Genomic DNA, 57,671 nt, shown 5'->3' with positions numbered 1-57,671 from the left:
GGTCAGGTATTAGAATTTTATCAAGAATAAAATAGTTAAAGACAAAAGCCAATACCATTCCTGCCATGGTTGAAAGACAAACTATTGCTATTTGTTTTGGTGTCATTGAAATTTCAATTGTGTTAATTTAAGAATCTCTCTTTGGTTTCGTTCTTGGGTTTGTAAGGCTTTATAGATGTGCACAACATATGATTATTTGAATCTCTCATAGAATTTCCTTTCAAGTGATTCTCTGTGATCAGGGTGGGCGATACTGGTTAATAATTTTGCCCTTTCTTTCATTGATTTTCCAAAAAGATCAACTACACCGTATTCTGTTGCAATATAGTGTACGTTAGCTCTTGTGGATACAACGCCAGCTCCGGTTTTAAGGTAGGGGACTATTTTACTTTCTCCGTTAGAGGTTACTGATGGCAAGGCAATGATAGGTTTTCCTCCTTCCGAATAGGACGCACCTCTTATGAAATCAATTTGACCTCCTACGCCTGAATAATGCTTTGTGCCTATGGAATCCGCACAAACTTGCCCTGTTAAGTCAATTTCTATAGCGCTATTGATTGCAGATACTTTTTTGTTTTTTCTTATATTGGCCACATCATTAGTGTAACTCACTTCCTTCATTTTGATCACAGGATTGTTATCCATAAAATCGTAGGTCCTTCTGCAGCCTATAGCAAAAGTAGCCACCACTTTTCCCCTGTCAATAATTTTATCTTCTCCGGTAACTACTCCTTTTTCTATTAAAGGTATCAAGCCATCAGAGAACATCTCTGAATGTACTCCAAGTCTTTTATGATTGGTAAGGGACGCCAGAACTGCATTAGGGATGTTACCAATACCCATTTGAAGAGTAGCTCCGTCTTCAATAAGTGATGCTACATGATATCCTATTTTTTTATCAATTACAGTAGAAGGACAGATTTTGGCTTCATAAATCGGAGATTCATGTTCTATCAATGAATTAAAGTTACTGAAATGTATTAGGCCATCACCAAATGTTCGTGGCATATTTGGGTTAATCTGAGCTATCACAGTTTCAGCTGTTTCTATAACTGCTTTTGTGGTGTCTACAGAAAGTCCAAGGGAGCAATATCCAAATCTGTCCGGTGGAGATACCTGTATAAGTGCTACGTTTACTGGTAAGAGTCTTCTCCTGAATAGGATAGGGATTTCGCTAAGAAAAATAGGAATGTAATCTGCTCTTCCACTTTGCGTTGCTTCCCTTACGTTGGCTCCGACAAAAAGGGACTTTAGATGGAAGCTATCCTGATATTCTGGTTTAACATAATCCGCTTGTCCTTCAGTATGCATGTGAATTATTTCAACATTCTTCAGCTCTTCAGCTCTTTTCACCATTGCATCTATTAATATCTTAGGTGCAGCTGCAACGCTGTGAATAAAAACACGGTCATTGCTTTTAAGTATTTTTATTGCTTCATCAGCTGTCGTATAATTCATCTTTCAGAAAGTTAGGCTTCTTATTACAATTATTAAATTTTATGTAAAGATGTTTATTTCTCTTTTAAACGCCAATCAGGATCATATTAGGCTGAGCATCATTTTAACACTTTCATCGTAGAGTATATTTAGGATTGTATTTAAATCTTATGGAGATTTGTTGGGGAGGGATGAAATTGCTTTGCTCGATTTTTCTGTTGTTTATAAAATAGATTAAGTCAAGCAATTAGAACATTATAAATCTATAGTAGTATTCTTGGCTCTATCTAATTTGTTTTTGAGTGGCCAGATGAAGGTAATAAGAATTTAACTTTCTTTGAGCTTAAGATAGATATGTCTTATGTTGTTAACTCCGGTATCTCTTTCGTCAATATGAAATTTATTTATATTTTTTATTAAAGGTAATAGCTTCGGAAAGCCATAGTTCCTTGGGTCGAAATCCGGTTTCTTTTTAATTATAAAATTACCTAAGTTGGCCAGAAAAGTCCAGCCGCTTTCATCTGCCAGATCATTAACACTTTCTATAATCATTTTTATAGTTTCTGCATCAACTTTACTTAGAGGTTCACCTTTTGATTTAGGTTTTGAAGCCTTTTGGGTAATATTGTATGTGTCTTGTTTGGAACTTTTTAGGATTTCTAAATATATAAACTTATCGCATGCGGATATAAAAGGTTGGGGTGTTTTCTTCTCTCCAAATCCAATAACGGTCATTCCTGCCTCCCTGAGCCTTGTTGCTAATCTTGTAAAATCACTATCACTTGAGACAATGCAAAATCCGTTGACTTTTCCTGAATATAAAATATCCATTGCATCTATTATTAGAGCGCTGTCACTTGAATTTTTTCCTGTTGTATAGCTGTATTGTTGAACAGGCGTTATAGCATTTTCTAAAAGGACATTTTTCCAGCCGGATATTGTTGGTTTGGTCCAGTCTGCATAAATTCTTTTAATAGTTGGTGTTCCATACTTGGAAATCTCTTCCAACATTTCCTTTACATTTGCATACGGAACGTTGTCTGCATCGATTAATACTGCAAGTTTATCTTCTGTCATGTTAAAATTATTTTAATAGCAGTGATGCTGAATGAATTTCCTTCTAAGGTTCTATTGGAAATTAGGGTATGCATCTTTTGCTTATGCTAAAGTATTCATTCGTAAAGTATTATCCAAAGAAGCAGGTAGGAGCATTATAGTTAAAAGCCTCTAGCAACCCGATTTGTTTTTTCTAAGTGATATAAGAGCGAATTATTGGAAAAATAGATTTTAATTAAATGTATTGAAGTTAAGGTAGGGATATGATATCCTGGATATAAATAGGTATATTGAGATATTTAATTTATTCAATTTGTCCGCTACTCAGAAGTTCTATTGCAGATTACTTTAAGATGGTTAAGGTTTAGTAATACCTTAAATTTAAACCAGCCATTAAATAATATTGATTAAACCTACCATAATAGTTCTGATAAGTAAAACCCAAAGATGGGCATATCCTGAAGCTTCCTCTATTTCTTACCTGTTTGCTTCCGATCTCATAATCACAAGTGATTTTGAATTCTTTTCGGAAAGAAGTTCTGTCCCCATCAGCTGACCTATAGACGACTTCTGTATATAGCCGTTCCCTTAAAAACCTTGATTGGGCTCCCAAAGTGTATTCAAAAAACGTCTGTTTCACAATATCTAAATGGGAAAAGCCCATCCCTCCGTTTAACATTAGGGGATAGATTGGAATATTAAGTTTTATTATCTGCCAGTCAAGGGTGCTTAAATATCCGGTATTATCATTAATACTTTGTTGTCTGAATTCTGAAGAGAAGGCTCCCCAATTAGCTCTGATCTGAGGGGTTAGAAGTATAGCATTATACTTTCCATAATAACCGCCTTGAAGGAAACCTTCCATGGAAACGACTTCAGGATGTTCATCTCTGGTAGATAAGACATATGTTTGTAGGTTATAGATACCTATTCCAACTAGTCTGAATCCCTCCAGTAAAAGCCATTCTGAAGTTCCGTCGATAGATCCGGAGCTTGAATAACGTTCTTTCCTCTGGACTTCCCCTAATTCTTTAATGATTTTCCCTACTTGTCCAAAAGTGTTGGACGAGATCATAAAGGCTAAAATAAAAGCTATAAATATTTTATTCATCCTTATAAAAATTTCATAACGGACTGTTTACCTGTTATTAATTTTAGATAAAAATAAATAAAAAGTGCGGCAGTTAAAACGCCGCACTCAAAATTCTTTATCAACCATAATGAACTTAATTAGGAATTTCTTCAATCAATACTTCTTTTCCATTTTTGTCGAAATATGTACATTTCATTTTATCCATACAAACTACCCATTTTTCAATGCCCAGTTTTGAACACATGGAAATAAATGTAGGATAATCTGTTTTTCCATTTTGATGAGCTTTAAGAGCTGCTTTAAACTCTTCAGCTTCATACTTGTCTTTAATTACTAATGGCTCATATCGCGCAAGTGAGGAGGCTTTATAGCTACTAGCACCATAATAATCGGTATGTCCGTCTGTTACATACGTTTCATAAAAAGTAACACCCAGATTTTTGATTTCTCTAATATAGGAAGGGAAGTCTACACCTGATTTTACTTTGCTGTGTGCTGCTTTGATTTCTTCAATTGTAAACATCTTTTTAATTTTTTTTATTTAAATGATTTTGAGAATGATACAAATTCATAATGCTTTATAATCAGCAGAATGAATACAATGCAAAGGTGTCTTTAAAAAGATAGCTGTAATTGTAAAAAAACGTTTTTTTCTTTAGATGAAACGTTTAAAGTTTTCAGGTGTATCGCCAGTGAATTGTTTGAAATCTTTTATGAAATGCGCCTGATCAAAGAAGTTATTTTCGTAACAAATTTCGGTTAAAGACTTACTGCTGTTGAGGTTGATAAGTACAGAGTTAAAGCGAATAATTGAAGCAAATTTTTTTGGTGTAGTGCCTACTATTTTTCTAAAGCGTTTCTCGAATGGACTTTGACTAATGTTAAGCTTTTCGTTAAGTTCTTTGATGCGGATTGAGCCTTTACTTTGATAGATAAGCTTTATAGCTTCAATTATGAGTTTGTCTGTCTGTATGTCTTTTAACTGAGATAGAAAAAATAATTCAACAATATTTATTCGTTGATGGTCTGTTGTGGCAAAGGAAAGTTTTTCTTCAACCTCTTTGACTCTATGTTTATCAAAAATGTCTTCAAGAGCAATGCTTAGATTAAATAACTCATTTGCATGATTAGAAGAGAAATGAGTGAATCCTACTTCAGTAAAGTAAACTAATATGGTTCCTATGTTTGCTGAATTTCTGAAGATTTTATAACTGTCGGAAATACCTGTTATTCCTGAAGATGTCAGTTTGCTTTCAGTATTGTTATGAATGGTTGAAAGTTGTCCTTTGTATTGAAATCCGATGACAAGTCCTGAAGAAGGAAAAACTTTATATTCGTTTTCGACAATGCTTTCTGACACTACAAAATGTTTGATGTAGGGTTTTAGTTTATCAGAAGGAAGATGCTTGTCGAACTTCATTTATACTAAAATAGTCAAATGTTGAGGAATAACAAAAAGTCGGGAAGTTCTACACTAGCCTTTAAATTATATGTTGATATTAAATCCTATATTAATATCAGATGCAATTTGTCCACCTCTAAGTCCCCAATTCTCTAGTGGTTGCTCATTAAGAACTATAAATACAGAGTCTTTGTCAATTGATAGTTTTTTGTTTAGTTCTTGAACTATGTTTTGAAAAAGTACTTTTTTCGTTTCTATTGTTCGTCCTTTGAAAAGTGTTATCTGAATAAAGATTTCATATGGCTTTTTGGAATAAAATAAATCCGGATCAAATTCAATTACTCTTAAATTTTTGTCTTCGTCTGGTATTTCCAATGTCTGTACCAGCACTGAATGAGTAGATTCAATTAATTGGCGCAAAAAATATAGATACAGATACTTATTTAAAGCCTGCAGGAGACAAGTCTTCGATGCGTATTGATTCGAATAGTTTATTGAAGTTTTATATTAAATTTACTATACATTCAGATCCTGCAAAATCTTTGAAAATAGTCAGAGGAGAGGCTTCAAAAGGAAGCAGGCTGTTCCTTTATTCAAGAACAAGCAGAAGGGGAGAAATAAGAATTATTCCTAATAATATTAAATTAAAATTTAAGAAGCTTTCCGAAGGTTTTTTTGAAGTAACAGTTGATGGAAAGCTTGCACCGGGAGAATACTTTTTTATGCCTGTTACTGAGTTAGGACTGCCTTGTCCTGCATCTCAGATTCAAATGATTTCTTGTTTTGGGATTGATTAAGGATAGTTTGTAGATGTGATTCTGATAGCATTAATCGTCCGGAGTCAAGATGCCCCGTGCTCCAAACATCCTCTCTTTGATTTTAATAAACCACAACTTTCTTTATTTCCGACAAGCCAGACACTGACATAATCTTTACTAGGTAAGTTCCTGCTTCAGTGAATTCGATATTTTTTTCACTATATGCACCAACTGTTTCTTCTATTAGCACACGTCCGGTTATATCCATAATCATATAAGTTGCATCAGAACTATTTTGGTTTCTGAAAGTGCTGATTTTGTTATGAGCTGGATTAGGGTATATAGCAAGTTGTGTTTCTACTGATTTAGATGTCCTCCCTTTAAATTTTAGTTGGACATGATAGCTTATAATACCTTACTGAACATTAAATATTCTTATAACAAAATTCTTCATGACATTCTATAACGTTAGCTTTAATATTTGAGAAGCAATAAGCTCAAGTGAAAGTACTTTATCCGCGGCATCTAATTTTATAGCTTCTTTAGGCATTCCAAACACCACACTGCTTTTCTCATCCTGAGCAATGGTTTTTGCCCCTGCTTGTTTCATTTCCAATAACCCTTTTGCACCGTCATCACCCATTCCTGTAAGTAATACTCCGATACTGTTAGCGCCAGCGTAACGGGCAGTAGATCTGAACAGCACATCTACCGCAGGTTTGTGTCTATTTACCAATGGGCCATCTTTCACTTCTACATAATATCTTGCCCCACTTCTTTTAAGCAACATATGTTTGTTCCCTGGGGCAATTAATGCTCTTCCCCTTAAAACACTATCCCCATTCTCCGCTTCTTTCACTGTGATCCTGCAAAGCTCGTTGAGTCTTAAGGCAAATGATTTGGTAAACAATTCGGGCATATGTTGCACAATGACAATACCCGGAGCATCCAGGGGCATCGCTTCGAGCAGCACACGGATCGCTTCAGTTCCGCCAGTAGAAGCACCGACAGCAACTACCTTCTCCGTTGTCTTGATCATACTGGTAGGACTGAAAGAACTAATCATGGCATCCGCAGATAATTTTGGCGCCACCTTCTCGAACTGGGTTTTACGTCCTGGTTTTGATAGTGAAGCCGCTTTAATAATATCGATGATCCTCATTTTTGAATCTTCCCACGACTCGTCAGATTCCAATTTGGGTTTTGTAATTACTTCTACAGCTCCATATTCTAATGCCTTTATCGCTGTCTCTGTACCTTTATCTGTAAGACTGGAAATAATCACTACAGGAATCGGATGCTGAGACATAATTTTTCTCAAGAATGTCAGCCCATCCATTTTGGGCATTTCAACATCGAGCGTAATCACATCAGGGACTTCATGCTGTATTTTCGTTGCCGCAAAATAAGGATCAGAAGCCGTGGCCATCACCTCGATGGTAGAATCAGAATTCAGAATTTCTGTTAACATTTTCCTCACCACCGCAGAATCATCAACAATCAAAACTTTTATTTTATTTTTCACGGGTTACAATTTAAAAGGTCAGACAATATCATCAGACTTAACAAATTTCATATGAACTTCACCCGTATGAGTATAGAATTTCAACTTACGGGCTAAACCTCCTCCTAAATGACTTGCTACAATTGGTATCTGCATCTGTTTCAACATTACTTTAGCAAGTTTACAGTTCCGCTGCCCGATATTGAGAACATTGGCAGTGGTAGACTTTCCTAAACCACCAAAAATTTTAGCTTGCAGATCTTTCTTTTGGCTGCCAAGACAAATCATTTTTTCCTGCAGCTTTTCAATCGCAATATTTCCATATTTAGGGGAAGGTAATCCTTCGCCGTTCCATAATGGAAGCATATAATGATTGATACCTCCTATTTTAAGTACCGGATCATAAAGACAAACTGCCACGCACGTTCCTAAGACAGTAATTACTTCATGAGGACGATTATCTGCAAATAACGCAGATGGATAAAGGTAATATGTTAAAATTTTATTCATTCACATCCCTGTTGAAACTTTCCCCCATTAGTGAATGGATTAATGATCTCGTTGCGAATATTAGAAAGAAGATTGCTCTTCATAGTTTCCGGCTGCTCCAGCTTCTTATCCAATTGCTGAATTTGCCCCGTAAGATCATTCATCTCCTTTAAGGAGGGCTGTTTTTCTGACAATCTCAATTGCAATTCCTGAATTAATTCTTCATCGCATAATTTCATATTCACTACTTGATCAGTTAAAAACAATACTCTTAAATTCTTCTGAATATGGTAGGTTTAATCTGTTGCAGAGGTACATTCATATCCGTAATAGATTCAGAATGTCCCAAAAAGAAAATACCTCCTTTATTAAGCTTATCGCATAAACGGTTGATGACTTTTTCCTGAGTCTCTTTATCAAAATAAATCAAAACATTCCTGCAAAAGATAATATCAAAATTAAACGGAACATTATATGAATGATCCATGAAATTCAATCTTTGGAGGTAAAGCTTCTGCCTCAATTGCGGAATTATTCTATATGTTTTGTTCTTATCGTCTTTTCCTCTTAGAAAATATTTCCTTTTTAATACCATAGGAATCACACTGGTTCTTTCTTCCGAATAGATAGCCATAGCTGCCTTCTTAAGTATCTCTGTGGAAAGGTCAGTTCCAAAGATGGAAAAATTAAAAGGTTGATTTTCTGCAAATTCACTCGCAACCATAGCGATGGTGTAGGGTTCCTCTCCGCTAGAACAACCTGCACTCCAAATCCGTAATGGACGTCCGGCATCTCGACCCTTAGTCATCTCAGGAAAGCAATGATTGCTAAGAAAATCGAAATGAATTGACTCTCTGAAGAAATCGGTTTTATTGGTAGTCACTACATCGATCATTTGAATCAGTTCCGTCCTTTGTCCTTCGGGACTGAAAACAAAATCACAGTATTCCTTAAATGAATATAAATTAAGGGCGTTCAATCGTTTTTGAAGCCGGCATTCAAGCAATGTTTTTTTTGACGGTGGCATTTTAATTCCATAATCCGAATAAATCATAGAGCTCATTTTTCTGAACTCTTCATTAGACATTTTTATTACTGAAACCATAATCTTATTAATTTTTAGAATAACACAGCAGATAAGAAATTTTGGTATTTATAAAACCAAACAACCATAGTGGATAAAATCACTTAATTGATTAGAGGAATTATCTCCCATGTAAAAAATAACTCCGGACATCCCAGTCAAATAAAGGAATTCGAAAATCAATTTTTCATAGTTGTATAATTTCAAAGGTTTAAAAATTAAATAATGGTTTCAGATGTGTTTTCTTTCATCTGATGAAGTTCATTGATAGAAAAAACTTCATCAATATTAAGGACCATGATGAAATGTTCATCGTTCTTTATCATACCTTGAATAAACTCAGCTTTATATTTACTTCCTAATGCAGGAGATGGCAGTATTTTTTCTGATGAAAGCTCAAGTACTTCCTGAACCGAATCCACCAATGCTCCAATGGTGATCTGTTCATTCTCCATCATGATAGAAAGAACTATGATGCAGGAATCGATTGTAAAATCAGTTTTAGCCAGTCCAAATTTTATGCGTGTATCAATTACAGGCAATACATTACCTCTAAGGTTAATTACTCCTGTCATAAAGTCTGGAGATTTAGGAACTTTTGTTACCGTGGGTATTTCCAATATTTCATGTACCCTTTCGACAGTTACAGCAAAAGTTTCGTTTTCCAACTTAAATGATAAGTAAGAATTACTTACATTCAGATTTTCTATGCTCATTGTAAAACTTCGTTATTTATTTGATTAAATATATATTCCTTAATGATTCTGTTGGGATCGACAACAAGAGCAACCTCTCCATTTCCTAAGATCGTCGCTCCTGAAATAACGTCCACATTTTTGTACAACCTTCCAAGTGGTTTTAATACTGCCTGATATTCTCCAATAATAGTATCGACCGATAAAGCTACCCGTCTATCGTCCTGCTTCACTACCACCACCTGATGTAGTTGAGGACAATTTTCCTTTATATCAAATTCATCTCTCAGATATATAAAAGGCACCTGCTCTCCGTCCAGAATTATAAGGTCATTGATCTTATTTACAAATTCTTCATGCTTTGCTTCAAAACATTTATCCACATTACCTAATGGTATTACAAAATGTGTAGCATTGATTTTAACAAGCATTCCGTCAATGATTGAAAGCGTAAGAGGAAGCTTAATATTAATGGTAGTTCCTTCGTTGATTACGGACTCTACTTCCACTTCACCCCTTATTTCAGTAATCTGTCTTTTCACTACATCCATTCCTACTCCACGACCAGAAACCTCGGTCACTTTCTCCGCTGTAGAAAATCCCGGAAGAAAAATAAGATCGAAGATCTGACGCCGATCCAGATTCTGATCTGCGGTGATCAATCCTTTGCTGATGGCCTTTTGTCTGATCACTTCCGGATCAATTCCTTTTCCATCATCACGGATCTGAATAATCACACTATTCCCGGAATAAAATGCTTTTAATAAGATTTTTCCTTGGGCAGGTTTTCCCTTCTTTACTCGTTCTTCTCCCGATTCAATTCCATGATCCAGTGAATTCCGGAAGATGTGCATCAGAGGATCTGCCAGGTTTTCAATAATATTCTTGTCCAGTTCTGTATCTGTACCTTCAGAAACAAACACAACGTCCTTATTCAATTGAGTTGATAGATCTCTCACCAATCGTTGAAATCGCACCAATAAGTTTTCTATAGGAATAAGACAAATACTAAAAGTATTATCTCTTAGTTGACGGGTGATTTTTTCAATATTTTCTGAAATACTTATTAGTTCAGAGGAAGCAATCTGATCTGAAACAAGATTTAACCTGGCCTGAGTAGTGACAAGCTCACTTACAAGACTCATCAATTCATCCAGCTTTTCAGAAGCCACTCTGATACTTGAAATCGAATTGTCTTTAGAGGTAACTATAGATTTCTCGTTGGCTTTTTCTATCTTACTTCTTACTTCCTCCATTCTATTTTTAGAAGAAGAATTATTTACCAATCCACTAAACTTTGAAATCTTTTCATCAATGCTTAAAGAAATATCTCGGGCAATAGCAGTAAAACTATCCTGATCCAGCAAGTTTGTTTCTGAAATCTTTCTTATCTCAAGCTCGCAGTCTTCTTCCACGAACATGAAAACGTCCCGGATGCTGTTTTCAGTTATATTTCCTGAAACATAAATTTCCCAGTGTATATATATATCTGCAGGATCGAGTTTTTTAAAATCAGGTAAGCGCTCGATATTGGAAACTGTATAAGTTGCGCCAAGCTGAGACAGATCATCGAGAAGGAATAATACATTAGCCCCTTTTCTCACCAAACCCTTTTCAGGAACAAATTTCAGCCAGTAAGTGGGAGTATCCGAAACTTTATCCTCAATTGTATGATCGGAAGAATGGCTTTTTATGCTTCCCTCAACAGAAGCTCCGTTCAGAACCTCAATGAGACCATGGATCAGGTTTTCATGATTAATTTTATGGACTGGGTTTTCCAACTCTACATCTGCAAGCAGCACCCGCAGATGATCGACAGAAGCAAATGTTATGTTAAGGACATTATCTGTTACAGACATTTTACCTTCCCTAATATAATCATAGAGCGTTTCAAAGTGATGTGTAAAATCTCCGATCCGATAAAAGCCGAACATTGTGCTGTTACCTTTCAACGTATGCATGATACGGAAGATCTGCTCTATGATCGAACTATCAGAGGGATTATTGTGCAATAAAAGGGAAACTCTTTCCAGATCATTTATGAGTGTGGTGGCTTCCTCAAAGAAAACTGCTTTAAATCTGTCCATTATCTAATAACTTTTTCAATGGTGGAAATTAATTTTTCAGGAACGAATGGTTTTACAATCCATCCTGTTGCTCCCGCTGCTTTAGCTTCATCCTTTTTTGCTGCCTGAGACTCTATAGTAGGGAATAAGATCGGCACATACTGGTAATCGCTTTTTCCGCGGATCTTTTTGATTAAAGCAATATCGTCCTTTTTAGGCATGTGAAGATCTTTGATGACAAGATGAATCTCCTTCCCATCCAGAAACTTCATTGCGTCTTCTCTTACCAGCACATTATATCCCGCATTTATCAAAGTAAAAGAAACTACTTCTCTTACGCTTTCCGAATCATCAGCTATTAGAATCGTCTTTTTCATATATTATTTACCTGCTTTATATTAGTTAGTTAGCAAATCAGCATTACGAAGTAATTGATTCATTTCTTCGCTCAACTCTTTTTTGAGGTTGACTTCTTTATCATTATTCCGGAGATAAATCATGAATGAGATAAGTACTTGTAAGCACATAATATCTATTCGTGCTATATCCATAAGAAGAATATTGTAAGTCTTATGTACCTTTTTTATTTCTTTCAATTCTTTGAAAAAAATTTCCGAATGTTTAATGCTAAGGTCCCCGCTAACTAAAATATCAATGGTCTCTTTATTGTCAGATATCTTTTTTTGAATATTAAATTTTTCCATATTAGTTAGGTTAAAAAAAATCTAAATATTTTTCGGCATTAATTGCGCCACTGATCTTCGTATTACTAGATGTTTCGAAGATCTTAACAAATACAGCTCTTTCTTCATTATATTATTAAGAGCAACTTGTATACTTTAATAAACAAGGGATACCCTTAAAATACCTACAAGAGAATTTTTAAATGCAGGATTTGCACCAGGATTAATTATATATTGTAAGTCTGGCTGAACTATAAAGTTATTCCCAAACTTTGCCTTATAATTCAACTCAATTAAACTTCTGCTTTGAGTATAGCTGATAGGATAAGCTTGATGAAGATAATTATTTATAGATGAATATACGAATCCCAGACTAAGTATATCATTAGAACGGGCAGGAAGTATACCGGTATATATCAACCCCGTGCTTAAGTAAAAATCTACTAAATTGATTTTCCCTGGACTAGAGCCTGATTGTAAAAATGCAGTAACTCCCTGGTTATCGGCAGAATTTTCAGCAATGATTAGTCTGTCCATAGTGACATAAATCCCATAACTTCCATTCACAGAATTTGAGGAATCGGAAACATCTCTGAAATCTCCATTATGATAATATCCTCCAATTTTATAATTTCCTTTTACTACCGAATCCTTAATTTCTTTCATCTGAATTTCAAATGTTGAGAATAATCTCTTTTTAGCATCAATTTGCCACTTAAGGTTATTAAGATTATCCTGAAACTTTAAGGGAGATCCATCGAACACCGCTGCCTGGAATGCAAGCTTTTCAGAATGCTTCCATTTAGCATATAAAGATGGTGTGGCATATGGATAGATAGATAAAGGTACATTCAATGCTATACTAGGATACATTCCGAAGGAGGTATTTAGAAAATTGCCGGCCGTAGCATTTACTGCGAAGGTTGAATTCATGTCGAATTGACCAAAAAGCACCGAAAATTTGCCTATATCCTGTCTGTACCAAAATTCAAACAGACTTATCCGGTTTGTTGCTTCTATTCTTGATACAGGCTGTATATCTCCCACATAACGAGCCGATGGATTTCCACCGTGAGCATTGATGGCATGCAGGAACAATTTTCCTCCTTTAAACCATCCGGCTTTTTCAGTTGACAATCCCAAAGATAGATCTATTTTACCCACATAGCTGTGGCCGCTTTTTCTTCCACCTTGCATATTGCTTATCAAATCACCTGTGATTTCAGTCCTGAAAGTAAAAGGAGAAGAATTTTGCGCATTACCTTTTAAGCTTGCCATGGCAAGGCTTAAAATAATTAAACATTTTTTCATCGGGTAAAATTTAAAGGGCAGGAAAGCAGATATTGAATGATTATTCAGGCTATTCAATATCTGCTATATTATTTAAAACTTTGTAAAATCTGCGTCGGAAACCGAACCATTATCAAGTTTTATAGCTACGCCATTTATAGATTTTCCAGTTTGACCTGTAGATGCTTGTTTGGAAAAGCTCTTCTTTTTTGCATATCCATTATCCCCTGAATTGTATTTTTTACCTTTGTCATGTCCGAGATTAAAGAATGAAATGGTTTCTTCTAAAGAAGCTGCTTGGGCTTCCAGTTCTTCAGCGCTAGCCGCCATCTCTTCAGCGGTAGCAGCATTATTCTGTATAACCCTGTTGAGTTGCTGAATAGAACTATTTACTTGCTCAGCTCCGGAATTCTGCTCATTGCTGGATGCAGTAATCTCTTGAATTAACCTTGAAGTTTTCTGGATATCGGGAACGATCAGCTCAAGTATTTTTCCGGACTTTTCAGCAATTGTTACACTGGTTTTTGAAAGAGCATCTATTTCGATGGCAGCCTGCTGACTTCTTTCAGCTAGTTTTCGTACTTCTGCAGCTACAACTGCAAATCCTTTACCATGCTCACCAGCTCTTGCCGCTTCCACAGCTGCATTAAGAGCCAGCAAATTCGTTTGTCTTGCAATTTCACCTATAATTGAAATTTTCTGAGCAATTTCTTTCATTGACATCACTGTCATGCTAACTGATTTGCCTCCTTCACTTACATCCTCTGTTGCCTTAAGGGAAATTTTTTCTGTCTCCTGTGCATTCTGAGTGCTTTGCTGAATGTTACTGGTCATCTGTTCCATAGAAGTTGAAACTTCTTCTGCAGAAGCGGCTTGTTCAGTAGCTCCTTCAGAAAGCTGCTGAGAAGAAGAACTCATTTGTTTGCTGGCAGAACTAATGCTTTCGGCAGCCGTGCTGATAAATGTTAGTGTTTCATTTAATTTATTAACCATTTCCTGCAGGTGCTTAAGCATTTCCCCAACTTCGTCTTTTTTGTTTGTATCTATCTTCAAAGAAAGATCACCTTCTGCAACTGATTTGATCGCTTCATTCGCAATTTTTAAAGAGCTAGATATTGAAAGTACAATCCAGATTGCTACTCCCAGGCATATAATAAATCCTAGTGTTGCACCTATCAATGAAGTAGATATTGAAGTGGCTGCAGTTTCATCTGATTCCTGTGTTCTTTTATCCATCAACCCTTTTTCGATTTTAACAATTTCCTCAAGTTTAACCCGTAGCTGATCCATAGTTTGTTTGCCTGATTTTTTATTTATCAATACCATCAGATCGTCCATACTCGCAGTTCCTTCATTAATTTTTCTTCTGGCACTGATTTCAACATTACCGGTCTTTTCATGCCATTGAGCCTCGAGATTATCAACCGCTTCAAACCTTGCCACTTGTTCAGGATTATCATTGACAAGCTGCTTTACTTCGTTAAGCACTGTTTTAAATCTTTTCTTTCCTTCATTGTATGGTTCCAAATATTCTTCCTCACCTGTGAGCAAAAAGCCTCGCTCTCCTGTTTCCATATCGATTAATAATTTTCCTAACGAATTTGCTCTTTCGATAACTTCGTGAGTATGATCTACCCATTTTGAAGTTGCTATAAGGGAATTGATGCTATTATAAGAAACTGTAGCCAGGGCGATGATCATGATCAACACTAGACCGTTTCCAATAAAAAGTTGATGACGTATTTTCATAGATAATCAGGGTTAATAGTTATATATAAGTGGTTTATTTAAGAATTTAGAATTATAAGTATCAAGAATTCAAAGCATGGTATTTTCCTGTAAAATAGAGAGCTATTCGGATGAAAATGGCTTGTTGATATCCATCTTTAGATAAAGCTTTCATTTGGATTATACATCCCTGAAATGAATTCTGGCTTCTATTTACTTCCTATGTGAGTACTAATTGTTTATTTACTTAGAATAATTAGCAAATCGAATCGGTCAAGGCTATCATAATTTTTTTTGACCATTTAGCTCAAGATTCAAGATCATTTTATACAGCTAATTATTGTGTCAGCCACAGCACCAAGGCCCAATTTTATTCTTGTATTAGCTATGGGAAGAGCATCACCTCTTAAGTTAATAATGCCTAACAGATAATCAGGTGATTTTGGTTTGCTAGCTTAAATGAGAGGTAAGAATGAGTCGTTAAATTTTCATCGTTCATAAAATTGATTTGTACTAAGTAAATTTAAATCGATTGTAAGTATTACGAACGATCAATGGACTTTCAGGGTATGCATATTTTTTTAAGAGATCCTCTATAATGATTTATCTTTCTTACTATTATACAGAAGTAAAGCTACAAGTTCCAGTTCGGTGATTAAACCTGTTGCCTCATCAAAAATATAGCTTGAATTTTTCAATTATCTTATTACCCTCTGTATCGTTTCTATAAGTTTCTCGGGCACAAAAGGCTTAACAATCCAACCTGTAGCACCAGCAGCTTTTGCCTCTTCTTTCTTAGAAGATAGTGATTCTGTGGTTAGGAAGAGGATAGGGATAAATTTATATTCAGGTTTCGATCTTATTTCTTTTATAAGTGCTATACCATCCATCTTTGGCATGTGTAGATCCGTCAATACCAGATGAATTTCCGTGCCATTCAGATACTTCAATGCGTCTTCACCATCAACTCCTATAAGCACTTCATATCCTGCATTAATCAATGTGTAACTTACAACTTCCCTTACGCTCTCGGAATCATCCGCTATAAGAATCGTCTTTTTCATGATTTGATAATATTATAATTTCTTTTGTTTGTCTTTGTCTGTATGAAATCTATAGCTTATTTATTTTTTAGATATAGAATATCTAAAAGACCAGCCCAGTTTAAAATCTTTATCAACTCATCATTGAATTGATCTGCTATGTATATCTCTTTTCTCCTTTTTTGTAAGAGCTTAATGTAAGAATATAGGATCTGAAATCCGGCAGGATCAATATTATTTACTTCTGAATATGATATAGTATATTTTTTGTATGAATCTTTAATTTTGTGTAGTTCACTATATAGCTTTTGGATGTGCTTTAGTGAAACATCTCTTTTAATTTGTATGTCAATATTAGAGTTATCTTTTGTAAAGGTCTTTATTTCTATCTTCTCCATTTTTATACTTCTTCTTAAAAAAACTCAATATTGTTTTCTTGATTATTTTCAAATTGATTGTCCTGGCAATTATTTATTTCTCTTTCAAATGTCTGGTTGAAAACGTCTCTCTCGCTTTGCATTGTGTAGACATTTATTAATTTTAGCACAACTCCTTTTACGTCTTTTTTTCTTTTGAAATTATATTTCAGAGATAGTTGAGAAATTAAATCATGCCTCTCGATAATGTCCATGATCAAAGTATTGGTCAGTTGATTGTGTTCTAAATTTTTTGATACGTTAACTGAAGTGGCCTCTATCTGATGTGCTTCTAATTTTTGTAAATTCTTTTGTATGTTGTCTATTATCAATTTATATTCATCTAAAATCAACTTCAATTGGGCTATATTAAGTGAAGTTATTTCTGGAATGACGCTGCTAAAGACTATGCCACCATTACCAGTGGTTCTTTGTTTAAGCTCCTTAAGCAACATATCATCAATTGTTTCGATGTGCTCAAGTTTCTGTCTCATAATATCTTGATATTGCAAGTCTTTTATGATGCAGCTTATAACGGTTTGATCAACAACTACTGTTTTGTCTGAAATATTAGGTAATGGAATATTTTTAATCAGACTTCCTATTAAGAGAAAATATTCAGAGGAACATTTTTGAAGTTTTAGTATTTGTATTTTGTTACCATCAAGTAACTCTATAATAATCTTAATTATATTGCCCTCTTCAAGTTCTAGCATATTCAGTATTTGTAAGGAGATTGTACTAGTATATGATTAATCAGAAAAGCTCCACGGCTATACTCTGGATGAAGACTGTAAAGTAGAATTTGCCTTCAATAACAGTCTTTGATAAAGTGATTAAAACAGGAATTTCACCAGATGTTTTGCTTTTGACCGAGATTTCAGTTCTTATGCTTATAGGTTTTTTGAAGTTGTTTTTTTCAATATAAAATGCAGAATAGTCTCCGCTATTCTCATCTAAATAGAGATTGATTAATTGATTGATGTTTATTCCTAATACTTCATTTCGTCCATATCCGAATATTTCTTCAGAAGCCTTATTGAAGAATTCGATTGTTCCTTTTTTGTCAAATGTTATCACAGCATCAACACAACCTTCTAGGATTCCTTCATTTTTAAGTTTTTCAATTTCTATTTCCTTAATCTGTTGCTTCATCTCTTCTTTTGCTTCTTCCAGTTTGTCGCTTAAGGAAGATTTTACAGCTTCCAATTCTTTCATGCTTCTCAAAAGAGTTTCCTCTTTTGACATTAGTTCTTCTGCTTGCTTTATAAGTTCTCCTTCCTGAAGTTTCATTTCCTTAGTCATTTCTCTTGATTCTCCAAGTAGTTTAAGAGTCTGTTCATTTGTTTTTACAGAGGATATTGTTGTAGCAATGCTGGTTGCTATTTTCTCTAGAAAGTCTATTTCATACTTTTCAAGATTTCTGAAAAAGGCAAATTCCATAATACCTAATATATCTGTGTTAGTACATAATGGCATAATCAATACACTGGAGGGGAGAGCCTCACCGAGCCCTGAAGTTATCCGGATAAAATTTTCCGGAATATCAGTTAGATAAACATATTCTCGTTCCATTGCTGCCTGACCTATAAGGCCTTCACCCATCTCTATTTCTTTGTCTTCATATTTCATTCTATCCCATGCATAAGACGAAATTAGTTTTAGGAAATATTTTTCACCTTCTTCATATTTAAGGTAAATGGTGCCTTGATTAGCATTGATATATTTTATTAGAGCTACAAGCAGCTTATCGGATAGTGATTTTTCATTACTTTCATTTCTTAATATTTCTGAAAATTTTGCCAATCCTTCATTAGCCCAGTTTCTCCTCTTTTCTTCTGCATTTACTTTTTGAAGTTTGTCACACATACCAAGTAAAGCAATTCCTATTTTATCATTATCACCAAGTCTATTATAATGTACTTGATAGTTACCATCTCCGATGCTTTCTGCAAAGGATGCTAGATTTGCCTGATTATCAATGATAGTATTTATCGTTACATGGATGTTTTTAAACTCATTAGGTACAATCGTTTCAATTTTACTTATATCCCCCTTCGCGAGTTTATCTAATGTATTAGTGATTTTATTAATTTCTTTTTTTATTCCTCTTGTATATGTTATCTGTGAAATACTAATAATTAAAAGGATTGTGATTACATAAAGTACAAAAAGTATGTTTTCTAATAATTGGATTTGTGAGTAAGCTTCTAGCAGCTGGCTTGATAGGATGTTAAACTTTGATTTTAATTCTTCAATGTTTTCTATGTCGGATAGAAGAATGTTATTGTCTTTTGAAGATGATATTGTATTCTTTATGTCTTGATTAAGACTTTTTATTTCAGATATAGTGTTTAATAAATTTTCATTTATAAAAAATCTAGTGAGCCTAATTGCATCTGTTGTTTCTGTAAATTCTTTATCAATGTCGGAGAAATGATTTCTAATGGTATTTGTTGGATAATCTAAAATGATTTGTTCCTTTTCTGATACAGATAGGAGTCTATTTATTTTTTCTCCGGTCTCCTTGGAGAACTTTTGAGTACAGTATAAAATTAAACACGCAGATATAAGCAGGGTTAATGTAAATCCTTGTTTTTTGCCGAAGCTCATCTCTTACTTTCTTATTGGTTATTTCTTTCTTTTATTAATTTACTTTTACGCCGAAAGAAATCTGAGGTTATATGAAAAAGTCCTAGTTTAAGATGAACTTTATCATTTATAGGGATGAGTTCATTCCTTTAAAGTAGTTTTTATAAAAAATAAATTTTATTGTGTTAAAGTGATGAATAAAGTAAATATAAATCTTTAGATAAATGCAATATTTGTATTTTTTGAAAGTTTAATTTTAAGAAGAATTATGTGATTAGGTTTGGTCACCAGCAGATCAATTACAAGTTTCAAAATAGTGTTTACCTGTTGTTCGCTCTTATAAAGGATTGGTATGATTCTTTGAATAACTTATTATCTATTGTTTATGGCCTTCTTGGGAGATGTCATTTTATTGTAGACCAGTCAATCACTCCTATTTTGGAGCACCATTTATCATGAGCAGCTATTAGTTGTTGTACTTTGTCTGGATAATTATTTACTAAATTCCTGGTCTCAGATCTGTCAGATTGCAAATCGTAGAGTTGCCATTCATTTTGTTCAAGCTCGTAAACTAGTTTCCAGTTTTTTACTCTTATAGCCTTGTTTCCTTCATGTTCCCAGTATAATGTATCATTTCCTGACTTAGCTCCCTTGAAGATATTTATCATACTCTTGCCTTCCGGTTGTTTCAGGTGGTTGCCATTGAATGTCTGTGGGTATTTTGCTTTGGCCAATTCTAAACATGTAGGTAAGATATTAATGATATGACCTGTTGAATGATTAATTTGTCCTGGTTTAATTACTCCTGGGAAATAAGCTATAAATGGAGTTGATATACCTCCTTCATGCATGTTCTTTTTAAACATGGAAAATGGTGTATTGCTTGCATTACCCCAATTTTTTTGATAACTGTCAATGTAGTCACCTGTTCCAGGAGTTCCGTTTCTCTGAATTACAAGATTGTCTTTTTGTACTTCGTCTCCGCTGCCTCCATTATCTGATAAGAAAATAATCAACGTATTTTTATCTTCACCCGTCTTCTTAAGTTTTTGAAGGATTTCTCCAATTCCCTTGTCCATCCTATAGATCATTGCAGCATATATGGACATTCGTAAGTCCCATAAATTTTTATCATTTTCATGGATATTATTCCATTGGGGAACTTTGTAATACCGTGAAGAAAGTTTTGTCTCCTTGTCGAAAATCTTTTCTTTGATTTGTTTTTTAAATCTATGTTCTCTAATAGAATCCCAACCAATTAAGTATTTGCCTCTAAATAATCGGATATCTTCTTCAAGAGCCTGTATTGGCCAGTGAGGAGCCGTGTACGTGAGATATAAGAAGAAAGGATTTTTGTTATTCTTTTGTTCTTCAATTGCACTTAAAACAAAGTCTGTAATATTTTGTGTGAGGTAATAGTTGGTATCTCTGTTTATCACCCGACCATTTTGCATAAAGGTGACAGTTCTTCCATCATTATACAATGGTCCGTTTTTGAAATAACTGCTTCCGTTATTCAACATACAGAATGACTTGTCAAAGCCTCTGTTGGGTGCAAGGGCAGATGGTGATGTTCCTACATGCCATTTCCCTGAGGTGATAGTATGATAACCTGCCTGTTTCAATAATTGAGCTATTGTAACACAACTATCACTTAGAAAGCCCTGATAAGCGTAAGACCCTTTGTTTTGAAGCATATCACCGATTCCTGCTTGATGAGGGTAAAGTCCGGTAAGTATAGATGCACGAGATGGACAACAACGACCAGCGTTGTAAAAGTTAGTCAGACGTAATCCTTCATAGGCTAGCTTATCCAGATTGGGAGTTGGAATTTCAGAACCATAGCATCCAAGATCCGAAAACCCCATATCATCTGCCAGAATGATAATTATGTTAGGTCTGCTATCTTTCCTTGCTTCAGGATCTATTTTTTCAGGGAATTTAACAGCTGTACAAAACAATAGCAATAATAATGACACCAATCGAGAACTCGTACTCATAATTAATTATACTTTCAAAAGTCTTAATCTTCAAATCTAAAATAATGTGAGTACTCCACGGATTGATTCAAAAAAATAATTTTTATTATGCCATGGAATCTTGTGAACGAGAGAAGATGCTGTTGGCTCGAGAATATTCAATGATGAAATTTCTTATGTAATTCGATCTGAATTTAGATGCCTTTTTATTTTCAGGAAATAGATTATATAAAGAGCCTATTGTACTCTTTAAGGAAAATAATTAGTATTTATTTTTTATTATTACTACTCTTTTTATACTTTGCTGCACTGTAAACCAGAGAGTTAATTTAATGCCTGTTACTTTAAAATGAAAAAACTATTATTGCTGATTTTGGTGATCAGCTTCATTCACTTCCAAATAGGTGCTCAAAATGTTTATAAGCCAGATTCTGGTGATAATGACAAGGCCTTAGAAAATGCTGTTAGTTTATATAAGGCCACGATAAAAGAGAATCTTGGACTTTATAGTGGTTCTCTTTATGTAGGGTTGAGCGTTAAAACAAAGGGTTTTCCTTTTTTTAAAAATGAAAAAGTCACTGTCGGAAATATTTTATATGATGATTTGTATTATCAGAATGTGCTGCTGTTATATGATATAATTAGGGATGAAGTAATTGTAGAGGATTATAGTAAATTAAATTTGTTGAAATTATCTGGTGAAAAAATATCTCAATTTTCATTTCCTGGTCACCTTTTTATAAAATTAACAAAAGACACTTCTGAGTATTCTATTCCCGAAACCGGTTTTTATGAGCTTCTCAATAACGGAATAACTAAGGTTTATGTGAAAAGGAAAAAGACAATTCAGGAGGTCAATTCAAATGGAATCATTATAAATGAAATTGAAGAAAAGAACTTTTATTATATCAATATTGGAAACGGATATTTTCCGGTTAAAAGTAAAGCTTCCCTCTTGAATGTCCTGAAAGAGCATAAAAAAGAACTATCCAGATATATGAAAAGTTTCGACTTTAAATATTCTGCCAATCGGGAAAGATCTATTCTGTTATTGGTTGAGCAATTTGATAAACTAAACGCAAAATGAGAAGCAAAATATTTTTCATAGTCTGGTTGCTCAATGTTTTTATGTCTTTTGAACTCTCCGCCCAGGATGCAGAGAAAGACACAATATCAGGTGATTTTATAAATGTAACCTTTAATGAATTTGTTAGAAGAATTGAATCAAATACTTCATTCAAATTTTATTATTCATCTGAAGTAGGCGATAGTATAAATGTTAATATAAGTGTTTCGGAAAAGCATCTTAATGATGTGCTTGCTGCAATTTTTAACAATACAAAATACTTTTTTGCAATCGACCACAGACGTAATGTTTTTATTAGTAAGGAAGCTCCTGTTGAAACATTTATATCAGCAGGTATTATAGGAAATAATGATGAAGGACGTAGACCAAATGAAATAATAGAAAGTTCTCGTAAGGTTAACGGTTTGATTGAAAATAAAATTTTGGAGATAGGGAGGAAAGGAGATAGCCAATCAGAAAAAGTTACAGTTAATGGGAAGATTTATGATAGTCAAACAGGTAATGCTATAGGTGGAGTAACATTGTCGGTAGATGGAAGGAATGAAGGTGCAGTGAGTGATCAATCTGGATTCTACTCTATTACTCTTCCTCAAGGTACATATACGATCAGGATCAAAAGCCTTGGGATGAAGGAAACGAGGAGGAATGTAATGTTATATTCAGGTGGGTCTCTGGATATTGGAATGGAACAAGAGCTTAATTATGTGGATGAAATTGTGGTGACAGGTAAAGAGAATACTGTGAAGAGCTTAGAAATGGGTCAGGAGAAGGTTAGTATTAAAACCATTAAACAAACTCCTACGGTTTTTGGTGAAGCCGATGTCTTGAGGGTTATAATGACACTGCCAGGTGTAAAGACTTCAGGAGAGGCGAGTACTGGATTTAATGTTAGGGGAGGATCCGCTGATCAGAATCTTATTCTATACAACGATGCAATCATTTATAATCCTTCTCACTTATTTGGATTTTTCTCAGCATTTAATCCTGATGTAGTAAAAAATGTGGAGTTATACAAAAGTAGTATTCCTGCTAGGTTTGGAGGAAGGCTTTCTTCAGTTCTTGATGTTGCAACAAGAACAGGGAATATGAACAAATACGCAGGAACCGGTGGACTTGGTATACTGACCGGCAGGCTTACGATTGAAGGTCCCATCATTAAAAACAAGACTTCGTTTATTCTGGGAGGAAGATCTACCTATTCCAACTGGTTGCTGAGTCAGCTAAGAAACTCAACGTATTCTGGCAGTAAGGCCTCTTTTTATGATCTTAATCTTGTTGTAAGTCACATATTAAGCAGTAAAAGTGAATTATATCTTACAGGCTATATTAGTCAGGATAAGTTTAATTTAAAAAAAACTACTTTATTTAATTACAACAATAACAGTATTGTTTTGAAATGGAGGTATAATCATAATGATAAATTATCTACAGAGCTTACAGGAAGCACCAGTGGATATCAATATGGAATCACAAATACGGAGACCTTACAAAATGCTTATAAGCTTTCATTCGGTATAAATCAAATGCAGGTAAAAGGAGATATAAAATACGCAATAAGTGCCAAACATAATTTGACCTTCGGATTTTCTTCTCTTCATTATGATATTCAACCCGGGAAGATTTCCCCCGAAGGTCAGGAGTCTCTGATTGTTCAGGACAAAATTCAGAATGAGCAGGCTCTTGAAAGTGCAGTATATCTGGGCGACCAGTACCAAATGAGTGCACGCCTTGGTTTTGATTTTGGTGTAAGATTTTCTATGCTGAATTATTTAGGCCCAAAGGATATTCATGTATATCAAGATGGACTTCCAAAATCCGTGTATAGCGTGTCAGATACAATTTCTTATCAGGGAGGAAAAAATATAAAGACATATCTGGGGCCAGAATTCAGACTTTCTGGCAGATATATGATTACAGATAATGTTTCTGTAAAGCTTGGTTACAATACATTACGCCAGTACATACACATGCTTTCAAATACAGCAACTATATCACCTACTGATATATGGAAGCTTTCTGATCCGAATATTAAACCCACTACCGGGGATCAGATTTCACTTGGTCTGTATAAGAATATTAGAAAAAATACTATAGAAGCATCTGTAGAATTATATCGTAAACGGATGAAGAATTACCTGGATTATAGAGCTGGGGCTAAATTGATCCAAAATCATCATGTTGAAACAGAGGTTATAAATACTGAAGGTAATTCATATGGGGCAGAGTTTCTTGTTAAAAAGAATAGCGGAAAATTAAACGGATGGATAAGTTATACATATAGCAGAATATTTCTTCGCATGAATGACCCATTGCAAGGGGAATTGGTGAATAATGGAAAATGGTATCCAGCCAATTTTGATAAACCTCATGATTTTACATTCGTTGGAAATTACAAGTTCTCCAGAAGATTTTCTACTTCATTGAATTGTACCTATAGTACAGGTAGACCAGTTACGCTCCCTATTGCAACATACAATATGGCTGGAGGGCAAAGAATCGCTTATGGGGACAGAAATCAGTATAGAATTCCTGATTACTTCAGAATAGATCTTTCCTTGAATATTGAAGGAAATCATAAAATAAAGAAACTTTCACATAGCTCATGGACAATAGCTGTCTATAATTTGACAGGAAGGAAAAACGTATACTCAGTTTATTTTACTAATGATAATGGTAAAATACAGGGTTATAAGCTTTCTATCTTTGGTCAGCCAATTCCTACAATTACTTACAATTTCAGATTTTAACAATCATGCGAAGTTTGAAAATAATTAATTCCATAATTGCTGCTTTTATTTTGCCTTTTGCCTTTTCAGGATGCGAGGAACCTTATAATCCTCCAGTGATCAGTGCATCTAATCATTATTTAGTAGTGGAAGGAACTATTTGTTCGGGTACTACAACCTTCAGGCTTACAAGGTCGAATAACCTCTCAAAGCCGAACAACATTAATTTTGTGTCAGATGCAAGAGTGCGCATTGAATCTACTTCGAATGAAACATATAATTTGTCTAATAAGGACAGTGGATACTATGAGTTAAGAGGATTGGTCTTAAACCAAAGTCACCAATATAGAATTAAGATTGAAGCTGACGGAAAAGAATATGTTTCAGAGTATGTGGAGGTTAAAACTGCTCCTGCAATAGGCGATATAACATGGGAAAGCCAGCCTGATGGAGTGCAGTTGTTTGTCAATACTTCAGACCCATCCGGCAAGACCCGTTTCTATAGATGGGAATATGAAGAAACGTGGCAGTTTCATTCTTCCCTTATGTCTACATTGATATTCAAAGATTCTATTAAATATTTCAGAACACCAGAAGAAGATATATATGAATGTTTTGCCTCTGCAAGATCAAATGGTATCTATTTAGGTACTCCTCTGAGTCCACAGTCGACAGAGATAATTCATCAGCCATTGACTAAAGTTACATTAAAAAGTACCAGACTACAGATGTTTTATAGCATTCTTGTGAAGCAAAATGCGATTGATGAAAAGGAGTTTGAGTACTGGCAAAACCTTAAAAAGATGACTGAATCAGTTGGGACTATATTTGATCCTCAACCTGCTCAGTACAGGGGAAATATTAAGTGTATCACCAATGAAAATGAACTTGTATTGGGATACGTAAGCGCAAGTAATATCGCAGAGAAAAGGATCTTTATAGATAGGGCAGATTTGCCTTCAAATTATATCTTTGAGACTGAGTACGATGGATGCAATGTATTTGAAGAGGATTCAAGAACGATAATCGGATATAAGTCTGGAACTTATGTGCCAATCAATTCAGTGACGAATATGGAGACAGGTAAAGTGACATATTATTACGGATTCGTTACTTGTATAGATTGCAGGAGAAATGGTACTAAAACAAAACCCGATTACTGGCCTCAATAATCTGATATAATATTTTAGACTTCATGAAACAGTTACTGAAATACAGAATCTTTCTAGGTGCATTGACATTTTTGCTTTTGCAGATTATCCATGAGGGAGTAGCTCAATCAGATACTTTAAAAAGCATTGTTAATAGTTTAAAGTCATACAGCGAAAATCATTTTCAGGAAAAGATTTTTGTTCATATAGATCGTGGAGTTTATATGACAGGTGAGACATTGTGGTTTAAGCTATATCTGGTAAATGCAATGAATCTCAAACCTGCAGATTTAAGCAAGGTGGCTTACATTGAAATTCTGGATGAAAATCATAGACCTGTTAGTCAAAAAAAGGTAAGTCTTAAGAATGGAGAAGGGGCAGGGGCAATTGATCTCACAAATGGATTACATTCCGGTAATTATATCGTTCGTGCTTACACCAATTGGATGAGAAACTACAGTCCGGAGTTTTTCTTTCATCAATCTATTAAAGTTATTAATGTATCTGAAAAATCTATATCAAATATACCAGCAAGCGTGCCCGAGTATGTCATGGGACTCTTTCCCGAAGGAGGATATCTAGTTGCTGGAATCACATCAAAATTAGCTTTTAAAGTCGCAGATAAGCAAGGCAAGGGCGTTGATTTTAAAGGATATATTTTAGATGGAAATAATGATACTCTTGAAAGATTTAGTCCTTTAAAATTCGGAATGGGTAGTATTACTTTTACCCCCAAAGATTCCGTTAAATACAAAGCCTTAATTACCTCACAGGATCAAAAGAAATATTGGGTGGAGTTTCCAGAGGTCCTGTCAAATGGTTATGGCATGAGGTTAACTGAAGAGGTTGATCAGAAAATAAAGGTAGATGTTTCGGTTAGATCAGAGAACAAGCAAAGTAGCTACGAACCTGTTTATCTGATCGTTCATAAACAAAGCACTTTACAGTTTGCTGAATTGAGCTTTTTTCAAAATGGAAGAGCCTCCTTTATTATTGATAAATCAAGATTAGCTGATGGGATTAATAGTTTCACAGTCTTTGATAGATCCAAAAAAGCTGTTTGTGAGCGCTTGTTTTTTAATTATCCAGTGAATGATAGATTGCAATTAGAAGCTAAGACGGAAAAGGAATTTTATTCGTCAAGGGAAAAAGTTGAGCTAAGCTTTTCAGGTGCAAACCTTAAGAAGGAGGAAACAGCAAGTCTTTCTATCTCTGTTTTTCTGAATGACACGCTTGAAGACGAAGATCAATATGATATTTTTACCCATTTATGGCTTTCTTCGGATTTGAAGGGGTTTATAGAATCTCCGGAATACTATTTTCAACAATTAAACAAAGAAACTTCAGACGCTTTGGAAAACCTATTACTTACACAAGGGTGGAGAAGGTTTGATTGGACGGATGTATTCAATGCTGGAGATGCTCAGCTAAGTTTTCTACCCGAGTATGAAGGGCATATCATCAGAGGTCGGATGACGGATCTGAATAACAAAGAATTGCTTAAGAATACAAGCTTGTATCTATCTAGTCCGGGAAAGCCAGATATGTTTTCATTGACAAGAAGTAATTTGAAAGGAGATTTTATTTTGCCTTTGAAAGATTTATATGGATTAAATAATCTGGTTTTTCAGACAGATCCTCAAAATCCGGCTCCATCAATAGAAATTTATAATTGCTTTTCACAAGAGGTCTCAAAATATTCATCAGCGCCCTTGATATTGTCTGCAGCACATAGAACAAGTCTTCTTGATAGAAGAGTTAATTCCAGTGTAGTGAAGGTTTTTAATAATAAACATGATGAGTCCAAAGACCTGTTTACTTCTGACAAGCCGTTCTATGGAGTAGCTGATAAAGTATATTTTCTTGATGATTACACCAGGTTTCCCAAAATGGAAGATGTAATCAGAGAATATGTTCCTGAAGTTTTTCTGAGGAAAAAGAAAGACGGATTTCATTTTTTGGTAAGTAATAACATTTCTAAAAAAGTCTTCGAAGATGCTCCATTGACGCTAATTGATGGTGTTCCGGTATTTAATATTGAGAAGGTTCTGGCATTTGATCCTAAGAAAATGGAAAGGCTTGAGGTAGTAGCAAGGAGATATTTTCATGGAACGTTAAATACACCTGGCATCATAAGTTATTCTACCTATAAAGGAGACCTCAGTGGTTTTGAACTTGATCCTAAGGCTTTGGTAATAGAATATGAAGGACTTCAAATGAAAAGAGAATTCTATTCACCTGTTTATAATAATGCAGACGCTGCAAATAATAGAATTCCTGATTTTAGAAATCAATTGTTCTGGTCTTCAAATTTAAAGCTTGATGGTAATAAAAAGGTTTCCGTTAGTTTTTGTACTTCAGATCAAAAAGGAGCTTATACAATACAGATAAATGGATTGTCCATAAATGGTAAGGCTGGATCCCAAAGGCTTACTATTGGGGTTAAATCAAAATAAGCGGAGTGATTTGTTATGTAATATTAATCTGGTGATTGTTTTAATCCTGAGATTTATACATTTTATTCTTAATAAAAAGAAACTCTACTCTTCTGTTTTTCTTTTGACTTTCTTCATCATTGCCAAATGCTAAAGGCTTTGTTTTGCCATGGCCATAGCATTGAATCCGCTGCGGAGTTATTCCCTTTGATGTGAGATAATTTTTCACAGCAAGAGCTCTCTTGCTAGATAACTCAAGATTGTACTGCATAGAACCATTGCTATCTGTATACCCATTAATAATTAACTGCCAGTCAGGATGCTTTTCCAAGGTATAAAAAACCAGATCTAGTTCTTCATAAGAAGAAGGTAGAAGTATATCACTATCATAATCAAACTGTATACCCTCTAAGGTATAGTTTCCCGGACTTATGATTATTTTCTTGTCTAAGCTTAGCTTTTCAGTCCCTTTCTCTTGAGTGGTTAAATTCTTGAGGCTTATGTTAACCTCATCCAAATAGTAATAGGCGGAGGTTTTCAACAAAGGCTCTAGTTTATTTATATTAGCTAAGCTAAATGACTTAGTACTTTTGTTGTCGCTGAAGTTTCCTATTGTAAGGTACCTTTCACCACCTTTAGCGATATATTCTGTTTGAAGCAATTCCCAAGATCCAGAGTTTGGATCAAAAGCTTTGTCCTTTATTTTCTCATAAGTCACATCCGGAATGTTGTGAGTGTATTTAAATAGTGTATTAGTATCGTGAAGGGAAAATCCTATTCTGTCAATGCTGAATTGTGAATATGTAGACATTTTATACCAGAAGGAAACTATATATGTTTCTCCTTTTTGAAGCGGTTGTATTAACCGAACCTGAAGGTATTCCCGAAAGCCGACATCTTCTTCCCATAATATGAATCCCGCGAAACCATTACCTTTGTATGGCTCGGTTACACCGGTGATATTGTGCGTGCCCATTTCACCTCTGCTACATCTGTTATAAAGGTCTGGCGTTCCGTTGCTTGGAGAATTCCAGTGCGGTGCAATTTTCTTGATTGATGATTTACTGTTAAATGTTTGCGGACATGTGAAATATTCTTCAAAGCCTGAATTAGGCACTAAATTCTGGCCTGTTCCATATCTGGCTAATGATAAAAGTACCAGAGAAAAATATATATACTTCATTGAAAGATTGAGTGAATATTGTATTACAATATAAATAAAAATGATGAGAGAAGTTTTCTGCAAAGAGAAATAGTGTTTAGCTGTAAGTGAAGTGTTTTTTTAGATATTTTATTACCTACTAAAAAATTTTTAGGAAAAGGACCAAAGATAGCTTAAGCAAAGCTGACTAAGTTGCAGATAATATTTTAAATGAATAGGAGAGTAGATTGCCCTTATAAGGAATACAAAATACCTCAGAATACTTTATCTAGAGGTATTTTGCATTTAACTAGTTATAGCTATTAATATGCTATCTTCCTCCGAAAGTATATCCAATATTTATATTAGCAAGCCAGCCTAATTTATATGGTTCTATTCTTTCTCTTTCTCCTGTAAGTTTATTTTCATAGTGATAATTATCAGTCAGTGAAGAACCAACTGTTGGCCAGAAGCGAATAACAGGTTCAATACAGATACCATCAAGCCAGTTATTTTTTTTTCTGAAGGGGTACCAGGAATAAAATGCACCTAGGCCGACAGTATAAGTTGTATATGAGACAATAGAGGTGTTAGTGTTTTCATACATTAACTTATTACGGTGGGCTTTAAATTCAGCTCTGACATTAAAGAATGGGGTTATCCTGTATCCAATACTCGGTCCGGTAGTCCAGGGCATTTTTACATCCAGTCTTTGCGTATTATATCCTTCATTATTTTTAAAATGATGTCCTGAGTTAAAATCCAAAGAGTTGCCATGACTCCAGTCAACTACCAACCTTTGAGTCGTATATGTCAGTACTATATTTTGTCCATTCAATAAAATGTCCTGCAATAAACCAGTCTGAATGCTAAATCTGTTCGAATAAGGAAATTGTTTTCTTTCTGTTTTTTCCTGAGCCTTTAATAGCGGGAAGTAGAATAGCATAAAGCTGAAAATTATCAATAACTTTTTCATCTTTTTTATAGGTTAAATTGAATGTTACAAAACTGAGTAGACGGTTCTCGTAAAACATTCACCTATGTTAAGAAATCAGTAATTGCCAAGTTTTTTTCTGATTCTGCTGAGAGATTGAGGCTGTATGCCGATATAGGAGGCAATATAATGTTGTGGTATGCGCTCAATTACCTTTGGTCTTTCACGAATTAAATTTATATATCTTTCTTCTGCACTTTGATTGGTCAGCATTTCAGTTCTTTGTTTAATTCCAATAAAAGCACGTTCGGCCATTAGCCTTCCAAATCTTTCAAACTTGGGATTGAGCATATATAATTTTTCAAGCGAATCTTTTGATATAGTTATTATTTGAGTTGGTTCTAATGCTTCTATGTTTTGCCTTGATGGTTTTCCTGTTAGAAAGCTTTCTAAATCGGTATACCAGTTGTTTTCAAAGAAAAACTGACCGGTGTGTTCATTTCCCTCTATTGAGTAAAAGTATCTAAGACAGCCTTTGGAAACAAAATAAGAGTGTTTACAGGTATCACCCTCGCTCAAAAGAAATTCTTTTCGCTTTAGTTTAATTGTCTGGGTGTAAGAATAAAACTGTTCAAATTCTTCTTTAGATAGGCTTACTGTTTTATTGATGTTTTGAAAGAGCTGTGTATTCATGTTAGTAAATAACAAAAAATATCTGTTAAATAATTTAATTTAAATGATTGTCCTTAACAGGAGAGAAACTTTACGAAAATAACTAAGGGAGACTATAAGTAAAGTCTGTATAAGTTAGTTTATTGGTAAATTTAATTCATTAGTCTATTCTTTTTGTGTGGTCATGAGTTTTGTTTATCGACTTAATCGTATTTACTTATTTTATTCTAGGAATTTGGCAATAACTAGGAGATAGGCTATATCGATTTATTATATGTTTTGTAATTGTCAGTAAATTAACGATTTATATTGGGCGTGTTTTTTTGTTTGATTTTTTTTAATTTTTTTTAAAAAATAGAGTTACCTCAGGGGATGGTTATGTGTATTAGAGTTATTCATCGGAATACTTATACAAATTCTTTACATCGAAATAAAAGTAGCAAATAAGAATAAGTAGATGAAGCCACCCCAGTTAGAATTTAAAAAGTAATAAAAAGAATATGCAAGATCTCATTCTTAAATTAATCTATATCTGCGCAATGGCAATTCTTCTATCAATGGTGAAAATGTAAGCAGAATTATTTCTCAGAATCCTCAATATCATTGTCACTTATAGTTTCAACAGTTCAAAGAGGAATTGATTTCTTGAAATTTAATTTTTGTGTAGTAAATACATTTATTCGGAAGCAATCGATTTTGTATGTTGGGATAGAGATAATTATTTTAAACTTCTATTGCCCACTATTATGTACTAAACCCCAGATGCCTTTTTAGTATCTGGGGGTATTATAATATTTATATCAAATTAAGGTTCAAAATAGTAAAGCCTTCTTTACTATCAGTACTCATTGCTACATCCCGGCTCCAGGTGGCAATATATGTCCACTCGGAATCTTCAACCCATGCTAGTGTATCAAAACTAGTTGCTTTTTGACGAATTTTCCTGACATACAAGTCTATATTGTCCTTAATCCACATGTCATCACCACGAATCCGTAACTGAAGGGTTAGGTGTCCATTTAATCCGTTGGAGAATTCGAATCCATAGCCGGGGTAAGGCATTGGACTCTGACCAACGCCTGAAGGAAGCGGTGGAGTTTTATCATTTCTTCTTGGTAATTTTGTCGGTCCCATATAATCGTAGTTGCGTATAGCACCACGTTCCAGATCATCCTCAGTTGGATAATCGAGGTTCAGTACACGAAGTTCGATACCGTTCCTCAAAACAGAAACTTGTACGAGACTGTCTGTTCCCGCATCTTGGGAATTCGCTGTTTCTACTACTAGTCTAATTGAACCTATCCACATATTATCTATTTTTTAAGTTAATTAAGAACCAAGTTTGGTTAACTATGTCCTCCTTAAAATAGTTTGCAGTTTAAGTTAATTATCCTATTAAAAATTCACAAGATATGGAATAGAGGAAAAATGACTATTTAGAATTATATGATATTGAATTGCGCTTGAAATATGGGATCATATGTGAAAAACAAGATCCTTCTATTGTGCGGAATCAGGGAAGTATAGCGATATTCTTATGACAATTGTTGTATCACCTGCATCATGTTATTTTGTCCCCAATGTTCGATGTATTTTCCATCGCAAAGACGCACAAAGTCCATAACGCTAAAAGCAACTTGCTTACCTGTCGCTTTGTGTCCCATTATTTCTCCAGTATGAGTTGCATAAATTGTTTTACGTGTAGCAACAATATCATTTTCGGCAACTTGCTCATGAATATCAATTTTGAAATCTGAAAATCCTTTATGTAGCATGGAGACTAGTTGTATCATTCCTTCAATAGTATTTGGAACTGTGCCTGCAGCTGAGTGATTTATAAAATTGTCAGCTACTATTTCTTTTAGAACTTCAGTATTTCCCTTTTCCAGGAATTCTTTGTTGAATTTTAAAACTGTTGCTTTGTTGATTGATGTTGTCATTGTATGGTTTTAGTTGGTTAGTTCTTGTTAGTTTATTTCATATTCATTATTGCTGGTTTGTGAAGTAGCGAGGCTACTAATTGAGGGTACTTATGGTAGGTATGACAAAGATATTCTTAATAAAAGAAATTGATTGTAACTTTTGTTACACTAACTTATTAAAAAACTTATTTATGCAATAATCGACGTTGAATCGAGGATAGAAAGTTACCTACCGATATAGATAAATGTTAATCAGATTCTGAAATATCTCCTGAAGAAGGATTTGGTGTGAGGTTTACTTTATAATACTTATAATGTAAGTGACTATCATCTCCATGCCTTCCTTCTTCGTAAGTTTTTAAAGCTATTGCTTTGTCGCTTATCCATATAATTTCGGCAATAGACCAGTCATATGCATAGTATTTAAAAGCAGGAGTTATTCCGTTTAGTCCATTCCCTAGGGTTACATTGAATACAAAAAGTTCTGCTCTATGGCCATAATAATCTACATAGTCAGGACCGTCATATGATGAACAAACTACCAGTTGGTCACATGCTGAAGAAACAAGCACATCTAATATTCCTGCGTCATAGTCGGAAGGTAATAGAATTCTTCTGTTAGTTTCTTTCCCAATTAAATATGTTTCACAAATTTCGTCGCAGTCATGATTAAAGTAAAGGCCAGATCCACTGATAAAACCTCCTGGATCTAATACGCAGGCTATTTTGTAATTGTATTTAAAGTGCTCGAAGTTATCTTCAGAGATTTCAATCAGGTCTGGGTTCAAATCAACAAACAGGGAGTCATTAAATATTATCACCGAATTACCTTGAGTTACTTCACTTTCTGGTATGAGCTTTTCACTAAATATTTTCGAGGTATCACGGATGATTGTATTGACAGAGTCTATTTGAGGTTCATTATTTATTTTGTTGCTTTGGGTACATGCTGTCAGGATAAATACAAAAATGAATATGTAAAAAAGAATTTTCAATGATTTTCTCATTGATACACATAGAGTTTTATATACCATTTTTCAGCTTTTATTTATCCTTATCTCCTTTAATATATGGAAGATACTTAAAAAATATAAAATATTTGCAAGCAGGATTGAGATAATAAAGATCTGAGGTCCGTCAAAGAATATGGCTGCTAATCAAATTATGTGATTCAGAACTTCTTAGGACAAGAATTAGTAGAGGTATTACTATTAATGCGAGCCAAAGCTTATTACGTCTTCCATACCTCAAATTGATCAAAAGCCCCAGTAATTGAATAATAAGTCCTATTGTCAGCACAATCCACGAGGAGGGAGAGTTGGCGATGAATATTAAATAAAATATTAAACAGCAATTAATTATCCAGGAAATTAATTGAGTCAGTCCAAGCATTTTTAAAACTCTTTCTTTGTATTTCATTTTGGATAAACAAAAGTTGAAGATGGTAAAATTATAAAGTATGAAGCTGTTACTCCTCAATTGAAAAATTAATAGGTAATACCATTTTCACCTTTATAGGTCTTTCGTCAACAGTCCCAGGATAAAAGATCATCATTTTTACAATTCTTATTGCTTCTTCATCCGCTTCTTTGGTAAGACCACGTTTAATATTAACCTCTTTAACATTACCAAGTGTATCCACTGTAAAACCAACATAAACTTTTCCTTCAATGCATTGCCCTCTTGGATAATTTAGATTGTCTCTTATAAACTTTTTTACGCCTTGCTTCCCGCAATTCTTGCAAACTGGAGGATTTCCCAGAGTAATGAGAGCTTCTTCTGATTTGTACTTTAGATTCTGTAAGTGTTTTTCTATTTCTTTAATTTCTGTCATGTCATGAAGTCTTGTTCTACTGCAATTTGTAGTATAAAAGATATTTTTAGGGGCAAAATTTTCTTGTTTCTTATTGAGCTCCTTAACTTTATGGTTATTTGCGTATATAATATACTTAAAGCCTTTCTCAAATTCATAGCCACATGCAACGGAATTAGCTCCGGTAAAAATTAATACAGTATCATTTGTAAGTTGACCTTTGTAGAATGCATCAACTACTAATTTAAATTTCAAGGCAGGTATTGAATCGTAGAGCTCTACCGGGTCTCTTTCAATAATTCTCCCAACGAGAATAGCATCTGAATTTTTTATTTCATCTTTAACGGTATTTGTTTCTACACAATTACAAGCAAGGATTTCTGAGGAAACTATTGATAAGATCAGAATACATAAAGCTTTTACTGCTGTTCTCATACTAGTATTGATCTGAATACATATGTATGCTTAATATAAATATTTTTCTACTTCCGGAGAAAGAATAATTAGAAAATTACCCAAAGTTCTTGTTTTTTATAATGAATTATATAGAAAAATAATGATTGTATCATGAAAAAAAAGCAAGTTGATATAACTTGCTTTAAGACTTAATAGTATGTTAGAAATATTATTTAATAAACGCTTCCTCTGCAATTGCCTTTGCTGCTGTTTCAATGATGGAAGTCACAGTATCAGGCTTTGATACATAAATCGCATGACTCCCTTCAGCTTCTATTATTGTTGCTCCTGAACGTTTTGCCATGAAACGCTGTGCCTCTGGGGGGACCATTCTGTCCTTTGTCCCAATCAGATACCAGCTTGGTTTGTTTTTCCATGCAGCCTCACTTATCGTTCCATTGATGGCATCTATTCCCCAAGGAACCTGTGTGTCTGCCATAAATCTGGCTTTTTCAGGATCAACATCAGCGGCAAACGCTTCAGGGAATTTTTCTTTGTCAAGAAGTACAAAACCATCCTTGGGCGCCAATAATGGAGGTGCTGGTGCTCCTGGCACTGGATCTTTGATAAGAGCAGAAACAGATTCTCCCTTGTCAAGAGCAAATGCATCGATATAAACTAGACCTGCTACTTTCGGATCGTTTCCCGCTTCTGTGATTACTGCTCCACCATACGAATGGCCTACAAGAATTATAGGTTCTTGTTCCTCTGCAATTGCACGTTTGGTAGCAGCAACATCACCTTCAAGCGAAATGGTAGGATTTTGGACAATTGCGACCTTATATCCGTTCTTTTTCAGTTTCTTATAAACAGCTTCCCAACCTGAAGCATCTACAAAAGCGCCATGGACGAGGACGATTGTAGGATGAATCTCTTCTCCCGAAGTTTCTGCTTGTTTATTAAGTTTTTTTGGGTTTCCCATATCATATAATAATTAAGTTCCCTGAGAAATTAACTATTACAGATGGATTGAAGTTCAATTATCAGCCAAGGGACTTATTAAGGAAAAGTTTTATAGACGGAGGAAGGAAGACGGATAAATAGAGAATCTGGAACATTATGAATGTGTTAATCAATAAAATACATAGGTTCCTAACACTTGTGGTTTCTACGAATGGAACGCATTATAAATAGATGATATCTTAGATAGGAAGCTGCAATTTAAGATATTGATTAACCCCTGTTAGTGGGTTCCTGTTATAACCTTTATTAAAATATTTTATTCTTTTTAAACATTAATAAAGATAGAGGTTATGTAATTATCTAAACTTAATTTATGAAAAAGGACAATCTTAATTTACAAAATTATTTTATTACAAAAGTATGTTCACCTAAGAGATTGAGTATGCTTTTGATCTTAGCATTGGCTTCATCATTAGGTTGTAAGAAAGATGATGATGATAATACTCCTCCTCCTCAACAAGTTCAGACTTTATCAGTTACAGATACTGTTTTTATAAATAATGCCTCTTTATCTAATCTTGCAGAAATTGATTTAGGACAATTGGCTGCTACAAAGGCTTCTGATGATAGCATTAAAGCTTTTGGAGCATTTATGGTCAACGAGCATACTCTTGCACAGAATGACCTTAAAACACTTGCCGCACAAAAAAATGTAACAATCCCTCAAGAACTGGATTCTCTTCATAAAGCAATAAAGCAACAATTGCAGGTTTTGAACGGGTATCAATTTGATAGCTTGTATATATCTACACAAGTTGTAGATCATCAAAAGGCCCAGCAGATCTTTAATACAGAAATTAATTCCGGCCAAGATCAGGATGTGATAAATTATGCTAATAAATATTTGCCACATATCAATGAGCATTTGCAGAAAGCTACTCAGTTGAAGGCTGATCTTGTAAAATAAGTTGATTTCAAGAAAATCTATTACCGCTGTTGTCATTTATTTGGTGCTGAAGTTTATGTAGATTTTAAATTTATTAGTTCAATCAAGAACCTATGAAGATTTCGGTATTCAATTAATTGTCGGCATCGCTGATTCTTTTTAAGCAATGATTTCTAACCATAACCATATATGTATGTTTCACCACATTAAAGATTTACAATTTAACGCCAGAGTTTCTAAACCTGATCCACAATTTGCCACTCTTCTTCTCGAACAATTCGGAGGAGCTAATGGAGAACTTAAAGCAGCTATGCAATATTTTGTTCAGGCATTTTCAGTCAGACAAGCTTATCCTGAGAAATATGATATGCTGATGGATATTGCTACTGAAGAATTAAGTCACTTAGAAATTGTTGGGGCAACGATCCAAATGTTGCTTAATGGAGTAAACGGGCAATTAAAAGAAGCGGCGGACAAATCTGAAATTATGGATATGCTGCTAGGGAAATCAGCAAAAGAGAATCTTATTCATCAGGCTACAACAGCACCTCAATTCGGAGTCTTAACAGGTGGAGGGCCTGCTGTTACAAATTGTCAAGGTGTACCATGGTCAGGTGCTTTTGTAGAAGCAAACGGAGACCTTACTGTTGACTTACGTTCAGATATAGCAGCTGAATCAAGAGCAAAAATTGTATATGAATATCTTATGCAGTTTACTGATGATCCTTATGTGAAAGAAACTCTTAAGTTTTTAATGACCAGAGAAGTTGCACATATGCAAATGTTTGAAGCTGCACTTGAAACAATCAAGCCAAACTTTCCTCCTGGAGTAATACAAGGTGATCCTAGGTTCAGCAATCTTTATTTTAATATGTCGAACGGGGCTACAATCAGAGATGCATGGAATGAAGGTAAATCAACCGGCCTTGCAGAAACCTGGCAATATATTGAAGACCCTGCAAAGCATGTAAACGAAACAGATGGATTGCTTAAGCAACCTATTAAAGGTACAGACGCAACTCAGGAATCTGTCGAAATAAAAAGTAAAGAACTGGGAAAGAAAAGAAGTCAGGAAATCAGACAAGCGGTACCAAAAGGAGAAAATCAATGGAGTACTTATAAAAAAGATAAAACTCCAAGGCCAAAATAATTGTATATCCTATTCAATAATTAAAAATAAAAAAGCCATCTGAATTTGAGATGGCTTTTTATTGATTTCTGAAAATTAATATTGATGGTCTTTGAAAATCCAGAATAACGAAAGCTTCAATAGAGTCGCTTTAGTCTTTGTTTGTGCTGACTTCCTGTAATTTGTTCATCTTCTTTCGTATGGAAGGAATTTCTGCTATTAATAGACATTTTGAATAACTCATAACAGCATTTGGGATATCACCTATTTTTTCATAGATATTACCTAGGTTTTCCCAAGCTCGAACGCTATTGGGATAGTTATTGGTATTGGTTTTGAAACATACTAAAGCTTGTTTATAATTTTTATTTCTTATAAAGCGACGTCCGTAGTTATTCAGCACTTCTTCAAATGACACATCGCAGCCAAATTCTTTGGATATAATTTTGTAATGAGTGGTTATTGCTGATTCAATATTGAAATCAGCATTTTCCATTTTATCATCAAATTTTATTTTATGATAATTAAAGAAATATCTCATACCGTCATAGTCTGCAATAAAGGGTACGGAATTGTGAGTGTCATTCTCGTAATACTTATAATCCCATTGTAAACCTGATTTTGGCTGCATTTTTAGTATGTCGGTAAATTCAAAGATAGACCTCATGTGTGTAGCATTAATGGCCGTATCTTTCCGGATATTAGTTATGTCATATTCATCTGGCAATGTATTCGCAATTGCAATAAACAAACGCTTGTTTTGTACATCAACATTGTGTAGAATATTTTTAGCTTGTTTATTTAATAGTTGGTTGTCCCACCATAAACTTGGATCAATTGCTAGGTAATAGTTAAAAATATGCGGATGATGAATCAATGTGTTTAATACAGTTAATCCACCCAGTGAATGTCCCACGAATGTTCTGTTAGGAGCTGTTGGGTATATTGAATCAATATGGGATATCAGCTCTTTTTCGATAAATTTGATAAAATTCTCTCCACCTCCTGTATTTGTTAATAAAGTAGAATCAATATTAAATGGTGTTTTAGTAATATGAGTTGGTGAAAGATCTCTCCATCTGTCAGTATTTAAAATTCCTACAATAATCATTTCTGGGAATACTGAATTTCCATAGTAAATTCCCAATTGATCAGTCATACTTGAAAAAGTCTTTATATGTGAATCCCCGTCTAATACATATATGACAGGGTACTTCTTATTACTCTTTTTCATTTCTTCAACTGAAGTGGGTAGTGAAATCCATAACTCTCGGTCTTCATTAAGAATTGATGAATGAATCGTTTCTCTAATGGAGTTTACATCATTTTTGAAGTTATTTTTTGAAGATAAAGTTAATTGCGGAGTATATAAAAAACGGACATTATCAATTGAAAAACTTCCTGAATCACCACTGAGTCCTATAACCTGCCACGCAAGAGAGTTTAAGTCTGCTTCGCTTAGTGGTTTCCTTGCCCCCCAGGATGGTTGTGTAAGCTCAGAAATGGGGATTGTAACGGTGCTCCATTCTTTACTTTCCGGAATGTTTCTTTCATAAAATGCATAATCTTTAATATTGTCGCACCTATATACAAAATTATGAGATGAACCTTTGAATTCATAAGCAACTGCCTGTACTCCGGTTGGGATTTCTTTGGAGGTAAGGTTACATGTTATAGCAGCATAGGGTGCCCATTGCCAGTTACCTTGTTCAAGTTTATATTGAACATTTAGATTTATTTCTTTTGATTTATTTTCTTTTTGATAGGAGAATTTAATAATAGAACCTCCTCCATTATCGATGTCAGTGAATGTTTTCCATGCACTTTTATTAATAGTCATAGAATTGATTTTTTGAAAATCGTCAATGACCATCGGAGGTTTTGTATTTTGAGCATGAGAAGAAAATATATAACCTAAACTCATTACCGGAATTAGAGCTAATGTTTGAAAGTTAAATGATTTCTTAAAAGTAGATTTCATAAGACATACATGGTTTTAAAAGTTTTTATAAAAGTATATAAACAATTTTTCCAAAAACGTTCATCTTAAAGTTAGATAAATTTTTTTCAATAGCTTATGATATTTCCCTGAATAGTTCTTGGAGGCTTTATCCAAAGGGAGATATCCTCATTTTAATACCAGATATAACATTTTTTTTTCTCATATCATAAAAAGTATAGAATATTAAGAAAAGGAATAAGAGTGAATAAAAACTTCAAATCATCATTCAAAAAATAATTTTCATTTAATGAAGCGATAAATTTTAAGTAGGTAAAGTATCCAATCATGTATCATGTTTTTTAATTTAAACCTTAGTTTTTATGAAATGAATCATTGAAATCTGTTTTATTGATCTTGTTACTGTAACTTCTATCAAGGGGTATAGCCGGAATAAAATCATTACTTTACAGCCTGGCGCTGCAGTAGGTAAGGATGCTACTATTAGTAATCTCAGTAGTATTAGTAAATCTATATAATAATTGAATCAAGCAAAAGAATAAGTCAGTAAACCATGACCTGCACTCTTCAATGGCTTGTGGAAAGACAGGCCATTTTTTTTTCTATTCCTGCGAATCTCCAAAGTAATATAACAAGCAATCCAAGAAAGAATTTTATTAGAAATAAAATTGGTTGTCAGAGAGAACAATAGTAAAAAAAAACTATAACAAGGATCCGTAATTTAAGTTTGTTCTGATAAATGATTTATATGAAAGTAACTTTTATTGGTCTTGGAATTATGGGAAGCCGAATGGCAGCCAATTTGATTAAAGGGGGAAACGAAGTGTTGGTTTGGAATAGAAGCCCGGAAAAAACTGAAGGCTTGAAGCAGGTTGGTGCTAAAGTGGCTGCTTCTATTGTAGCTGCAGTGAAAGATGCTGATGTGTTGATTACAATGCTTTCATCACCTGAAGTAATTGAAAAAATTGCTTTGGGGAAGGAGGGGATTATCTTGAATGCAAAGAAAAATTCCTTATGGATTAATACAAGTACGGTAAATCCTTCTTTTGTTGACAAGATGGCAGGCAAAGCCAAAGAAGTTGGTCTGAGATATCTTGATGCTCCTGTGTCTGGATCTAAAGGAGTTGCAGAAAAAGGAGAATTGATCTTTTTAGTAGGAGGAGAAAATAAGGATCTGGAAGAAGCACGTCCATTGCTTTCAGTTATGGGGAAGTCTATTAATCATTTTGGTAAAGTCGGTGGCGGTTCAAAAATGAAAATGGTTATTAACTTAGTGTTAGCACAATCTATGTTAGCATTCTCGGAAGCCGTAAATCTAGGAGTGGCTTCTGGCTTGGATGAATCTTCAATAATAAATATTCTTTCAGAAAGTCCTGTTGTTTCCCCATTTTTGAAACTTAAAATAGCCAAGCTAGAATCTAAAAACTATGATCCTGAATTTTCTCTTCAGTGGGCACATAAAGACCTTCATTTAATTCTTCAGACAGCTTACGAGAATAATCTCTCTTTGCCGGTTACTGCAATAACCAAAGAGATTTATGGAATGGCCAGACAAGAAGGGAAGGGTGAGGAAGATATTTCAGCTGTTTATGCATATTTATTAAATAAGAAATTTAAATAAAGTTTAAATTATGTAAATTGGCAATTATTTGATATTCATTAATTACTAATTTGTTTAAGGGGTATTGTTAATCTTATTATTGTCAAATTTTTCTTCCTTCAATTGAACGAAATAAAAAATAAATCGTGTTCATAAAACTGTCGCTGAGAAATCATCTTTTTTGATTATTTTTATTATAGAAAGTTTGTGTGTTTTTAGGAAATTGGAATTTGAGGTATTTAAAGATAAAGAAATCTTGTTCAATCATATTTTACAAATGTTAATAATCTAACTCTGAATCAAAAATGAAAGTCTCTGTTTTTTTTAATTTTTTTCTTCTCGGAAGTTTAATATCTTATTCTACATGGGCGCAAAAAGATCCGTTTAATAGTAAAAAACATAAAGATACCCTTCTGAATAAATCGGAATTGAAAGCTGCTATAATTGATGGTCGTATAGCACCAACTAGTCCATTAAGAACTCCAGCATATGAAAATGGACGTAATTCAATCTCTTTGAGAACAGGAGTTAATAATCTAAGGAAAGATAACAATAGTGAAGTGGTCATTTCTAAGGAAAGTGGTCTGCCGATATTTATTTCAAAACCCGCGAATTCCAATACAGCTGCAATAAGATCCAGTTCTGATATAAGAAGTAGTTGCTTTGATTATCTGAATTCAATAAGTAGTCTTACTAAAATATCTAATCCTGAGCAGGACTTTGTAATTAAAAGTATTCAGGCGGATGGTCTTGGTAAAAAACATGTTAAACTTATTCAAAAATATAAGGGTATTAAGGTTAATGCTTCAGAAGTTGTTGTCCATTTTAACCAGTCCAATGTAGCGGAAATTTTCAATGGAAACTATCATTTAATTAAGAATGAGATAGATGTTAAACCGGTTGTTGATTCAAAGACCGCAGTAAATACAGTAATCAATGATCTTTCCTCTAAAACCCTTTATAAAAGAGAATTCAATGATGCGGAAAAGAGGATAGTTAGCCATAGTACTCCTGAAGTTGATACAGTTATATACGAAGATAATGGACTTGTAAAAAGATACGTACTGGCATATAAAATTTCTATCTGCCCGAACAAACTTGAAAGCTGGGAATATTTTGTAGATGCAAAGTCAGGAAACATACTTAAAAGTTTGAAGATTACCTGTCATGCAGATGGTCCTAGAACAGCTACTGCTATTGATTTGAACGGTGTAAACAGAACTTTTAATACCTACCAGGAAGGTTCCAATTATTATCTCGTAGATATTGCAAGGCCAATGTACAATGTTGCTAATAACACCGGAGCGATTATTACAATGGATGCCAATAATAGTTTTGGAGATGGCTTTAAAGTTCAGAATATAGTATCCTCTAATAACACATGGTCCAGTCGTGCTGCTGTCTCTGCTCACTATAATGCAGGTATTGCATACGATTATTTTAGAACTGCTCATAATAGAAACTCCATTGATGGTAATGAAGGAACTATTTATTCTGTAATCAATGTAGCGGATGAAGACGGTACTGCACTAGATAATGCTTATTGGAATGGTAAAGCAATGTTTTATGGCAATGGAAATACAGCGTTTAAACCCTTAGCGGGAGGATTAGATGTTGCTGGTCATGAGATGACACACGGAGTAGTTCAGAATACGGCAAATTTAAAGTATGAAGGAGAGTCTGGTGCAATAAATGAATCTATGGCAGATATCTTCGGAAGTATGATGGATTCTTCTGACTGGCAGTTAGGTGAAGATGTTGTGAAGCTGTCAGTTTTTCCTTCAGGAGCTTTGAGGTCCTTATCAGATCCTCATAATGGTGGAAGTTCATTAAATGATAATGGTTTTCAGCCGAGACATATGAGCGAAAAATATACCGGTACTCAGGATAATGGGGGAGTGCATGTTAATAGCGGTATACCTAATTGGGCTTTTTACAAATATGCTACATCATTGAATAGCAGGAGAAAGGCGGCTGCAGTTTTTTACAGGGCTTTATCAAATTACCTGACAGCAAACTCTAAATTTATTGATTTGAGAATAGCTGTTATTCAATCGGCAAAAGATCTTTATGGAAATTCATCTGGTGAAGCTGCTCAGGCTGCTATAGCTTTTGATGCAGTCGGTATCACCGATGGTACGGGAGGTGATTATACCAGTACGTTCCCTGTTAACCCAGGAACAGAATATCTTCTATCCTATGATACTGATAATTTCACCACGGACGGACTTTTCAGATCTACCGCAGCTGGAACAAATTTTAAGGCATTGTTGAATAAGTCAGTGAAAAGTAAACCCAGCGTTACAGACAATGGGGAAGCGGCTGTGTTTGTAGGAACCGATCAAAAAATATATACCATCAACGTAAATCCATCCAGTCCATTAAATCGGACTCTTCTTCAAGATCAGCCAATCTGGTCAAATGTATCTATATCTAAAAATGGAGAGAGAGTTGCAGCCATTACTTATGATAAGGATACTTCTATTTACGTATATGATTTTGGCAAGGAAGAATGGGCTACCTTTAAACTTTATAATCCTACCTATACAGGAGTAAAATCTAAGGGCCCTGTTTATGCCGATGCGATTGAATGGTCTTATGATGGTGAATCATTGGTGTATGATTGTTTTAACAGTATTCCGAATGCAGATGGAACGAATATCGAATATTGGGATATTAACATTATCAAAGTATGGGATAATAACACAAATGATTTTGCAGATGGTGAAATCCTTAAATTATTTAATAATCTTTCAGAGGGTGAAAGTATAGGTAATCCGAGTTTTTCCAAAAACTCACCCTATATCCTGGCATTTGATTATGAATATACAGATGATGTTTCTTCTCAGTATGCTGTTGTTGGATTAGATATGGAACATAATACGTTAGATCTTATAGCAGAAAATACAACTTTAGGTTTTCCTGCATATAATAAAAACGATAATGTTGTATCGTTTACAGCGGAAGATGTAAACGGGAATTCTAATATTAATTACGTGAACCTTAATGCTGATAAAATTTCATCAAATGGAGTGCAGAGTAAATTAATAGATAATGCAATGTGGCCTGTTTATTTTGCAGTAGGAGAAAGAAGTACAAGTACGGGAGTTATGTCTGCTGATATTGAGACATCACAACCACTTATATATCCCAATCCTACGAAAGGAGAATTAACAGTTATAGTGCCTAAAGCGAAGCAAAATAAATTTGAGATGCAAATCTTTAATCAATTAGGTCAGCTTGTGAAAAGCAAATCATTTTATAATGCATCTGATAAAGTAGTTATAGATGCTGAAGACTTACCTGAAGGGTTATATTACCTGACTATAAAAGATGATTCATTGCCGGTTTCTTACAAGTTTATAAAGCAAGATTAATTGATTTTTTTATATAGAATTGTAATAGTGGCCTGTCTTTTCGATAGGCCATTTTTTTATACTTGATGAAGGCTAGAACTGATGCTTTAATACAAAGTTACCCAACTGATCCAAGGGTAGTATTTTCTCTACAGCGTTCAACTTGATTGCTTCCTTTGGCATGCCGAAAACAACACAGCTTTTCTCATCTTGTGCTAATGTCAAAGCCCCTGCTTCTTTCATTTCCAGTAATCCCTTGGCTCCATCTGAGCCCATTCCGGTCATAATGATGCCAATGCTGTTTTTACCTGCGTTCGTTGCAGTAGACCTGAATAGCACATCGACAGATGGCTTGTGTCTGTTCACAAGAGGTCCGTCTTTTAGTTCTACAAAATACCTGGCTCCGCTTCTTTTTAATAGCATATGTTTATTTCCAGGAGCAATCAATGCTCTTCCGCGAATAACACTATCCCCATTTTCAGCTTCCTTTACATCTATTTTGCATAGACTATTAAGCCTGGTGGCAAATGATTTTGTGAAGAGCTCTGGCATATGCTGAACGATAACAATTCCAGGAGCATCAGCAGGGAAGTATTCCAGAAAGCTCCTTATGGCTTCCGTTCCGCCTGTTGAAGCGCCGACAGCAATTACTTTTTCTGTCGTTTTAAGGAGGCTGTTTGAGCTTTTAATTTTTTCAATATTATTAGTAATAGGGATCTCAGTTGGATATATTTTTTTTCTGCTTACTTTTGATTTAGCTGCAGCTTTTATCACCTCACAGATCCTCGTTTTATATTCTTCAATAAACCTTCTTGAGTTTAGTTGAGGTTTATGTAAAACTTCAACAGCACCTAATTCAAGCGCCTTTATAGCACTTTCCGTTCCTTCCTGTGTAAGACTTGATATAATCACAACAGGGATAGGATGCTGAGACATTATTTTTTTTAGGAACGTAAGCCCATCCATTCTTGGCATTTCAATGTCGAGTGTGATTACATCAGGAATTTCATCCGCAATTTTTGAAACAGCAAAATAAGGATCACCGGCCGTCGCCAGCACCTCCAGTTCTGGATCAGAATCGATAATTTCTTTCAGTGTCTGCCTTATCACAGCTGAATCGTCAACAATCAGTACTCTTGTTTTTTTCATTACTTCAAATTTCTGATTATTAAATAGGCGTTACAAGTACATTACCTGTGGCAGTATAAAAAACGACCTTTTGGGCAAAAGGAGTTCCGACGCAAGATTTAATTATAGGGATATCGTATTCATGAAGTATACGTTTGGCCAAAGATATATTCCTTAATCCTACATTGAATTGAGGAAGAACATTACTAATCATATGGCCTCCAAAAATCTTAGCCTGTAAGCTGGACGGCTTAGATCCCAAAAGAATCATTCTCTGTATGAGTTCAGGAATAGAGTAAATCCCATATTGTCCGCTTCTATGAAGTTTTGTAGTATCCGGTAGCATAAAATGATTAATCCCGCCTGTTTTCAATTCAGCATCAAAAAGGCAAACAGAAACACAACTACCTAAAACAGTAGTAACTTCTGTAGGCTCTTCGCTCGCATAGATTTCTTTCGGATACAAGTATTTTTTAATCATTCCTAAATCTTTCTGAATATCGTGGGTTTTACCTGAATCAAGGGGAGATTCATATTAGTTAGTGATTCAGAATGTCCTATGAAAAGATAACCTCCAACCTTAAGTTTGGAACAAAGTTTTTTTAATACATTTTCCTGAGTAGGATTATCAAAGTAGATAAGCACATTTCTGCAGAATATGATGTCGAATATGTTAGGTACATCAAAGCTTTCATCCATGAAGTTCAACCTCATAAAGTTTGTTTTTCCTCTAAGCTCTGGTATAATCCTAACTGTCTTTTCTGTAGCATTTCTGCTTTTTAAAAAATATTTTCTTTTTATTGCTAATGGAATCGGCATTGTTCTTACTTCAGGATAAACTGCTAATGCTGCTTTTTCCAGTACTTGAGAACAAATGTCAGTACCTGTAACCGAATAATCTACTCCAGATCCAAACTCTCTTAATTCTTCAAGCACCATGCATATGGTATATACTTCTTCTCCTGAAGAACACCCCGCGCTCCATATATTTGCCTTGCTAATTTTCGATTCTTTAAATTGAGTAAATATATGATCACGCATAAAATCAAAGTGCATAGCTTCGCGGAAGAAATCAGTTTTATTGGTGGTAACAACATCAATCATATGAATAAGCTCTTGTCTCTTCCCTGTGGGGCTGAATAAAAAATTACAATATTCATCAAAGGATTTCATATTCAGATGTCTGAGCCTCTTGTTAAGGCGGCTTTCGAGAAGTATCTTTTTTTCAGGAGGCATTTTTATGCCGCAATATGCATTTATGAATTCGCTTAGTTTTCTGAAAACTGCTGTGGACATGGTTGTCCTGAAGTTCTGATCATATTCAAATCCTTTACTCACGATTTGCATCTTTAAATTTTCTTTTCCAGTTTAAAAGATATGTTTTATCGCATTTAAATAAATGTTGTCATACTATTCTGTTAATTTGCACTCTTATTTTCTTTAAGAGCAAAACGAACGACTAGTATGACAACAAAATGGAGTTAGTTCCTTACTTAGAATTTTTCGTACTCTCTATCTAGTGAGTCACTTTCCTTTTTCAAATTTATCACAAAACCGTTGTTGCTTTTGTTTTTTGCATTCGGAGGAGTATTAGTCACTACGCGATTAACCGGTTTTCTTTTATGGCTGTTACTATGAGTATCAATTCTGAAGAAAGAAATTGTGTCTTGTAGCTGTTCTGCCTGGCTTGCAAGTTCTTCCGCACTTGCTGCCATTTCTTCAGAGGTAGCAGCATTTTGTTGGATGATCTGATTGAGCATCTGCAAAGCAGTATTTACCTGATCTGCTCCAGATGTCTGTTCAATCCCGGCAGCACTGATTTCTTGTACTAGTCTGGAGGTTTTTTGAATATGAGGAACAATCTCTTCAAGGATTTTACCTGAACGTTCCGCTATTGATACACTTGATGAGGATAAGGAATTAATCTCATTCGCAGCGATCTGGCTTCTCTCTGCAAGTTTTCTTACTTCAGCTGCGACAACTGCAAATCCCTTACCATGTTCTCCAGCTCTTGCGGCCTCAACCGCAGCGTTTAAAGCAAGAAGGTTGGTTTGACGAGCGATTTCTTCTATAATAGAAATTTTCTTTGCAATATCTTTCATTGAACCCACTGTCTGATTCACGACAGTACTTCCTTCCTGAATATCTTCAGCTGCTCTTAACGCGATTTTTTCTGTCTGCTGTGCATTTTCATTATTCTGCTGGATATTAGCTGCCATTTCTTCCATTGATGAAGATACTTCTTCTGCAGAAGCTGCCTGTTCATTGGCTCCTTGAGACATCTGCTGAGATGACGCACTCATTTGCTGACTCGCTGAAGCAATTTGTTCTGTTGCGTTATGTACATTACCGATAATATCTTTTAGTTTGGCTATCATTCCTTTTAGATATTCAAGAACTTCACCGATCTCATCTTTATTATTGCTATCGATCTGTATCAAAAGATTACCTTCAGAAACTTCCTTAACAGCAAGCTTAGCTTTTGATAAAGAACTTATAATTGAAGAGATAATCCAAAATGAAATTCCTATGGCACATATTACTGCAACAACCAATGAAATGACCATATTCTTTTTGGATTCAGCATATAGTTCAGCATTCTCCTTAGCTGCAAGTGCAAGTTCTCCTTCATTTTTCTTTACTATACGGTATATGATAACCCTACATTCAATAAACATTGGTGTCAGTTTGCTATCAGACATTGCAGCTGCGGCAGCTTTAGATGAATCAGTGTTCATATCTACAGTAAGTCGTTTGAACTCTCCAAATGCATCCTGGTACTCATTCCATTTTGCATCATAGGTATCAAGAATTTCCTGTCCTTTGCTATCAGCCAATGCTCTAAGTTCCGCAAATCTCGCTTTCATCTCCGTGTGCCGGTCATTAATTTCTTGTTGGATTTTGGTGAGGTCTGCACGATCTCTTGAGATTATTAGAGCTTTCTCTCTCTTTCCGATATACTGCATGTCTTCACTGACCTTTAAAGCGTATGCAAGCCTTTTTGAATTTACTTCCACGAGGGTGGTTACACTTTTATTGAGTTCGAAAGCAACCGAATTTCCTATATAAAACATGTATGCAGAAATAGCAATCAGAATTGAGAAAGCCAGAATTAGCCTTCCTTTTATTGTTAAGTTCATTATTTTCTAATTATTAAGGGTTAGGTGATTATATATTGTATTCAGAGTATTAGCTGATCAGGGAGTCTTTAACCAAAATCAGTTCATCTGCAGAAAAGACTTTGTCTATATTTAGCAGCATTATAAAATCTTCATGATACTTAGTCATGCCTTCAAGAAATTCTGCTTTATATTTACTTCCCAGGCTTGGGGATGGCTGAATTTGGGCTTGTTGAATTTCAAGTACTTCCTGTACTGAGTCTACTAAGGCTCCGACTATAATGTTCTCGGAATCCATTTCAACATTGATTACAATAATGCAGGTATTTACAGTACAGTCTATTTTGGGTAATCCGAATTTGATTCTCGTATCAATCACAGGTAGTACATTTCCCCTCAGATTTATAACTCCTGTCATGTATTCGGGAGATTTTGGCACCTTTGTAATATTGGGAACTTCAAGTATTTCCAGAACTTTTCCGACGTTGGCCGCGAATGATTCTTTTCCAAGCTTGAAGGTCAAATAGGAATTGATGTTGGCATTCGTGTCCTCCTTCATATAGCAATTATCATTTTTGAATTAGAATATTCTTTAATTATTTTATTAGTATCCAGAACCAAAGCAACCGTACCATCACCAAGAATGCTGGCTCCGGAGATGATTTCAATGTTTTTGTAAAGTTTGCCAAGTGGTTTTAACACTGCCTGGTATTGGCCCACAATTGCATCTACTATAAGACCTACTTTTTTATCATCAGATTTTACCATTATGATCTGTTGAAGAAAGGGTGGGGTAGAAGTGTCACAAAACTCTGTTCTAAGATTGATGAAAGGTTGTCTTTCCCCATCAAGGGCTAGCAGATCATCAAATGCTTCTTCAATAAATTCCTGGGTTACTTCATGGCATTTCTCAATTACTCCTAGGGGAATAATATAATGGGTGTCGGAAATTCTTACCAATAGTCCATCAATAATAGAAAGTGTTAATGGCAGTTTTATTGTAAGTGTAGTTCCTTTTCCTGGTACCGATATTAAATCTACTTCACCTCTTAAGTCAGAGATCTGCCTTTTGACAACATCCATGCCTACGCCTCTCCCAGAGATTTCTGTAACTTTTTCTGCAGTTGAAAAACCTGGAAGGAAAATTAGATTTAAAATTTCTTTTTCTGAAAGTTGTGCTTCTTTAGAAATAAGATTTTTTTCTTCCGCCTTTTTTTTGACCCTTGTAAAGTCTATTCCTTTACCATCATCAGTAATCTGAATGTTAACATTCGAACCTGTATAAAATGCCTTAAGTAGTATTGTGCCCTGTGCTTGTTTTCCTTTCGCTGTTCTTTCATTCTCTGATTCAATTCCATGGTCGAGGCAGTTACGAAGAATGTGTAATATAGGATCAGACAGATTTTCTATTATGTTTTTATCCAGCTCTGTGTCTGTACCTTCTGTAATGAATTTAACATTCTTATTTAACTGGGTGGAAAGATCTCTTATAAGACGTTGAAATCTAACGACAATAGTTTCAAATGGAACAAGACAAATAGAAAAACTGTTGTCTCTTATTCTTCTCGTTATTTTTTCAATACTCTCTGTTATCTCCGAAACTTTGCTGTCTGTAGTATTCTGAGTAAGGACGTTGAGTCTTGCCTGGGCAGTTACCAGCTCACTCACCAGACTCATCATTTCATCCACTTTATTTGAAGAAACTCTTATTGAAGAAATAACATTTTCAGTTTTATGGTTATTTCTGGCTAATTCATTCTCCTGTGTTGACTCTTCCTGAGAAGGAATACTATATTTATCAAGTAAATTCTTTATTGAAAGTCCTATGGTATTGGAAATGGCGGTTTCCTTAAGGTCCTCGGAAAACTTTAGAGAGTTTAATAAATCCTTATCACTTATTTTCTCAACCACAAGTTCCGATTGAGCATCGGCAAATAGAAATATATCCCGGATATCATCTTCATTCTTTGTATAAATAAAATTATGCCAGGTAATATAACATGTCTGGGGATCTATTTCCGTTAACTCAGGTACATCCGATAAATCTGCAATAGTGAAAACATTTCCCAGTTGGGATAAATCATCTATAAAATACAATGGATTGTTTCCCGTACGATGAATATCTTTTGCAGGTTTAAACTTTACATACCATGTTGAAGCACCTTCTGAGTTAGTATTGTCTTTTAGTTCTTCCTTTAAAGCCTTTGTATCATTAGAGATAGAAGAAAGCATTTTTATTGCCTTCATCATATTCTCATGATTTACCTTGTTTGAAGTAATTTCAAGTTTCTCGTCCTTGAGTATACTTCTCAAGTGATCCACAGATGAAAGCGTAACAGAGATGATCTGAGAGGATAGCTCAAGTTCATCTTTTCTTATATCATCGTATATGTTTTCGAGATAGTGTGTAAATTCACTGACAGCCTCATAGCCGAACATGGAGCTATTTCCTTTCAGTGTATGCATAACCCTGAATATTTCTTCTACATGAGAAGCGACAATATCTTCCTTTTCAATCTTGAGTAAAACTTTCTCCAGTTGTTCAAGCAGATCACTCGCTTCTTCCAGAAATTTCCTTCGAAACTGGTCCATAATAAATTTATCTGATTACTTTTTGAATAGTAGCTAATAACTTTTCAGGTACAAATGGTTTTACTATCCATCCTGTAGCACCTGCGGCCTTTGCCTCATCTTTTTTGTTTTGTTGTGACTCTGTTGTTAGGAAAATAATTGGAATGTATTGATAGGTAGGATTCGATCTGATGTTTTTTATCAATTCGATTCCATCCATGTTGGGCATGTGCAAGTCTGTTACAACAAGATCTATTGGACTGCCATCAAGATACTTCATTGCATCTTTTCCGTCCGTACCTGCCAGAACCTTGTATCCTGCATTTACCAATGTATAACTTACAACATCTCTCATGCTTTCAGAGTCATCTGCGATTAGTATTGTTTTTATCATGTTAGTTCATTAAGAAGGTATTAATTAAAAATATTTTTCAATCCATTTTTCTCCAATAACAAAGAAAGATCAGCTGGAAGATTTGTAATAGTAGACAGTTCTTTACCTTCTTTTAAAATTGTTCTTTTTGCAGAATAGAGCAATTGTATGATTGTGAGATCAATGTTGTCTATGTCATCAAGATGAATCGTTATTTTTTTTGATTTTTCTATAACACTTAAAATCTTTTTATGGATAACCTCCGAATTGTTTATAGTAAGGTTTCCAGTAAGGAGTACTTCAGTGTGATTTTTCTTTTCGTTTATTTGAATGTTAAAATTTTTCATAGAGTATCAAAAGAAAATATCATTGTCATTGTTAAATGTAATTCTGTATTTTTCTTGCATGTCAGGTATGCATGCGTATAATACATCTCTTTCAGATTGCATCGTATAAACCGATTGGATTTTCATTGCAGCCACGTCAAGAGTTCGAGCCGCATCGGAGTAATCAAAATTTATAGACGCTATCGCTTTCAGGTTTTGTTTTATCTCAGAAACCAATGCTCCTATCTTAAGAGAATTCTTAAATGGAACATAAGAACTTAACGAATTGGAATTCTTTGGCCTACTTTGTTTTTCAAAATTGTCAAGATCTCTTCTTAGAATTGCACATATAGAAATGTATTCATTATATGTTTCTTCAAGTTGCCTGGTATTGACTTCAGTGATTTTGTTAGTATGTGTAATTAATACAGTAGAATTGTCCTTTGCATATTCCGATTCTTTAAACTCCTGAATGATCATATCATTGATTACTTTTATATGATCAAGGCGTTGAGAGAGTATATCCTGATATTGAAGGTTCGTAGTTATGCTGCTGATAATTTCAGTAGGCAATCTGTTTTGTTCGTATTGATTCTCCCTATCTTCTTGCGCTGGATATCCTTTAAGAAAAAATACTATATTTTTAAACTCACTTGATATTAATTCAACTAAAAGTTTGATTTTTTTATTAACATCTTCAGTCAGTTTTACATACTGGCTTTCGGATTTATAATGTTCTCTCATGCATGCTTACATATTAAAATAACTCGACGGAGATACTTTGAACAAAAGCCGTAAACAGGTTTTGATTTTTATATTTTGATTTGGTAATGGTAATAAGTACAGCTGATTCTTCATGGTTTTTATTATATATGTTAATCTCACTTCTGATATCAAGGATTTTTCTCTGTTGGCCATCTAAATATTCCCAATACATGTCTGTATCGGTGGTCTTTAATTCCATATTTATCAGCTCTCTGATATTTTTGTTCAAAACATTCTCTCTTAATGTACTCCAGATAGCTTCAGCAGACTTGTTGAAGAACTCTATCTTGCCTTCCTGGTCAAATGTGATAACTCCATCGACACAGCCTTCCAGTATAGATATATTTTTATTCTTCTCTGATTCAATATCTATAATCTGTTGTCTCATTTCTGCTTTTGCTTCTTCCAGTTTAATATGAAGGTTATCCTGGGTAGCCCTGAGTTCTTCAGTGTTTTGTCTTAACTCTTCTTCCTGGGATTGAAGGTTTTTAGTCAATTGTCTTGAATCATCAAGAAGCAATCTTGTCCTTTCGTTTGCCCTCGCACTAGCGATAGAAGAAGCAATGGCGTCTCCTGCTTTCTCTGCAAATTCGATTTCAAAGGTTTTTAATTCCTCGAAATATGCCATTTCTATAATCCCACAAAGTATATCGTTACTTTTTAAAGGAACGATAAGAATAGATGTTGGGTTAGATTGACCTAGTCCAGATGTTATTTTGATATAGTCTTCAGGAACATCAGTCAGGTAAATGGTTTCCTTTTCCAGTGCAGCTTGTCCTATAAGGCCGTCTCCAAGTTCTATGTTTTCTTGAATACTCTTTTTTCGATCCCATGCATATGCAGCTTTTAATTTCATATGTATGTGCTGAGTATCTTCATTTACTATATATATTTTTCCTTGGTTAGCTCTTGTGTACTTTATAAGGCTGTGCAGTCCATGTGAACAAAGCTCTTCCAGGCTGTCATTGTGCGCTCTTAATACGTCGGAAAATTTTGCTAGTCCTTCCGTAGTCCAGTTTCTTTTTCTTTCTTCTTCGGCGACGTTTGATAATCTTTCAGCCATGTTTTTTAAGGAACCTCCAAGTTTATCATGTTCTCCGAGGAGCTTGTATTTGTAATCAAACTTTCCAGCTCCTATGTTTTCAGCAAAGACAGCAAGTTCTTTTTGATTGTGTATGATAGTATTTATACACTTTATAATCTCTCCAATCTGATCTTCATTGTGATGATCTATTTCACAATTGATATTGCCAGACTTTAGTGATGAAACAGATTTCAGAATATTGCTTATAGGTTCTGAAATAGTTTTACGATAATTGTGTATCAATAAAGTTAATGATGTAATAAAGCATAGTGCTAGTATACAGTTGTATATGTTGTGCTCTTGTTCAATATTGTTGAACTTTTCTTCAATTGTTTTTGCCAGATTTTCATTTATTATGATCTCTTGAGTGATAAGTTTGTTGAACTCATTTCTGCTGATTGACCCTTCTATGGCTTTCAGTGCCTCGATTATAGAAGGTATATTTTCTTTTCCAAAAACAAATTTATCTATCTTAATAGAATTATTTATACCTGCTAAATGAACTAATTCAAGAGCATTTTGTGAATTTATAGCTGTTGGCGACTGGTTGCTTCTTATAAAAGTCAAAGCCTTATTTTGCTGCCTTATCAAGGATAAATTGCCTTGAGCCATCTTCAATCTCTCATCCTTTACATCCCTCAGGATGCCCCAGATAAGAGGAATTAGTACACTAACAACAAAAGTAAATTTATAGTTTATTGGAATTAAATTATTCCCCTTTTTTACCAACGACATAAAAATGATTCATGTAGGGGGCTGATACGAATCATTTCAATAATAGGTTTTAAATACATTGTTGTTGTCAAGGATATATGAGTTATTTTACCTTGAGAATTAAGATTGAGTGCTTGGATAATGTATATTACTTTAATGTATATAATGTTATTAAGTCTTGAAACCCAGTGTGAATAGGCGTTTGTTTTTTGTTAAGAATGCTATTTGGCCCCTTTTGTCTTTCATTGTATTGTTATGCATGCAGAGTATTTCTGGTTTGTAAGGAAGGGTGAAAAAAATATAGGAACTTTAGTGTGATTTTATTATGTCAAGTATAAAGAAGTCAAATCCATGACCATGATGCAGGACCGGTTCTTTGAAGATACTATTCTCTAATGTATTAATTTGAATGTCCGGCTTGTATTCTTTTGGTGCTTCTCCTGCTTGTCTGAAATCTTGTCCTTTCCCTAAATGAATTATAGTTAAATAGTATTCTCCAATTTTATATTCTCTGACTGAATTAATCAGCAATCCCTCTATGAGATCCTTTATTCTTGATTCTGAAGGTTCATAATCAAATCCACTATAGTAATTGATATAATTTGAAGCAAAAGATTTTGGATTGTATAGAACAGTGACTTCCTGTTTCTTTTTTGATTTTAGAATTACGTATGCTTTATTATTGATGGTGTCAGTTTGAAGAGAAGCGCTTTTGCAATTTGTCTGATAATTACAAAATGAGATATCCTGTGGTTCTGCATATATTATATTAGGTATTGTTCCTGCCTGTTTGATACCTTTAATGAAGGCAGCTTTAACTACATTTAAATAAGTACTTTCCGGAAAAGATTTTAGTGTGTCAAGTAGCCTTGATTCGATTAATTTGTAATTTTTGTTATAAGTATTGAGATAACTTATTCCATGCCAGAGAGGATGTAGTCTTTCCGTTTTTCCATCTGTCGAATCGCTTCTGATCATATGAATCTCAACTACTACTATTCCCTTTGGGGATATTCCGATTGGGAACATTCTATTCTGATCAGCTGAAAGACAAGCAATAGATTTGTTGATGGTTAAACTAAAAAGTAAGATAAAAATTAGGAATCTCATGTTGTTGCTGCTAGATTATATCATTGCATTATGATTGGTCAGTGTATAGGCTGTGGAATAGATGCCGTTTTATGATAGAAAATAAAGCAGTTTCATCAACACAGTTATGCTCATTTTTTCGATTCTGTTATAAATACTTTTGAATTATAACAGTTGAGAGAGCTGCAATAGCAGGCATTGCCTGAACAAAAAATATTTTTCTGCTTGCCGAAATTGCCCCGTAAACTCCTGCAACAATTATACAACTAAGAAAGAATGTAGCAATATTCACAGACCAATCACTATCAGTAATGAGAAGAGACCAGATCAAGCCAGCAGCCAGAAAACCATTATACAGTCCTTGATTAGCAGCAAGCCCTTTGGTAGGTTTAAATAAATGTTCAGGTAATGATTTAAATGTTTTTTTTCCAATAGTTTCCCATGCAAACATTTCAAAGTACATAAAGTACAAGTGTTCAAGAGTTATCACTACAATTAATATTTTTGATATCGCGTTCATATTTTTAGTATTATTTTTAGGGAAATTGTATGTGGTGGTAAGTTAAAATAAATCACTGATAAAAATATCCTCATTCTAAAATAGTATTTGTTATAAACGACAGCTTTAGGGGCGGTAAATTTCGCCTGGAGAATTTATTCAATATTCCAGGTAATTGTTACCGAATCTCTAAAAGTTAAATCGTCAGGTGTAAAGTTGAAAGATTCTCCGCCATCACTTGAAGCCATTGCTGAGCTATATTCATGCCTTCTTTCTACTAATTGCATACCATCATCATTGCTCCAGGACCCGTACGAGATATGATTCAAATTTACTAGTTTAACTTTAGCAGCTTTGGCCATCGTAGCAGCCTTGTCATTCCCATCTTTAATAGCATAATCTATAATTTGTGTCTGGACCTTTTGCTTAAGTGCTTCTGATAGTTCAAAGTCAAAAC

Annotated in this window: 54 protein-coding genes and 1 pseudogene (1 of these 55 only partly in view); 9 read left to right on the top strand and 46 right to left on the bottom strand. The window is 34.5% G+C overall.

Features of this window, described 5'->3' with window-relative positions; genetic code table 11:
- From J7604_RS23395 to J7604_RS23365, 7 genes are all read right to left on the bottom strand, one after another.
- On the bottom strand, nt 1–106 hold the 5' end (the start) of the coding sequence (locus J7604_RS23395) for a hypothetical protein (protein WP_293901752.1). 173 nt of this gene lie to the left of the window's left edge; only the first 106 of its 279 coding nucleotides appear in the window; it begins with the start codon at nt 104–106; its stop codon lies off the left edge, out of view.
- An 86-nt stretch (nt 107–192) separates the two neighbouring features.
- Nucleotides 193–1,458, bottom strand: coding sequence for an acetyl-CoA hydrolase/transferase C-terminal domain-containing protein (locus tag J7604_RS23390; protein ID WP_293901749.1), 1,266 nt, complete (start codon nt 1,456–1,458; stop codon nt 193–195).
- Nucleotides 1,459–1,764: 306 nt separating this feature from the next.
- Nucleotides 1,765–2,514, bottom strand: a complete 750-nt coding sequence (locus J7604_RS23385; protein WP_293901746.1) for an NYN domain-containing protein — start codon at nt 2,512–2,514, stop codon at nt 1,765–1,767.
- Between the two features lie 343 nt (nt 2,515–2,857).
- A complete protein-coding gene (locus J7604_RS23380; RefSeq protein WP_293901743.1) occupies nt 2,858–3,604 on the bottom strand; it encodes a hypothetical protein in 747 nt (248 codons plus the stop codon).
- A 115-nt stretch (nt 3,605–3,719) separates the two neighbouring features.
- Complete coding sequence (locus J7604_RS23375; protein WP_293901740.1) at nt 3,720–4,109, bottom strand: DUF1398 family protein; 390 nt, start codon at nt 4,107–4,109, stop codon at nt 3,720–3,722.
- 132 nt (nt 4,110–4,241) lie between these two features.
- Nucleotides 4,242–5,006, bottom strand: a complete 765-nt coding sequence (locus J7604_RS23370; protein WP_293901737.1) for a helix-turn-helix domain-containing protein — start codon at nt 5,004–5,006, stop codon at nt 4,242–4,244.
- Between the two features lie 66 nt (nt 5,007–5,072).
- Complete coding sequence (locus J7604_RS23365) at nt 5,073–5,408, bottom strand: tautomerase family protein (protein WP_293901734.1); 336 nt, start codon at nt 5,406–5,408, stop codon at nt 5,073–5,075.
- 74 nt (nt 5,409–5,482) lie between these two features.
- Between J7604_RS23365 and J7604_RS23360 the strand changes: the two genes are divergently transcribed.
- A complete protein-coding gene (locus tag J7604_RS23360) occupies nt 5,483–5,785 on the top strand; it encodes a hypothetical protein (protein WP_293901731.1) in 303 nt (100 codons plus the stop codon).
- A gap of 82 nt (nt 5,786–5,867) precedes the next feature.
- Here the strand turns inward: J7604_RS23360 and J7604_RS23355 are convergent, their stop codons facing one another.
- The 17 genes and pseudogenes from J7604_RS23355 to J7604_RS23280 form a co-directional block, all read right to left on the bottom strand.
- Complete coding sequence (locus tag J7604_RS23355; protein WP_293901782.1) at nt 5,868–6,089, bottom strand: T9SS type A sorting domain-containing protein; 222 nt, start codon at nt 6,087–6,089, stop codon at nt 5,868–5,870.
- A 117-nt stretch (nt 6,090–6,206) separates the two neighbouring features.
- Nucleotides 6,207–7,271, bottom strand: a complete 1,065-nt coding sequence (locus J7604_RS23350; protein ID WP_293901728.1) for a chemotaxis response regulator protein-glutamate methylesterase — start codon at nt 7,269–7,271, stop codon at nt 6,207–6,209.
- Nucleotides 7,272–7,289: 18 nt separating this feature from the next.
- The gene (locus J7604_RS23345; RefSeq protein WP_293901725.1) at nt 7,290–7,760 is read right to left on the bottom strand and encodes a chemotaxis protein CheD; all 471 of its coding nucleotides are present in this window, start codon (nt 7,758–7,760) and stop codon (nt 7,290–7,292) included.
- A complete protein-coding gene (locus J7604_RS23340) occupies nt 7,757–7,978 on the bottom strand; it encodes a hypothetical protein (protein WP_293901723.1) in 222 nt (73 codons plus the stop codon). The genes J7604_RS23345 and J7604_RS23340 overlap by 4 nt, the downstream gene beginning before the upstream one ends.
- A 32-nt stretch (nt 7,979–8,010) precedes the next feature.
- Nucleotides 8,011–8,844 carry a CheR family methyltransferase gene (locus J7604_RS23335; protein ID WP_293901720.1) on the bottom strand — a complete coding sequence of 278 codons (834 nt, stop codon included), beginning with the start codon at nt 8,842–8,844 and terminating at the stop codon, nt 8,011–8,013.
- Between the two features lie 197 nt (nt 8,845–9,041).
- Nucleotides 9,042–9,539, bottom strand: coding sequence for a chemotaxis protein CheW (locus J7604_RS23330; protein WP_028980186.1), 498 nt, complete (start codon nt 9,537–9,539; stop codon nt 9,042–9,044).
- Nucleotides 9,536–11,605 carry a chemotaxis protein CheA gene (locus J7604_RS23325; RefSeq protein ID WP_293901715.1) on the bottom strand — a complete coding sequence of 690 codons (2,070 nt, stop codon included), beginning with the start codon at nt 11,603–11,605 and terminating at the stop codon, nt 9,536–9,538. The genes J7604_RS23330 and J7604_RS23325 overlap by 4 nt, the downstream gene beginning before the upstream one ends.
- The gene (locus J7604_RS23320; RefSeq protein ID WP_293901713.1) at nt 11,605–11,961 is read right to left on the bottom strand and encodes a response regulator; all 357 of its coding nucleotides are present in this window, start codon (nt 11,959–11,961) and stop codon (nt 11,605–11,607) included. The genes J7604_RS23325 and J7604_RS23320 overlap by 1 nt, the downstream gene beginning before the upstream one ends.
- Nucleotides 11,962–11,982: 21 nt before the next feature.
- Nucleotides 11,983–12,288, bottom strand: a complete 306-nt coding sequence (locus J7604_RS23315) for a hypothetical protein (RefSeq protein ID WP_293901710.1) — start codon at nt 12,286–12,288, stop codon at nt 11,983–11,985.
- Nucleotides 12,289–12,423: 135 nt separating this feature from the next.
- Entirely contained in the window at nt 12,424–13,578 is a 1,155-nt protein-coding gene (locus J7604_RS23310; protein ID WP_293901707.1) for a carbohydrate porin, read from the bottom strand.
- A gap of 72 nt (nt 13,579–13,650) precedes the next feature.
- Nucleotides 13,651–15,306, bottom strand: a complete 1,656-nt coding sequence (locus J7604_RS23305) for a methyl-accepting chemotaxis protein (RefSeq protein WP_293901704.1) — start codon at nt 15,304–15,306, stop codon at nt 13,651–13,653.
- A gap of 299 nt (nt 15,307–15,605) precedes the next feature.
- A pseudogene (locus tag J7604_RS27105) lies at nt 15,606–15,719 on the bottom strand (chemotaxis protein CheW); the annotation flags it as partial.
- 264 nt (nt 15,720–15,983) lie between these two features.
- Nucleotides 15,984–16,349 carry a response regulator gene (locus J7604_RS23300; RefSeq protein ID WP_293901701.1) on the bottom strand — a complete coding sequence of 122 codons (366 nt, stop codon included), beginning with the start codon at nt 16,347–16,349 and terminating at the stop codon, nt 15,984–15,986.
- 56 nt (nt 16,350–16,405) lie between these two features.
- Nucleotides 16,406–16,726, bottom strand: coding sequence for a hypothetical protein (locus J7604_RS23295; RefSeq protein ID WP_293901698.1), 321 nt, complete (start codon nt 16,724–16,726; stop codon nt 16,406–16,408).
- Nucleotides 16,727–16,740: 14 nt separating this feature from the next.
- Nucleotides 16,741–17,460 carry a hypothetical protein gene (locus J7604_RS23290; RefSeq protein ID WP_293901695.1) on the bottom strand — a complete coding sequence of 240 codons (720 nt, stop codon included), beginning with the start codon at nt 17,458–17,460 and terminating at the stop codon, nt 16,741–16,743.
- 40 nt (nt 17,461–17,500) lie between these two features.
- On the bottom strand, nt 17,501–19,357 hold the full coding sequence (locus J7604_RS23285; protein ID WP_293901692.1) for a GAF domain-containing protein: 1,857 nt from the start codon (nt 19,355–19,357) through the stop codon (nt 17,501–17,503).
- 383 nt (nt 19,358–19,740) lie between these two features.
- The gene (locus tag J7604_RS23280) at nt 19,741–21,336 is read right to left on the bottom strand and encodes an arylsulfatase (protein WP_293901689.1); all 1,596 of its coding nucleotides are present in this window, start codon (nt 21,334–21,336) and stop codon (nt 19,741–19,743) included.
- A 328-nt stretch (nt 21,337–21,664) separates the two neighbouring features.
- Here J7604_RS23280 and J7604_RS23275 point away from each other — a divergent pair, with 328 nt between their 5' ends.
- The 4 genes from J7604_RS23275 to J7604_RS23260 are packed head-to-tail and all read left to right on the top strand — an operon-like array spanning nt 21,665 to nt 28,735.
- Complete coding sequence (locus J7604_RS23275; RefSeq protein WP_293901686.1) at nt 21,665–22,402, top strand: hypothetical protein; 738 nt, start codon at nt 21,665–21,667, stop codon at nt 22,400–22,402.
- Complete coding sequence (locus tag J7604_RS23270) at nt 22,399–25,149, top strand: TonB-dependent receptor (protein WP_293901683.1); 2,751 nt, start codon at nt 22,399–22,401, stop codon at nt 25,147–25,149. The genes J7604_RS23275 and J7604_RS23270 overlap by 4 nt, the downstream gene beginning before the upstream one ends.
- Nucleotides 25,150–25,154: 5 nt before the next feature.
- Complete coding sequence (locus J7604_RS23265; RefSeq protein ID WP_293901680.1) at nt 25,155–26,300, top strand: DUF4249 domain-containing protein; 1,146 nt, start codon at nt 25,155–25,157, stop codon at nt 26,298–26,300.
- 23 nt (nt 26,301–26,323) lie between these two features.
- On the top strand, nt 26,324–28,735 hold the full coding sequence (locus J7604_RS23260; RefSeq protein ID WP_293901677.1) for a hypothetical protein: 2,412 nt from the start codon (nt 26,324–26,326) through the stop codon (nt 28,733–28,735).
- A gap of 40 nt (nt 28,736–28,775) precedes the next feature.
- Here J7604_RS23260 and J7604_RS23255 read toward each other — a convergent pair whose 3' ends face one another.
- The 8 genes from J7604_RS23255 to J7604_RS23220 form a co-directional block, all read right to left on the bottom strand.
- Nucleotides 28,776–29,897: an OmpA family protein gene (locus J7604_RS23255; protein WP_293901674.1), complete on the bottom strand. Its 1,122-nt coding sequence runs from the start codon at nt 29,895–29,897 to the stop codon at nt 28,776–28,778.
- A gap of 289 nt (nt 29,898–30,186) precedes the next feature.
- The gene (locus J7604_RS23250; protein ID WP_293901671.1) at nt 30,187–30,831 is read right to left on the bottom strand and encodes a hypothetical protein; all 645 of its coding nucleotides are present in this window, start codon (nt 30,829–30,831) and stop codon (nt 30,187–30,189) included.
- 75 nt (nt 30,832–30,906) lie between these two features.
- Complete coding sequence (locus J7604_RS23245) at nt 30,907–31,482, bottom strand: Crp/Fnr family transcriptional regulator (RefSeq protein WP_293901668.1); 576 nt, start codon at nt 31,480–31,482, stop codon at nt 30,907–30,909.
- 774 nt (nt 31,483–32,256) lie between these two features.
- Complete coding sequence (locus J7604_RS23240; RefSeq protein ID WP_293901665.1) at nt 32,257–32,769, bottom strand: hypothetical protein; 513 nt, start codon at nt 32,767–32,769, stop codon at nt 32,257–32,259.
- Nucleotides 32,770–32,996: 227 nt separating this feature from the next.
- Complete coding sequence (locus J7604_RS23235; protein WP_293901662.1) at nt 32,997–33,401, bottom strand: ester cyclase; 405 nt, start codon at nt 33,399–33,401, stop codon at nt 32,997–32,999.
- A 230-nt stretch (nt 33,402–33,631) separates the two neighbouring features.
- Entirely contained in the window at nt 33,632–34,390 is a 759-nt protein-coding gene (locus J7604_RS23230) for a hypothetical protein (RefSeq protein ID WP_293901659.1), read from the bottom strand.
- Between the two features lie 461 nt (nt 34,391–34,851).
- Nucleotides 34,852–35,631, bottom strand: a complete 780-nt coding sequence (locus J7604_RS23225; protein WP_293901657.1) for a TonB family protein — start codon at nt 35,629–35,631, stop codon at nt 34,852–34,854.
- A 190-nt stretch (nt 35,632–35,821) separates the two neighbouring features.
- On the bottom strand, nt 35,822–36,574 hold the full coding sequence (locus J7604_RS23220) for an alpha/beta hydrolase (RefSeq protein WP_293901654.1): 753 nt from the start codon (nt 36,572–36,574) through the stop codon (nt 35,822–35,824).
- 423 nt (nt 36,575–36,997) lie between these two features.
- Between J7604_RS23220 and J7604_RS23215 the strand changes: the two genes are divergently transcribed.
- Together J7604_RS23215 and J7604_RS23210 are read left to right on the top strand one after the other, a co-directional pair.
- Nucleotides 36,998–37,522: a DUF4142 domain-containing protein gene (locus J7604_RS23215; protein WP_293901651.1), complete on the top strand. Its 525-nt coding sequence runs from the start codon at nt 36,998–37,000 to the stop codon at nt 37,520–37,522.
- Between the two features lie 172 nt (nt 37,523–37,694).
- The gene (locus tag J7604_RS23210) at nt 37,695–38,651 is read left to right on the top strand and encodes a manganese catalase family protein (RefSeq protein WP_293901648.1); all 957 of its coding nucleotides are present in this window, start codon (nt 37,695–37,697) and stop codon (nt 38,649–38,651) included.
- Nucleotides 38,652–38,781: 130 nt separating this feature from the next.
- On the opposite strand, the gene J7604_RS23205 is transcribed toward J7604_RS23210, so the two are convergent.
- Nucleotides 38,782–40,611 carry an alpha/beta hydrolase-fold protein gene (locus J7604_RS23205; protein WP_293901645.1) on the bottom strand — a complete coding sequence of 610 codons (1,830 nt, stop codon included), beginning with the start codon at nt 40,609–40,611 and terminating at the stop codon, nt 38,782–38,784.
- Between the two features lie 727 nt (nt 40,612–41,338).
- Between J7604_RS23205 and J7604_RS23200 the strand changes: the two genes are divergently transcribed.
- Nucleotides 41,339–42,211 (top strand): NAD(P)-dependent oxidoreductase, encoded by an 873-nt coding sequence (locus tag J7604_RS23200; protein ID WP_293901643.1) that lies wholly within the window; start codon nt 41,339–41,341, stop codon nt 42,209–42,211.
- 284 nt (nt 42,212–42,495) lie between these two features.
- Nucleotides 42,496–45,567, top strand: a complete 3,072-nt coding sequence (locus tag J7604_RS23195; RefSeq protein WP_293901641.1) for a M4 family metallopeptidase — start codon at nt 42,496–42,498, stop codon at nt 45,565–45,567.
- 72 nt (nt 45,568–45,639) lie between these two features.
- Here J7604_RS23195 and J7604_RS23190 read toward each other — a convergent pair whose 3' ends face one another.
- From J7604_RS23190 to J7604_RS23130, 13 genes are all read right to left on the bottom strand, one after another.
- Entirely contained in the window at nt 45,640–46,695 is a 1,056-nt protein-coding gene (locus J7604_RS23190) for a chemotaxis response regulator protein-glutamate methylesterase (protein WP_293901639.1), read from the bottom strand.
- A 19-nt stretch (nt 46,696–46,714) separates the two neighbouring features.
- Nucleotides 46,715–47,155 carry a chemotaxis protein CheD gene (locus tag J7604_RS23185; protein ID WP_293901637.1) on the bottom strand — a complete coding sequence of 147 codons (441 nt, stop codon included), beginning with the start codon at nt 47,153–47,155 and terminating at the stop codon, nt 46,715–46,717.
- Nucleotides 47,156–47,157: 2 nt separating this feature from the next.
- The gene (locus J7604_RS23180) at nt 47,158–48,012 is read right to left on the bottom strand and encodes a CheR family methyltransferase (RefSeq protein ID WP_293901635.1); all 855 of its coding nucleotides are present in this window, start codon (nt 48,010–48,012) and stop codon (nt 47,158–47,160) included.
- Nucleotides 48,013–48,167: 155 nt separating this feature from the next.
- Complete coding sequence (locus tag J7604_RS23175; RefSeq protein WP_293901632.1) at nt 48,168–49,814, bottom strand: methyl-accepting chemotaxis protein; 1,647 nt, start codon at nt 49,812–49,814, stop codon at nt 48,168–48,170.
- A gap of 49 nt (nt 49,815–49,863) precedes the next feature.
- Entirely contained in the window at nt 49,864–50,352 is a 489-nt protein-coding gene (locus J7604_RS23170; protein ID WP_293901629.1) for a chemotaxis protein CheW, read from the bottom strand.
- A complete protein-coding gene (locus tag J7604_RS23165; protein WP_293901626.1) occupies nt 50,349–52,385 on the bottom strand; it encodes a chemotaxis protein CheA in 2,037 nt (678 codons plus the stop codon). The genes J7604_RS23170 and J7604_RS23165 overlap by 4 nt, the downstream gene beginning before the upstream one ends.
- 7 nt (nt 52,386–52,392) lie before the next feature.
- Complete coding sequence (locus J7604_RS23160) at nt 52,393–52,758, bottom strand: response regulator (protein WP_293901623.1); 366 nt, start codon at nt 52,756–52,758, stop codon at nt 52,393–52,395.
- A gap of 20 nt (nt 52,759–52,778) precedes the next feature.
- Entirely contained in the window at nt 52,779–53,084 is a 306-nt protein-coding gene (locus J7604_RS23155) for an STAS domain-containing protein (RefSeq protein WP_293901620.1), read from the bottom strand.
- A gap of 6 nt (nt 53,085–53,090) precedes the next feature.
- On the bottom strand, nt 53,091–53,807 hold the full coding sequence (locus J7604_RS23150) for a hypothetical protein (protein WP_293901618.1): 717 nt from the start codon (nt 53,805–53,807) through the stop codon (nt 53,091–53,093).
- Nucleotides 53,808–53,820: 13 nt separating this feature from the next.
- Nucleotides 53,821–55,647 carry a GAF domain-containing protein gene (locus J7604_RS23145; RefSeq protein ID WP_293901615.1) on the bottom strand — a complete coding sequence of 609 codons (1,827 nt, stop codon included), beginning with the start codon at nt 55,645–55,647 and terminating at the stop codon, nt 53,821–53,823.
- Nucleotides 55,648–55,935: 288 nt separating this feature from the next.
- A complete protein-coding gene (locus J7604_RS23140) occupies nt 55,936–56,736 on the bottom strand; it encodes a hypothetical protein (protein ID WP_293901612.1) in 801 nt (266 codons plus the stop codon).
- 127 nt (nt 56,737–56,863) lie between these two features.
- Nucleotides 56,864–57,235, bottom strand: coding sequence for a DUF1304 domain-containing protein (locus tag J7604_RS23135; RefSeq protein ID WP_293901609.1), 372 nt, complete (start codon nt 57,233–57,235; stop codon nt 56,864–56,866).
- Between the two features lie 134 nt (nt 57,236–57,369).
- A partial coding sequence (locus J7604_RS23130; protein ID WP_293901607.1) for an SIMPL domain-containing protein occupies nt 57,370–57,671 on the bottom strand: 302 nt, incomplete at its 5' end.

Origin of the sequence: Sporocytophaga sp. (genome assembly GCF_017745095.1) — a bacterium.
GTDB lineage: Bacteria > Bacteroidota > Bacteroidia > Cytophagales > Cytophagaceae > Sporocytophaga.
This window is presented reverse-complemented; position numbering and strand designations above follow the sequence as displayed.

Bases quoted from the DNA above. Each gene is read 5' to 3' on its own strand.
- J7604_RS23390 (WP_293901749.1), bottom strand. From the start codon at position 1,458: ATGAATTATACGACAGCTGATGAAGCAATAAAAATACTTAAAAGCAAT.
- J7604_RS23385 (WP_293901746.1), bottom strand. From the start codon at position 2,514: ATGACAGAAGATAAACTTGCAGTATTAATCGATGCAGACAACGTTCCG.
- J7604_RS23380 (WP_293901743.1), bottom strand. From the start codon at position 3,604: ATGAATAAAATATTTATAGCTTTTATTTTAGCCTTTATGATCTCGTCC.
- J7604_RS23375 (WP_293901740.1), bottom strand. From the start codon at position 4,109: ATGTTTACAATTGAAGAAATCAAAGCAGCACACAGCAAAGTAAAATCA.
- J7604_RS23370 (WP_293901737.1), bottom strand. From the start codon at position 5,006: ATGAAGTTCGACAAGCATCTTCCTTCTGATAAACTAAAACCCTACATC.
- J7604_RS23345 (WP_293901725.1), bottom strand. From the start codon at position 7,760: ATGAATAAAATTTTAACATATTACCTTTATCCATCTGCGTTATTTGCA.
- J7604_RS23340 (WP_293901723.1), bottom strand. From the start codon at position 7,978: ATGAAATTATGCGATGAAGAATTAATTCAGGAATTGCAATTGAGATTG.
- J7604_RS23335 (WP_293901720.1), bottom strand. From the start codon at position 8,844: ATGGTTTCAGTAATAAAAATGTCTAATGAAGAGTTCAGAAAAATGAGC.
- J7604_RS23330 (WP_028980186.1), bottom strand. From the start codon at position 9,539: ATGAGCATAGAAAATCTGAATGTAAGTAATTCTTACTTATCATTTAAG.
- J7604_RS23325 (WP_293901715.1), bottom strand. From the start codon at position 11,605: ATGGACAGATTTAAAGCAGTTTTCTTTGAGGAAGCCACCACACTCATA.
- J7604_RS23320 (WP_293901713.1), bottom strand. From the start codon at position 11,961: ATGAAAAAGACGATTCTAATAGCTGATGATTCGGAAAGCGTAAGAGAA.
- J7604_RS23315 (WP_293901710.1), bottom strand. From the start codon at position 12,288: ATGGAAAAATTTAATATTCAAAAAAAGATATCTGACAATAAAGAGACC.
- J7604_RS23310 (WP_293901707.1), bottom strand. From the start codon at position 13,578: ATGAAAAAATGTTTAATTATTTTAAGCCTTGCCATGGCAAGCTTAAAA.
- J7604_RS23305 (WP_293901704.1), bottom strand. From the start codon at position 15,306: ATGAAAATACGTCATCAACTTTTTATTGGAAACGGTCTAGTGTTGATC.
- J7604_RS23300 (WP_293901701.1), bottom strand. From the start codon at position 16,349: ATGAAAAAGACGATTCTTATAGCGGATGATTCCGAGAGCGTAAGGGAA.
- J7604_RS23295 (WP_293901698.1), bottom strand. From the start codon at position 16,726: ATGGAGAAGATAGAAATAAAGACCTTTACAAAAGATAACTCTAATATT.
- J7604_RS23290 (WP_293901695.1), bottom strand. From the start codon at position 17,460: ATGCTAGAACTTGAAGAGGGCAATATAATTAAGATTATTATAGAGTTA.
- J7604_RS23285 (WP_293901692.1), bottom strand. From the start codon at position 19,357: ATGAGCTTCGGCAAAAAACAAGGATTTACATTAACCCTGCTTATATCT.
- J7604_RS23280 (WP_293901689.1), bottom strand. From the start codon at position 21,336: ATGAGTACGAGTTCTCGATTGGTGTCATTATTATTGCTATTGTTTTGT.
- J7604_RS23275 (WP_293901686.1), top strand. From the start codon at position 21,665: ATGAAAAAACTATTATTGCTGATTTTGGTGATCAGCTTCATTCACTTC.
- J7604_RS23270 (WP_293901683.1), top strand. From the start codon at position 22,399: ATGAGAAGCAAAATATTTTTCATAGTCTGGTTGCTCAATGTTTTTATG.
- J7604_RS23265 (WP_293901680.1), top strand. From the start codon at position 25,155: ATGCGAAGTTTGAAAATAATTAATTCCATAATTGCTGCTTTTATTTTG.
- J7604_RS23260 (WP_293901677.1), top strand. From the start codon at position 26,324: ATGAAACAGTTACTGAAATACAGAATCTTTCTAGGTGCATTGACATTT.
- J7604_RS23255 (WP_293901674.1), bottom strand. From the start codon at position 29,897: ATGAAGTATATATATTTTTCTCTGGTACTTTTATCATTAGCCAGATAT.
- J7604_RS23250 (WP_293901671.1), bottom strand. From the start codon at position 30,831: ATGAAAAAGTTATTGATAATTTTCAGCTTTATGCTATTCTACTTCCCG.
- J7604_RS23245 (WP_293901668.1), bottom strand. From the start codon at position 31,482: ATGAATACACAGCTCTTTCAAAACATCAATAAAACAGTAAGCCTATCT.
- J7604_RS23240 (WP_293901665.1), bottom strand. From the start codon at position 32,769: ATGTGGATAGGTTCAATTAGACTAGTAGTAGAAACAGCGAATTCCCAA.
- J7604_RS23235 (WP_293901662.1), bottom strand. From the start codon at position 33,401: ATGACAACATCAATCAACAAAGCAACAGTTTTAAAATTCAACAAAGAA.
- J7604_RS23230 (WP_293901659.1), bottom strand. From the start codon at position 34,390: ATGAGAAAATCATTGAAAATTCTTTTTTACATATTCATTTTTGTATTT.
- J7604_RS23225 (WP_293901657.1), bottom strand. From the start codon at position 35,631: ATGAGAACAGCAGTAAAAGCTTTATGTATTCTGATCTTATCAATAGTT.
- J7604_RS23220 (WP_293901654.1), bottom strand. From the start codon at position 36,574: ATGGGAAACCCAAAAAAACTTAATAAACAAGCAGAAACTTCGGGAGAA.
- J7604_RS23215 (WP_293901651.1), top strand. From the start codon at position 36,998: ATGCTTTTGATCTTAGCATTGGCTTCATCATTAGGTTGTAAGAAAGAT.
- J7604_RS23210 (WP_293901648.1), top strand. From the start codon at position 37,695: ATGTTTCACCACATTAAAGATTTACAATTTAACGCCAGAGTTTCTAAA.
- J7604_RS23205 (WP_293901645.1), bottom strand. From the start codon at position 40,611: ATGAAATCTACTTTTAAGAAATCATTTAACTTTCAAACATTAGCTCTA.
- J7604_RS23200 (WP_293901643.1), top strand. From the start codon at position 41,339: ATGAAAGTAACTTTTATTGGTCTTGGAATTATGGGAAGCCGAATGGCA.
- J7604_RS23195 (WP_293901641.1), top strand. From the start codon at position 42,496: ATGAAAGTCTCTGTTTTTTTTAATTTTTTTCTTCTCGGAAGTTTAATA.
- J7604_RS23190 (WP_293901639.1), bottom strand. From the start codon at position 46,695: ATGAAAAAAACAAGAGTACTGATTGTTGACGATTCAGCTGTGATAAGG.
- J7604_RS23185 (WP_293901637.1), bottom strand. From the start codon at position 47,155: ATGATTAAAAAATACTTGTATCCGAAAGAAATCTATGCGAGCGAAGAG.
- J7604_RS23175 (WP_293901632.1), bottom strand. From the start codon at position 49,814: ATGAACTTAACAATAAAAGGAAGGCTAATTCTGGCTTTCTCAATTCTG.
- J7604_RS23170 (WP_293901629.1), bottom strand. From the start codon at position 50,352: ATGAAGGAGGACACGAATGCCAACATCAATTCCTATTTGACCTTCAAG.
- J7604_RS23165 (WP_293901626.1), bottom strand. From the start codon at position 52,385: ATGGACCAGTTTCGAAGGAAATTTCTGGAAGAAGCGAGTGATCTGCTT.
- J7604_RS23160 (WP_293901623.1), bottom strand. From the start codon at position 52,758: ATGATAAAAACAATACTAATCGCAGATGACTCTGAAAGCATGAGAGAT.
- J7604_RS23155 (WP_293901620.1), bottom strand. From the start codon at position 53,084: ATGAAAAATTTTAACATTCAAATAAACGAAAAGAAAAATCACACTGAA.
- J7604_RS23150 (WP_293901618.1), bottom strand. From the start codon at position 53,807: ATGAGAGAACATTATAAATCCGAAAGCCAGTATGTAAAACTGACTGAA.
- J7604_RS23145 (WP_293901615.1), bottom strand. From the start codon at position 55,647: ATGTCGTTGGTAAAAAAGGGGAATAATTTAATTCCAATAAACTATAAA.
- J7604_RS23140 (WP_293901612.1), bottom strand. From the start codon at position 56,736: ATGAGATTCCTAATTTTTATCTTACTTTTTAGTTTAACCATCAACAAA.
- J7604_RS23135 (WP_293901609.1), bottom strand. From the start codon at position 57,235: ATGAACGCGATATCAAAAATATTAATTGTAGTGATAACTCTTGAACAC.